At 68.0% G+C, this 43,606-nt stretch carries 48 protein-coding genes, 1 tRNA gene and 1 pseudogene; 20 read left to right on the top strand and 30 right to left on the bottom strand.

The features are described from left to right. The 3 genes and pseudogenes from ACLBYE_RS11990 to ACLBYE_RS11980 all read left to right on the top strand — a co-directional run. A pseudogene (locus tag ACLBYE_RS11990) lies at nucleotides 1-781 on the top strand (peptidase M48); the annotation flags it as partial. Between the two features lie 7 nt (nucleotides 782-788). Continuing rightward, complete coding sequence (locus ACLBYE_RS11985; protein WP_447694371.1) at nucleotides 789-1,304, top strand: hypothetical protein; 516 nt, start codon at nucleotides 789-791, stop codon at nucleotides 1,302-1,304. 175 nt (nucleotides 1,305-1,479) lie between these two features. Next, nucleotides 1,480-1,755, top strand: coding sequence for a CsbD family protein (locus ACLBYE_RS11980; protein ID WP_020091080.1), 276 nt, complete (start codon nucleotides 1,480-1,482; stop codon nucleotides 1,753-1,755). Between the two features lie 274 nt (nucleotides 1,756-2,029). Here ACLBYE_RS11980 and ACLBYE_RS11975 read toward each other — a convergent pair whose 3' ends face one another. Then, the gene (locus ACLBYE_RS11975; protein ID WP_447694370.1) at nucleotides 2,030-2,266 is read right to left on the bottom strand and encodes a hypothetical protein; all 237 of its coding nucleotides are present in this window, start codon (nucleotides 2,264-2,266) and stop codon (nucleotides 2,030-2,032) included. On the opposite strand from ACLBYE_RS11975, the gene ACLBYE_RS11970 reads away from it, so the two are divergent. The 4 genes from ACLBYE_RS11970 to ACLBYE_RS11955 all read left to right on the top strand — a co-directional run bounded on the left by ACLBYE_RS11970 (nucleotide 2,265) and on the right by ACLBYE_RS11955 (nucleotide 8,299). Further along, nucleotides 2,265-2,582, top strand: coding sequence for a hypothetical protein (locus tag ACLBYE_RS11970; protein WP_447694369.1), 318 nt, complete (start codon nucleotides 2,265-2,267; stop codon nucleotides 2,580-2,582). The genes ACLBYE_RS11975 and ACLBYE_RS11970 overlap by 2 nt on opposite strands. Before the next feature lie 64 nt (nucleotides 2,583-2,646). Beyond that, nucleotides 2,647-3,819 carry an efflux RND transporter periplasmic adaptor subunit gene (locus tag ACLBYE_RS11965; protein WP_447694372.1) on the top strand — a complete coding sequence of 391 codons (1,173 nt, stop codon included), beginning with the start codon at nucleotides 2,647-2,649 and terminating at the stop codon, nucleotides 3,817-3,819. Nucleotides 3,820-3,950: 131 nt separating this feature from the next. After that, nucleotides 3,951-7,139, top strand: a complete 3,189-nt coding sequence (locus ACLBYE_RS11960) for an efflux RND transporter permease subunit (protein ID WP_447694368.1) — start codon at nucleotides 3,951-3,953, stop codon at nucleotides 7,137-7,139. A gap of 206 nt (nucleotides 7,140-7,345) precedes the next feature. Beyond that, nucleotides 7,346-8,299: a hypothetical protein gene (locus ACLBYE_RS11955; protein WP_447694367.1), complete on the top strand. Its 954-nt coding sequence runs from the start codon at nucleotides 7,346-7,348 to the stop codon at nucleotides 8,297-8,299. 202 nt (nucleotides 8,300-8,501) lie between these two features. Here the strand turns inward: ACLBYE_RS11955 and ACLBYE_RS11950 are convergent, their stop codons facing one another. Further along, on the bottom strand, nucleotides 8,502-9,782 hold the full coding sequence (locus tag ACLBYE_RS11950) for a family 16 glycosylhydrolase (protein WP_447694366.1): 1,281 nt from the start codon (nucleotides 9,780-9,782) through the stop codon (nucleotides 8,502-8,504). Nucleotides 9,783-10,267: 485 nt separating this feature from the next. Between ACLBYE_RS11950 and ACLBYE_RS11945 the strand changes: the two genes are divergently transcribed. The 3 genes from ACLBYE_RS11945 (at nucleotide 10,268) to ACLBYE_RS11935 (ending at nucleotide 16,032) form a co-directional block, all read left to right on the top strand. Further along, nucleotides 10,268-12,877: a beta strand repeat-containing protein gene (locus ACLBYE_RS11945; protein ID WP_447694365.1), complete on the top strand. Its 2,610-nt coding sequence runs from the start codon at nucleotides 10,268-10,270 to the stop codon at nucleotides 12,875-12,877. 105 nt (nucleotides 12,878-12,982) lie between these two features. Next, the gene (locus tag ACLBYE_RS11940; RefSeq protein ID WP_447694364.1) at nucleotides 12,983-14,707 is read left to right on the top strand and encodes a type I secretion system permease/ATPase; all 1,725 of its coding nucleotides are present in this window, start codon (nucleotides 12,983-12,985) and stop codon (nucleotides 14,705-14,707) included. Then, nucleotides 14,704-16,032, top strand: coding sequence for an HlyD family type I secretion periplasmic adaptor subunit (locus tag ACLBYE_RS11935; RefSeq protein ID WP_447694363.1), 1,329 nt, complete (start codon nucleotides 14,704-14,706; stop codon nucleotides 16,030-16,032). The genes ACLBYE_RS11940 and ACLBYE_RS11935 overlap by 4 nt, the downstream gene beginning before the upstream one ends. A 496-nt stretch (nucleotides 16,033-16,528) precedes the next feature. On the opposite strand, the gene ACLBYE_RS11930 is transcribed toward ACLBYE_RS11935, so the two are convergent. Beyond that, nucleotides 16,529-16,753: a hypothetical protein gene (locus tag ACLBYE_RS11930; protein ID WP_020091090.1), complete on the bottom strand. Its 225-nt coding sequence runs from the start codon at nucleotides 16,751-16,753 to the stop codon at nucleotides 16,529-16,531. A 1,000-nt stretch (nucleotides 16,754-17,753) separates the two neighbouring features. Here ACLBYE_RS11930 and ACLBYE_RS11925 point away from each other — a divergent pair. Together ACLBYE_RS11925 and ACLBYE_RS11920 are read left to right on the top strand one after the other, a co-directional pair. Further along, nucleotides 17,754-18,020, top strand: coding sequence for a hypothetical protein (locus ACLBYE_RS11925; RefSeq protein WP_091675883.1), 267 nt, complete (start codon nucleotides 17,754-17,756; stop codon nucleotides 18,018-18,020). A gap of 79 nt (nucleotides 18,021-18,099) precedes the next feature. Then, nucleotides 18,100-18,273, top strand: coding sequence for a hypothetical protein (locus ACLBYE_RS11920; protein WP_447694362.1), 174 nt, complete (start codon nucleotides 18,100-18,102; stop codon nucleotides 18,271-18,273). A 99-nt stretch (nucleotides 18,274-18,372) separates the two neighbouring features. Here ACLBYE_RS11920 and ACLBYE_RS11915 read toward each other — a convergent pair whose 3' ends face one another. From ACLBYE_RS11915 to ACLBYE_RS11895, 5 genes are all read right to left on the bottom strand, one after another. After that, entirely contained in the window at nucleotides 18,373-18,843 is a 471-nt protein-coding gene (locus ACLBYE_RS11915) for a hypothetical protein (protein ID WP_447694361.1), read from the bottom strand. Between the two features lie 1,070 nt (nucleotides 18,844-19,913). After that, on the bottom strand, nucleotides 19,914-20,096 hold the full coding sequence (locus tag ACLBYE_RS11910; protein WP_447694360.1) for a hypothetical protein: 183 nt from the start codon (nucleotides 20,094-20,096) through the stop codon (nucleotides 19,914-19,916). Beyond that, nucleotides 20,087-20,536: a hypothetical protein gene (locus ACLBYE_RS11905; protein WP_447694359.1), complete on the bottom strand. Its 450-nt coding sequence runs from the start codon at nucleotides 20,534-20,536 to the stop codon at nucleotides 20,087-20,089. Before ACLBYE_RS11905 ends, ACLBYE_RS11910 begins: the two co-directional genes overlap by 10 nt. After that, a complete protein-coding gene (locus ACLBYE_RS11900; protein WP_447694358.1) occupies nucleotides 20,533-20,826 on the bottom strand; it encodes a hypothetical protein in 294 nt (97 codons plus the stop codon). Before ACLBYE_RS11900 ends, ACLBYE_RS11905 begins: the two co-directional genes overlap by 4 nt. Then, a complete protein-coding gene (locus ACLBYE_RS11895) occupies nucleotides 20,823-21,185 on the bottom strand; it encodes a hypothetical protein (protein WP_447694357.1) in 363 nt (120 codons plus the stop codon). The genes ACLBYE_RS11900 and ACLBYE_RS11895 overlap by 4 nt, the downstream gene beginning before the upstream one ends. Nucleotides 21,186-21,280: 95 nt before the next feature. Here ACLBYE_RS11895 and ACLBYE_RS11890 point away from each other — a divergent pair, with 95 nt between their 5' ends. The 4 genes from ACLBYE_RS11890 (at nucleotide 21,281) to ACLBYE_RS11875 (ending at nucleotide 23,046) form a co-directional block, all read left to right on the top strand. Beyond that, on the top strand, nucleotides 21,281-21,466 hold the full coding sequence (locus tag ACLBYE_RS11890; protein WP_447694356.1) for a ribbon-helix-helix protein, CopG family: 186 nt from the start codon (nucleotides 21,281-21,283) through the stop codon (nucleotides 21,464-21,466). Nucleotides 21,467-21,557: 91 nt separating this feature from the next. Further along, on the top strand, nucleotides 21,558-21,974 hold the full coding sequence (locus ACLBYE_RS11885) for a hypothetical protein (protein ID WP_447694355.1): 417 nt from the start codon (nucleotides 21,558-21,560) through the stop codon (nucleotides 21,972-21,974). An 11-nt stretch (nucleotides 21,975-21,985) separates the two neighbouring features. Continuing rightward, entirely contained in the window at nucleotides 21,986-22,648 is a 663-nt protein-coding gene (locus ACLBYE_RS11880; RefSeq protein WP_447694354.1) for a hypothetical protein, read from the top strand. After that, on the top strand, nucleotides 22,645-23,046 hold the full coding sequence (locus tag ACLBYE_RS11875; RefSeq protein ID WP_447694353.1) for a hypothetical protein: 402 nt from the start codon (nucleotides 22,645-22,647) through the stop codon (nucleotides 23,044-23,046). The genes ACLBYE_RS11880 and ACLBYE_RS11875 overlap by 4 nt, the downstream gene beginning before the upstream one ends. A gap of 345 nt (nucleotides 23,047-23,391) precedes the next feature. Here ACLBYE_RS11875 and ACLBYE_RS11870 read toward each other — a convergent pair whose 3' ends face one another. From ACLBYE_RS11870 to ACLBYE_RS11765, 22 genes are all read right to left on the bottom strand, one after another. Beyond that, entirely contained in the window at nucleotides 23,392-25,689 is a 2,298-nt protein-coding gene (locus tag ACLBYE_RS11870; protein ID WP_447694352.1) for a phage tail tip lysozyme, read from the bottom strand. A 12-nt stretch (nucleotides 25,690-25,701) separates the two neighbouring features. Beyond that, nucleotides 25,702-26,151: a hypothetical protein gene (locus tag ACLBYE_RS11865; protein ID WP_447694351.1), complete on the bottom strand. Its 450-nt coding sequence runs from the start codon at nucleotides 26,149-26,151 to the stop codon at nucleotides 25,702-25,704. 1 nt (nucleotide 26,152) lies between these two features. Beyond that, nucleotides 26,153-26,374, bottom strand: coding sequence for a hypothetical protein (locus ACLBYE_RS11860; RefSeq protein WP_447694350.1), 222 nt, complete (start codon nucleotides 26,372-26,374; stop codon nucleotides 26,153-26,155). Nucleotides 26,375-26,387: 13 nt separating this feature from the next. Then, entirely contained in the window at nucleotides 26,388-27,392 is a 1,005-nt protein-coding gene (locus tag ACLBYE_RS11855) for a hypothetical protein (RefSeq protein WP_447694349.1), read from the bottom strand. A 208-nt stretch (nucleotides 27,393-27,600) separates the two neighbouring features. Beyond that, nucleotides 27,601-28,272, bottom strand: coding sequence for a hypothetical protein (locus tag ACLBYE_RS11850; RefSeq protein WP_447694348.1), 672 nt, complete (start codon nucleotides 28,270-28,272; stop codon nucleotides 27,601-27,603). Between the two features lie 5 nt (nucleotides 28,273-28,277). Next, nucleotides 28,278-28,796, bottom strand: a complete 519-nt coding sequence (locus ACLBYE_RS11845; protein WP_447694347.1) for a hypothetical protein — start codon at nucleotides 28,794-28,796, stop codon at nucleotides 28,278-28,280. An 11-nt stretch (nucleotides 28,797-28,807) separates the two neighbouring features. Further along, on the bottom strand, nucleotides 28,808-29,086 hold the full coding sequence (locus ACLBYE_RS11840) for a hypothetical protein (protein WP_447694346.1): 279 nt from the start codon (nucleotides 29,084-29,086) through the stop codon (nucleotides 28,808-28,810). 10 nt (nucleotides 29,087-29,096) lie between these two features. Further along, on the bottom strand, nucleotides 29,097-29,606 hold the full coding sequence (locus tag ACLBYE_RS11835) for a hypothetical protein (RefSeq protein ID WP_447694345.1): 510 nt from the start codon (nucleotides 29,604-29,606) through the stop codon (nucleotides 29,097-29,099). After that, nucleotides 29,606-30,940 carry a DNA-packaging protein gene (locus tag ACLBYE_RS11830; RefSeq protein ID WP_447694344.1) on the bottom strand — a complete coding sequence of 445 codons (1,335 nt, stop codon included), beginning with the start codon at nucleotides 30,938-30,940 and terminating at the stop codon, nucleotides 29,606-29,608. Before ACLBYE_RS11830 ends, ACLBYE_RS11835 begins: the two co-directional genes overlap by 1 nt. Then, nucleotides 30,930-31,574, bottom strand: coding sequence for a hypothetical protein (locus ACLBYE_RS11825; protein ID WP_447694343.1), 645 nt, complete (start codon nucleotides 31,572-31,574; stop codon nucleotides 30,930-30,932). Before ACLBYE_RS11825 ends, ACLBYE_RS11830 begins: the two co-directional genes overlap by 11 nt. A 456-nt stretch (nucleotides 31,575-32,030) precedes the next feature. Next, on the bottom strand, nucleotides 32,031-33,263 hold the full coding sequence (locus ACLBYE_RS11820; RefSeq protein ID WP_447694342.1) for an AAA family ATPase: 1,233 nt from the start codon (nucleotides 33,261-33,263) through the stop codon (nucleotides 32,031-32,033). Beyond that, a complete protein-coding gene (locus ACLBYE_RS11815; protein ID WP_447694341.1) occupies nucleotides 33,263-33,496 on the bottom strand; it encodes a hypothetical protein in 234 nt (77 codons plus the stop codon). Before ACLBYE_RS11815 ends, ACLBYE_RS11820 begins: the two co-directional genes overlap by 1 nt. Further along, nucleotides 33,493-34,398 (bottom strand): hypothetical protein, encoded by a 906-nt coding sequence (locus ACLBYE_RS11810; RefSeq protein WP_447694340.1) that lies wholly within the window; start codon nucleotides 34,396-34,398, stop codon nucleotides 33,493-33,495. Before ACLBYE_RS11810 ends, ACLBYE_RS11815 begins: the two co-directional genes overlap by 4 nt. After that, nucleotides 34,395-34,604: a hypothetical protein gene (locus ACLBYE_RS11805; protein WP_447694339.1), complete on the bottom strand. Its 210-nt coding sequence runs from the start codon at nucleotides 34,602-34,604 to the stop codon at nucleotides 34,395-34,397. Before ACLBYE_RS11805 ends, ACLBYE_RS11810 begins: the two co-directional genes overlap by 4 nt. Nucleotides 34,605-34,646: 42 nt before the next feature. Further along, nucleotides 34,647-34,826 carry a hypothetical protein gene (locus ACLBYE_RS11800; protein ID WP_447694338.1) on the bottom strand — a complete coding sequence of 60 codons (180 nt, stop codon included), beginning with the start codon at nucleotides 34,824-34,826 and terminating at the stop codon, nucleotides 34,647-34,649. A 210-nt stretch (nucleotides 34,827-35,036) separates the two neighbouring features. Then, nucleotides 35,037-35,264 (bottom strand): helix-turn-helix domain-containing protein, encoded by a 228-nt coding sequence (locus tag ACLBYE_RS11795; RefSeq protein WP_447694337.1) that lies wholly within the window; start codon nucleotides 35,262-35,264, stop codon nucleotides 35,037-35,039. A gap of 116 nt (nucleotides 35,265-35,380) precedes the next feature. After that, nucleotides 35,381-35,995, bottom strand: coding sequence for a hypothetical protein (locus ACLBYE_RS11790; protein WP_447694336.1), 615 nt, complete (start codon nucleotides 35,993-35,995; stop codon nucleotides 35,381-35,383). Next, nucleotides 35,992-37,176, bottom strand: coding sequence for a tyrosine-type recombinase/integrase (locus ACLBYE_RS11785; protein WP_447694335.1), 1,185 nt, complete (start codon nucleotides 37,174-37,176; stop codon nucleotides 35,992-35,994). The genes ACLBYE_RS11790 and ACLBYE_RS11785 overlap by 4 nt, the downstream gene beginning before the upstream one ends. 142 nt (nucleotides 37,177-37,318) lie before the next feature. Further along, nucleotides 37,319-37,408: transfer RNA gene (locus ACLBYE_RS11780), tRNA-Ser, on the bottom strand. 81 nt (nucleotides 37,409-37,489) lie between these two features. Continuing rightward, entirely contained in the window at nucleotides 37,490-38,608 is a 1,119-nt protein-coding gene (locus tag ACLBYE_RS11775) for an ATP-dependent DNA helicase (protein ID WP_012321591.1), read from the bottom strand. Beyond that, nucleotides 38,605-39,537, bottom strand: a complete 933-nt coding sequence (hemF, locus tag ACLBYE_RS11770; protein ID WP_020091129.1) for an oxygen-dependent coproporphyrinogen oxidase — start codon at nucleotides 39,535-39,537, stop codon at nucleotides 38,605-38,607. Before hemF ends, ACLBYE_RS11775 begins: the two co-directional genes overlap by 4 nt. Before the next feature lie 148 nt (nucleotides 39,538-39,685). Beyond that, on the bottom strand, nucleotides 39,686-40,099 hold the full coding sequence (locus ACLBYE_RS11765) for a PaaI family thioesterase (RefSeq protein WP_091980418.1): 414 nt from the start codon (nucleotides 40,097-40,099) through the stop codon (nucleotides 39,686-39,688). Nucleotides 40,100-40,583: 484 nt separating this feature from the next. Between ACLBYE_RS11765 and ACLBYE_RS11760 the strand changes: the two genes are divergently transcribed. The 4 genes from ACLBYE_RS11760 to ACLBYE_RS11745 all read left to right on the top strand — a co-directional run. Next, nucleotides 40,584-41,093 (top strand): MucR family transcriptional regulator, encoded by a 510-nt coding sequence (locus ACLBYE_RS11760; RefSeq protein ID WP_091675820.1) that lies wholly within the window; start codon nucleotides 40,584-40,586, stop codon nucleotides 41,091-41,093. 523 nt (nucleotides 41,094-41,616) lie between these two features. Continuing rightward, nucleotides 41,617-42,078 (top strand): N-acetyltransferase family protein, encoded by a 462-nt coding sequence (locus ACLBYE_RS11755; protein ID WP_447694334.1) that lies wholly within the window; start codon nucleotides 41,617-41,619, stop codon nucleotides 42,076-42,078. 70 nt (nucleotides 42,079-42,148) lie between these two features. Further along, nucleotides 42,149-42,505 carry a hypothetical protein gene (locus tag ACLBYE_RS11750; protein ID WP_447694333.1) on the top strand — a complete coding sequence of 119 codons (357 nt, stop codon included), beginning with the start codon at nucleotides 42,149-42,151 and terminating at the stop codon, nucleotides 42,503-42,505. Nucleotides 42,506-42,665: 160 nt separating this feature from the next. Next, nucleotides 42,666-43,606 (top strand): DUF2336 domain-containing protein (locus tag ACLBYE_RS11745; RefSeq protein ID WP_447694332.1); only part of this gene is annotated, 941 nt, incomplete at its 3' end.

Here is a 43,606-nt window from a genome sequence, read left to right as displayed (position 1 = left end):
CGCCGCCCTCGGGCTGGCGATGGACGCGGACCTGCTGGCCGCGGCCGGAGCCGCGCCGCCGGCCCGGGCCCGCGACCAGCTCGCCGCCTACTTCGCCGACCCCGACGGCCTGTGCCGGGCCGCGACGCGGGACTTCCTCGGCGCGGTCCGCGCCCGGGAGGCCGCCGCCCGCGCGCAACTGGAGGCGACGGCCGCGGACGTCGGAACCGAGGAGCGGGTGCTGCGCGCCAGCCACCGGGCCCGCGGCCTCGCGCTGGCCGCCAGCGCCGGCCTCTTCGCCGCCGCGGCGCTCGCGCTCGTGCTGGTCCGCGTCCCGGGGCTGTCGCCCTACGAGGCCCGGACCGTGTCGGCCGTGGCGCTGGCCCTCGCGGCCGCCTTCGGCGGGGCGGGCGCCTTCGTCCTGTCGCGCGGCGAGCCGGTCGCCCTGATCCTGAGCCCCGCGGGGCTGACCACGCCCGGTCTCGACAGGGTGATCCCCTGGGAGGCCGTCGCCGATCTCGACATGTCGCTGAGCCGGGGCGGCATCGTCACCCGCCTGCTGCTACCGCCGGGCGCGGACTGGCCGGAGCGGACCCCGGGGCGGCACCCCGTGAAGCTCGACCCGAAGCGCCGCATCGTGACCCTCACGGTCGGACTGCCGCGCGGGATGAAGCCGCAGGATTTCGCCGACCTGATCGCCCGCTACCAGGCCGCGCACCACGCCCGCCGCGCCCTGGCCGAGCGCGCTGCGCGCCCGACCGCGGCCGCCGCCCCCCCCTCTCCCGAAGCTCTGCCTGCTTGAGGATCGCATGGGATCGCCCGCCAAACCCGAGACAGCCGAGACCCTGCGCCTGCCGCCCGACCGCGCGAGCTGGACCGTCATCCTGGGCGTGCTGTTCGGCTTCGTGCTGTTCGGCGGCCTCCTGGCAGCCAGCGCCGTCTACACGGCGCCCGTGCTGATCTCGGACTGGCAGGTCCGCGAGGCCGCCCGGCCCGTCCCGAACGCCCGCGTGAGCGACGGCAAGTGCAGCACCAAGCTCGTCTTCCACATCTGCGACGCGACGCTCTCGCTGCGGACGCCCGCGGGCAGCGTGACTCGCCGGGTGAACTACGTGTTCACCGGCCTGCACGCGGGCGACTGGACGATCGGGGTGATGGCCGACCCGGCACATCCCGAATCCGTCACCACCGATCTCGGCCTCGACCGGCTGTGGAACCGGGCGATCACCCTCCTGGCGATCGACGGGGTTATCCTGGCCGGCCTCGTCGGAGCGCTGATCTCGATCCTCCGCAACGGGCGCGCGGCGTTCCGGACCGCCGCCTGACCGGCGCCGCGCCGGGATCTCGGCCGCGCAGGACCGTCCGCGCCACGGGACGCGCCCGAACCGGCGGACCGGTGCCGTACCGGTTGCCGGCCCGGCGATCCGGTACGTGTGCGTCATTGCGTCGGCGCCGGCGGTCGGTCAGACCGCGCTCCCTCGAACCTCTCGGGTGAACCGGATGAGCAGCACCCGCAAGACGGCGCTTCGTGGCGCCCTCCTCGGCCTCGCCCTCGCGGGCCCGGCGCTGGCCGACGACACGCCGACGACGGCGGGCGCGGTCGACCGGCTCAAGGGCCTCGCCAACGAGGCGGTCGGCGGCGCCAAGCGCGGCGTCGGCAACCTGACGGACGACGAGGCGCTGAAGGCCGAGGGGCGCGACCAGAAGCTCCGGGGCCAGGCCCAGCAGGAGCGCGGCAAGGCCAAGGACGCCGTCGAGAACGCCCTCGACAAGTAGGCGGGTCGGGCCCCGGCCACACCGTGGCCGGGGCCCGACGCACAGGTCGAAACGGTCTCGCCGGCCGGCATGACGGACACCGTCGACGCCTCGGCCGGTCCCGGTGCCGGAGGCGCCGGCCGCGCCGACTGGCGCCGGCGCCCCGGGCGCGAACGCTTGTATAGGCGCTCTGCGCACTCGCTAAATCGACCTCATACGCGGTAACGCTCCCGTTGTTTTACCAAACGTTCCAAATTTTTATCTGATCTTACTCAATTGGCGGACATCGGAGAAATCACACCGCCGCTTTGCCGGGCGCTGATCGGTTTAGGTAGTGCGCCGTGGTTGATAACAATTTTTGTTGCAACAACTTAACCGCGACATATGCTACCGATACAGGATAGGCGTCCGAATCGGGTCTGTCCTGAATATCGAACCTGTATTGCCGCAGGGCACGGCAACCGTGCGGGGCCACCAGAACAAGGATCGACCGGGCCGTCCGGTCGACGCGACGCGCGGGTGTGCTGATCATGATGTTTGCTGTCCCCGCCCTGCTGTTGGAGCTGGCGTTGACGACACCGGTCTCGGACAAGATGCCGGTCTTCGACGTTCACGGCAGCTGCCGAGCGGCGACGAAGGCGATGACCCTCGATTCCGGTCGGCAGCAGCTCTGCCTCCAGGACGAGGGGTCGGCCCGTGCCGAGGTGGCGAAGAAGTGGTCCAGCTACCCGGCGGTCGACCGGACGCGCTGCGCGGCGGAAGCCCAGCTCGACGGCCTGCCCAGCTACGTCGACCTGCTGGAGTGCCTGACCCTCGCCCGGGAAGCCAAGGCCGAGGACGATCAGTAGCCGCGTCAGGACCGAGACCGAAGACCGTCCCGTAACGCTCTCAGGTTGAGGGTCGACCGTGCCGATCGTGCTGCAGCTTCCCGGATCCCTCCGTCTCCTCGCCCTGGCGGCCATCGCGGGCCTCGCCGCCGGTTGCCGCGATGCGAACCAGTACGTTCCCCCACCGCCGCCGACGGTCTCGGTCGCGCAACCGCTCGTGCGCACGGTCACGCGCTACTTCGAGCTCACCGGCAACACCAAGGCGTTCGCGGCCGTCGAGCTCGAGGCGCGGGTCCAGGGCTTCCTGGAGGCGATCACCTACAAGGACGGCGCCGTCGTGAAGAAGGGCACGCCGCTCTTCTCGATCCAGCGCAACACCTACGAGGCGCAGCTCAAGCAGGCGCAGGGCGCCCTGGCGGCGCAGCAGGCCGCCCTGGCGAATGCCCAGTCCGAGTATCAGCGCCAGTCCACGCTGGGCCGGCAGGAATTTGCCTCGCAGGCGCGCGTCGAGGACGCGAAGACCAAGCAGGACCAAGCCAGCGCCGCCGTCATGGAGGCGCAGGCCAACCTCGACATCGCCGCCATCAATCTCGGCTACACGCAGGTCTCCGCGCCGTTCGACGGCGTGGTCACCAACCACCTCGCGGATGTCGGGGCGCTCGTCGGCATCAGCGGACCGACCAAGCTGGCGCTGCTCGTGCGCATCGATCCGCTCTACGTCTACTTCAACGTCAGCGAGCAGCAGGTGCTGCTGGTCAAGGAGCACCTGCTCGCCACGCACCGGACGCTGGGCGACCTGTCCAGGATCCCGGTGGAGATCGGCCTGCAGACCGAGACCGGCTATCCGCATGCCGGCAAGCTCGACTATCTCGCGCCGCAGGTTGACCCGTCCACCGGCACGCTGATGGCGCGGGCGCTCATCGAGAACGGCGACCACGCGCTCCTCCCGGGCCTGTTCGTGCGGGTCCGGGTCCCGGTCGGGCGCCAGGACAAGGCCCTGCTGGTGCGCGACGACGCCATCGGGACGAACCAGCAGGGCAGCTACGTGCTCACGGTCGGCGCCGACGACACGGTCTCGCAGCGGGTGGTGACGCTCGGGCCCCGGGACGGGCGCTACCGGGTGATCGAGGCCGGGCTCGCACCCGGCGACTGGGTCGTCACGGACGGCATCCAGCGGGCGATCCCCGGGGCGAAGGTCGCGCCCCAGAAGGTGGCGGTGGCCGAAGCCTCGCCCGACCCGGCGCCACTCCCGCGGTGAGCCGTCGTCCGACGGTCGCGGCGCTGCCGACGAGGCCGACACGCCCGACGATCGGGCAGTGATCTCCGCCACCCCGCGTTCCGCCCCCGCGGCGGGCCGCCCCTGAGACGCCGGCACCGAGGGCCAACGGCATGATCTCGCGCTTCTTCATCGAGCGGCCGGTCCTGGCCAACGTGCTGGCCCTGGTCATGGTGCTGATCGGCGCGGTGTCGCTGCTCAACCTGCCGGTATCCCAGTATCCCAACGTCGTGCCGCCGACGGTCCAGGTCACCACCCGCTACCCGGGCGCGAGCGCCCGCACGGTGGTCGACACGGTGGCGCTCCCGATCGAGCAGCAGGTCAACGGCGTCGAGGGCATGCTCTACATGCAGTCGACCAGCGCGAGCGACGGCACCTACACCCTCACGGTCACCTTCGCGATCGGGACGGACGGCGATCAGGCCCAGGTGCTGGTGCAGAACCGGGTCGCGATCGCGATGTCGTCGCTGCCGCAGGCGGTCCAGGTCCAGGGCGTCACGACCCAGAAGAAATCCACTGCGGTCCTGCAATTCGTCACGCTGTCGGCCAGCGACGGGAAGTTCGACAGCCTGTTCCTGTCGAACTACGGCGTCATCAACGTGCAGAACGAGCTGGCCCGGCTGCCCGGCGTCGGCAACGTCACGGTCTTCGGCGCCGGCCAGTACGCGATGCGGATCTGGCTGGACCCCGACCTCGTGCAGGCCCGGGGCCTCACCCCCGACGCCATCATCAACATCGTGCAGCAGCAGAGCCAGGAGGTCACCGCGGGCGCCGTGGGGATGCCGCCGGTCCCGGCCGGCCAGGACTTCCAGTACACGCTCAACGTCAACGGGCGGCTCAACAACGCCCCGGACTTCGAGAACATCGTCATCAAGGCGGACGCGCAGGATGGCGGCCGGATCACCCGCCTGCGCGACGTGGGCCGCGTCGAGCTCGGCGCGCAGACCTACAGCCAGTCCTTCACCCTGAACGGGCAGCCCGCCGCGGGCATCGGCATCTACCAGCTGCCCGAGGCGAACGCGCTGACGGTGGCGAACGCGGTCCGCACCCGGATGGCCGAGCTCGCGAAGACCTTCCCGTCGGGCCTCGTCTACGCCATCCCGTTCGACACGACGGAGTTCGTGCAGGCCTCGATTCATGAGGTCTACATGACGCTGTTCGAGGCGGCCGTCCTGGTCCTGATCGTCATCCTGGTCTTCGTCCAGGACTGGCGCGCCATGCTGGTGCCGGCGACGACGGTGCCGGTGACGATCATCGGCGCCTTCGCCGCCATGGCAGCGATGGGCTTCAGCGTGAACCTCTCGACGCTGTTCGCGATCGTGCTGGCCATCGGCATCGTGGTGGACGACGCCATCGTGATCGTCGAAGGCGTGTCCCACCACATCGACGAGGGCCTCTCGCCCCGGGCGGCGGCCGAGAAGGCGATGGAGGAGCTGTTCGGCCCGATCATCGGCATCACTCTGGTGCTGATGTCGGTGTTCGTGCCGGCCGCGTTCCTCCCCGGCCTGACCGGGCAGCTCTACAAGCAGTTCGCCCTTGTGATCGCCGCCACCGCGCTGATCAGCGCGATCAACGCCGCCACCCTGAAGCCGACCCAGTGCGCTCTGTGGCTGCGCAAGCCGGTGCCGCCGGAGAAGCGGAACGTGTTCTACCGCGGCTTCAACCGCGTCTACGGGGTCCTCGAGGGCTGGTACGCCCGGCTGATCGCCACCATGGTCCGGCGCAGCGGCCTCATGGTCGCCGTGGCGCTCCTGCTGATCGGGCTCGCCGGATGGGGGCTGGCCCGCCTGCCGACCGCCTTCCTGCCCACCGAGGACCAGGGCTACGTCCTGATCGGCGCGCAACTGCCGGACGGGGCCTCGAAGGAGCGCACCGACGCGGTGATGCAGCGGATCAGCGCCCAGGCGAAGGCGACGCGAGGCGTCGACAACGTGCTCTCGATCAGCGGGATCTCGGTCCTCGATTCCAACGCCACCCTGCCCAATGCCGGCGTCGCCTACGTGGTTCTCAAGAACTGGGACGTCCGGGCCAAGGAGAAGGGCCAGGATCTGCGCAGCCTCTACGAGCGCTTCAACACGATGCTGGCGGGCGTCGAGGACGCCGACACCTTCGTGCTGATCCCGCCGCCGATCCAGGGCATCGGCAACGCCAGCGGCTTCACCATGCAGATCGAGCTGCGCAACGGCGACTTCGACTACCCCCTGCTGGAGAGCCTCGCCCGGACGGTCGTTGCCGACGGGAACTCGCAATCCGGGCTGCGGAAGCTCAACACCTCGTTCCGGGCCGGCGTGCCGCAGATCGCGATCGCGGTGGACCGGGTCAAGGCCGAGGCCCTCGGCGTGACGGTCGGGCAGGTCTTCTCGACCCTCTCGAGCTACGTCGGGTCGTCCTACGTCACGCAGTTCAACAAGTTCGGCCGGACCTTCCAGGTCTACGTGCAGGCCGCGCCCGATTACCGGCTCCGCCCCGAGGACGTCGAGAACCTGAAAGTGCGCGCCGGCAACGGCGTGATGGTGCCGCTCGGCACCGTCGTGGAGATCAAGTCCGTGCAGGGGCCGTCCCTGATCAGCCTGTACAACCTCTACCCGACGGCGACGATCGTGGGCGGGGCGGCGCCGGGCTTCAGCTCCGGGCAGGCGCTGGACCTGATGCAGCAGATCGCCGCCAAGGTGCTGCCGCCGGGCACGGGCTACGACTGGACGGCGATGTCGTACCAGGAGAAGGCGGTCGGCGCGCAGATCTACCTCGTGTTCGCCCTCGCCATCCTCCTCGTCTACCTGGTCCTGGCCGGCCAGTACGAGAGCTGGATCCTGCCGCTGGCGGTCCTGCTCGGCGTGCCGCTGGCGCTGCTGGGCACGGTCGGGGCGCTGCTGCTCCTCGGCGTCGCCAACAACCTCTACACGCAGATCGGCCTGATCCTGCTGATCGCGCTGGCGAGCAAGAACGCCATCCTGATCGTCGAGGTCGCCCGCGAGAAGCGGCAGGCCGGCCTCGACATCGCGGCTGCCGCCGTGGAGGCGGCGCGGCTGCGCTTCCGCCCGATCCTGATGACCTCGTTCGCCTTCATCCTCGGCGTGCTGCCCCTCGTCACCGCCTCCGGAGCCGGTGCCGCGGCGCGCAAGTCGATCGGCATCACGGTGTTCAGCGGCATGCTCGCCTCGACCTGCCTGGCGGTGCTGTTCGTGCCGTCGTTCTACGTGATCCTGCAGCGGATCGAGGAGCGCCGCGCGCGCAGGGGGCAGCCCGGGCCCGTCGCGTCCCCGCCCCCGGCCGGGACAACCCCCGAGACCGGACCGGCGTGAGCCGGCGCGCGGACGCGGCGCGGCTCCGCTCCGCGCCGTTCAGGACCCGCGCCGCCGTGACCGCGCGACGCCGTTCCCGCCGACGCGCGGCGCCGGATCCGCGACCGGACTTCCGGGGGCCGCGCGTCCGGCATGCTCGACCGTTGACGGCCTGACATCGCTCGCCCTATCAGATATAGCATCAGCTATAATGATGGGTCAGGGCTATGACGCATACCGGCGCTCCGCGTCGTCTCTCGGCTCCAGGATCGGTTCTCCGCGGCCTCGCCGCGGTGCTCGGGCTGGCCGCGGCGCTCTGGGTGGCCGCGGCGCTCGGGCCGGCACCGGCGCTGGCCCAGTCCCTGCCCACCGCCGCCGAGAACCTGACGCCGGGCGACCTCGACAGCGAGCATCTGTTCGGCTTCACCGAGGGGAGCGACCTCGGCGTTCCCGGAGAGGCGGAGCTGGAATGGGAGACGAGCGGGCGCCTCGGCCGGCGCGTCGCCCGCTTCCTGACCGTGGACAGTTCCCTGGCCCTGAAGGTGCCGCTGACCAACGATTTCCGCCTGGCCCCGGGCGTCACCTTCAACGCCTACGACATCGGCGCGCCGGGAACCCCGGCCCGGACCACGGGCGGCTTCAACGGTGGCTTCCTCGAGACCCGGGTGCGCCTGATGGATCGCCGGACGGCCCCCTTCGGCCTGACCCTCAACATCGTTCCGGGCTACGGGACCGTCGACGGCGGAATGGGCGTGCCGGCGCGCAGCTTCGGCACCGAGATCGGCCTGCTCGCGGACCGCGAGATCGTCCCCGGCAAGCTGATCGCCGCCGTCAATGTCGGCTTCGCGCTCTCGACGACGCGGCTGACCGTGATGGACGCGCCCGTGCGCGGATCGGGGATCGAGGTGGCGGGGGCGCTGGCCTTCTGCGTCCGGCCCGGCCTCTTCCTCGGCGGCGAGGCACGCTATGCCCGGACCTACGACGGCTTGGCGCTCGACCGGGTCGCGGGCGAGGCCGTGTATCTCGGACCGACCGCCTACGTGACGTTGTCACCCCAGGCCTGGGCCTCGTTCACCTGGAGCTTCCAGGTCGCCGGGCAGGCCACGGGCGAGCCCGGCCCGCTCGACCTGTCGAGCTTCGACCGCCACCAGATGCGGCTGCGCGTCGGGTACAGCTTCTGATCGCGGTCCTGTCGCCGCACCGCGGCCAGCGAGCCTCAGAGTCGGCGGATGGGCGCCGAGAACGCGACGCTGGTGGAGCCGTCGAGGGACCGAGCAGCCCCTGCCGACGGGCGGCGAGCCTGCCGTGGGTGTCGGCTGAAGCGGCCCTGTCGCGACGAGAAGAGGGACTGGCTGCCTCGGAGCAGGTCTTCCGGAAGGGCCGTTACATGCCGAACATGTTCGCAGTCGGAGCATGCAACGTGAAGGCATGACCCTCATCAACCCAGCCGCTGCCGGCGTGACCTTGCTCGATGTAGCTGATCTCATCGGCGCTGGACGCGTAGTAGTGCCGTCCGCTCTCGGTGTTGACGAACCGCTCGACGGTCAACGCGTGCGATCCCGCGGCGGTCGAACTCGCGTAGGCGTCGAACGCAACGCCGTCATAGTTGTAGCCGGAACCGCCCGAGAGGAGCCCGTCGCGCTCCGCGGTGCTGGTCGTGTAGAAGTGGTCGCCGGTCGTCGGGTTGGTGAACCGAAAGACGTCAGCCGTGGCATACGACGACACTGGCGCGGCCCAGCCGACGCCCTGATAGGCGTAGCCCGACGGGGTGCTCTCAAGCTGCGCGCGTTCCGCAGCGCTCGCCGTGTAGAAGTGCCGTCCTGAGGCGGCGTCGTAGAAGTGAAACACCGGCTCGAGCGCCGCGGCGCCCGGACTGGCCTGATAAGCCCGCATGTAGTCAATATTCATCTGCGCGGGAAATGGCGTCGACGCGTCGGCGTCGCCCGGCCACGAGCCGCCGACGGCGAGGTTCGCGATCATGTACATGGGCTTGTCCAGACCGGCCGGCGTCGGCGTACGATAGATCTCCTGTCCGTCGAAGTAGAAGGTCAGCGTGTCCGGTTGCCAGTCAACGCCGTAGGTGTGGTAGCCGCCGCTCATGTCGGCGACTGCGGAGATCCCCTGGCTCATCGTGTGGTTGCCGGGTGTCTGGCCGGGCGCAAGGCTGTGCACCGTGGTGTAGAGCGTGCCGGGATCGTGCCCGAGCATCTCCATCACGTCGATCTCGGGCGGCCAGGAACCGTCCGCCGGGAGCAGCCAGAACGCCGGCCAGAAGCCCTGACCGGCGGGCAGCTCGGCCCGCATCTCGAAGTAGCCGTAGGTCTGGCTGAAACTGTGGAAGGTGTTGACCATGCCCGACGTGTAGGGCTGATCCCCCAGGTCCTGGAGCAGAGACGGATCGGACGGCGCGGCGGTGATGGTGAGGATGCCGTCGTGGACGCGGAAGGGGTTCGGGAGCGCGCTGCCGTCGGGTTGATCGGCGCGGACGTACCATTGCTGCTCCTGATTGAAGGGCCGCGTCCCGGTCGACGTGACGTGGATGCTCCACTGCGGGCCGCCGGACGTGTCGAGGCCCGAAGTGCCGTCCCAGAGCGGCAGCGTGTCGAAATCCTGGCTGTAGGTGAGTGTCGCCGTCTGGGCGAGATTCCTCGGATCAATGGCCACGGTTCACCTGCCCATTCGCGCCACGCACTGAAGTGGCCGCGCCGCACGATACAATCATAAGCTGCATCGGAGAACAGGGCGAATCGGTCACGGCGCTGTTTGCCGGGTACCGTCTGATCGACGGCACATCGCGCGGGATGCAGACTTCGATACGAGCAGACAGATACGGAGTAGCCGATCGACAGCGGATATTTATATATATATCCCCTGTCATCCGCCGCGATTATCGATTTATAACGAATATTGCACTCATTTGCCGCTTTTATCTACGCAATATTACTACAAAGAACAGCCGCGCACGTCATATCTGCGAATAATATTTTGGTCCTAGACCGAAGCCCGACGCGGTTGGACCTTCTCCCTCGGCGGTGTTGGGACTGGCCGCACGCAGTCACGGCAGGCCGCCGACTCGGTATTCTTTACCGACGCTCGGCACTGCAACCCATAATTGTACTGCTGGTTACGCATCAAATCCGGAGGTGCCCATGTCGTCGTCCCCTCTCGCCGCGCTCAACCCGTCGTCACGCTCGCTCGAATGGCTGGTCGGGTCCAGCGCGCTGCTGTCCTCCACCGCACTATCGACCGGCCAATTGACGAGTCTCGGTCCGATTACCTCGCTCATCGAGAGTGCCGTCGACGTCGGTGCGGCGGATGAGGGCGGGTCACCGCTTCCCGGCGCGCTGGCCGATACCGCGAACCAGATCGTCCTCGACACCCATGCGCAGCTCGAGAACGCGGGTCATCAGGTCGCGGCGCTGAACGGCCCGCTCCACGGTCTGACCAATCTCGGTGAGACGGTCGGGCTCGGTCATATCGGCGAGGCCGGCAACCTGATCACGGACCTGACCGGCGCCGTCGCCAACCCGACCGATGCCGGCAGCATCGTCCCGGTGTTGAACGATGCCGGGCAGGTCGCCGAGGCTGCCGGAGCCTTGCTGAATACTGTCACGGCCCTGCCCGTGGCCGGCAACGGCCTTGTCGGCTCCGGCGGCACGCTCGCGCCGGCGGTGGGGATCCTCAACCAAGCCGTCCTCGACCTGCACACGACGCTGGAGGATGTCGGCCATCAGGTCCCGGTGCTCAACGCGCCGATCCACGCCCTCACGGGCCTCGGCGAGACGGTCGGCCTCGGTCGCATCGGCGAAGCGGGCAATCTCCTGACCGACACGCTCGCCGTGCCGGGATCGCTCCTCAATGGCGGCGGCCTCGGCTCGGCCACGCCGGTCCTCGCGGATCTCGGTTCCGTCCTCGAAGCGACCGACACGCTGATCACCTCCGTCACCGGGGCCGCGACGGCCGGCGGCCTGCTCGCGTCGGGCGGCCTTCTCGCCCCGGTCGCGAACCTCGCGAACACCGCCGTCCTCGACGTCCACATGACCCTCGAGAACCTCGGGCACGAGATCCCGCTGCTGAACGGCGCTGTCCACGGCCTGACCAACCTCGGCGAGACCCTCGGACTCGGCCATCTGGGAGAGGGCGGAAACCTGCTGACCGACGCCGCGGCCCTGCCCGGTGCCCTGCTGGGCGGCCAGGGGCTCGGCGCATTGTCGCCGATCCTCAGCGATGTCGGCGCGGTGGCGGGCGCGGCCGGCGGACTGCTCGGCGGCGTCACCGGCATCGTCGGCGACCTGGGGGGAGCGGGCGCGCCGGGCGCGGGCAGTCTCCTCACCCCCGTCACCGCCGCGGCGGATGGCCTGCTCGGCACCGTGACCGGCGGCGCTCCGGACGGAACCGGCGCCCTGCTCGGGCCGAACGCGCCGCTACAGCCGGTGGGCGCTGTCGCCAACACGCTGATCGACACCGTCCACGGGGCGCTGGAGCAGGTCGGACACGACGTGCCGCTCCTCAACGAGCCGCTCCACGCGGTGATCGCGCTGGGCAACACGGTCGGGCTGGGTGAACTCGGCGACACCCACAACCTGCTCACCGACACCATCAACCTGCCCGGCGCGATCCTGACCGGGAACGCGCCCGGAGGCGTGGCGCAGGTCGTCGACGACCTCGGGCACGTGGCGGGCGCGCTGGGCGGCGTCGTCGGCTCGGCGACCGGCCTCCTCGACTCGGCCGGCGGCGGTCTCGGATCCGGCCTGCCGGGCGGCGGTCTCCTGGCACCGGTCACCTCCGCCCTCGGCGGCTTGACGGGGGACCAGGGTGCCGGAGGCCTCGACGGTCTCCTGGGCGGCCTGAACGGAGGCCCGGGTTCCGGCGCGGCCGGCGCGCTGCTCGGGACGAACGCGCCGCTGCAGCCGGTCGGCGACGTCGCCAATACGCTGATCGACGGCGTCCATGCGGCCCTGGAACAGGTCGGCCACGATGTGCCGGTCCTGAACGACCCGCTCCACGCCGTGATCAACCTCGGAACCACGGTCGGCCTGGGGGAACTCGGCGAGTCGAGCAACCTCGTGACCGATGTCGTCAACCTGCCGGGCGCGGTCCTGAACGGCGACGGAGGCCCCGCGGTGGCGCAGGTCGCGAGCGATCTCGGGTCCGTGACGGAGGCGGCCGGCGGCGTCGTGGGCTCGGTGGCGGGGATCCTTCCCGCGGCCGGCGGGGACGGCCACCAGGCGGGTTCCCCGGTCGACGGCGTCGTCGCGACCGTGACCACGGTCCTGGGCGGGGGCGAGACCGGTGGGGCGGGGAGCGCCGTCGGCGACCTGCTCGGCACGCTCACCGGCGGCACGTCGGGTGAGCCGGGAGCCGGGACCCACCCGTTGATCGACGTGTCGGCGGGCCCGACGACCTCGACGCCGGTGGCGGACGTCGCCGTGCTCACGCCCGCCGCCGATCCGGCCCACACCGTCGACGTGAGCGCGGTCGCGGTGAGCGCCGATCAGCCGAGTCTGGCCACGGCGAACCTGCTCAGCGGCGACAGCATCCACCTGCCGCAGACGGGCGGCGGTGCCGACTCCCTCGTCGGCCACCTCGTGGACGCGGTGTCGGGGACCTCCTCCGCGCCGGCCGAGGCGGGCGCCGCCCAGGGCGTGAGCGTCGATCTCGGCGTCGCCACGATCGATCTCGGCGGCCACACCGAGGTCCAGCACACGGACCCGACTCCCCACACGGCCACGAGCGGCCTGCACCTGCTCGGCCTGTGAAACGCGGCCCCCGCCGCCGACGCGGCGGGGGCTTCCGCGACGCCGGGGCCCGACTCGCTTCGGCCCGAACCGCTCCGCTGACGTGCCAAGCCGAGGGATCGACCTGTGACCGATGAACGCGTGTTGCGTGTCGCGAAGCGGCGCGAGTTCTGGTCCGCCGTCAGGGCCGGGCGCACGTGCCTGATCACCGTGATGATCGTCAGCGGCCTGATCAACCTGCTGATGCTCACGGCCCCGATCTTCATGCTGCAGGTCTACGACCGGGTGCTGCCGAGCCGGAGCATCGCGACGCTCGTCGGTCTCGCCGGCATCACGCTGATGCTGCTCGTGATCCAGAGCGTCTTCGAGATCTTCCGTGCCCGGATCCTGGCGCGCTTCGCGCGCCTCGTCGACGAGCGCCTCGGTCCGCGGATCTTCCGGACCCTCCTGGTCCGCGGCGCCGAGATGCCGCGCAGCGACGACGGCCCCCAGGCCCTGCGCGATCTCGACACCGTCCGCGGCTTCGTGTCGAGCATGGCGGTCAGCGCCTTCTTCGACCTGCCCTGGGTGCCGCTCTACGTCGCGGTCTGCTTCCTGTTCCATCCCTGGCTCGGCGCGGCGGTGGCCGGGGGCGCCCTGTTCCTGTGCGTGCTGACGATCTTCACGGACTGGGCCTCGTCCGCGTCCACCCAGGAGGCCGTCCGAACGGCCGGTGAGCGCCGGTCCTTCACCGACATGGCGCACCGGACGGCACCGCTGCTCTCGGCGCTCGGGATGCGGTCCCGGATCGCGGAACTCTGGCAGGTCCGGGCCCGGCGGAATCTCGACGTCGCGGCGTACGGGAACGACCTGGCCATCGGCTTCGGCACGACGGCGCGCCTGCTGCGCACGGTGCTGCAATCCGGCATCCTCGGCCTGGGCGCCTTCCTCGTCGTGCGCGAGGAGGCGACGGCCGGCGTGATGCTGGCCGCCACGATCCTGTCCGCGCGCGCCCTCGCGCCGGTCGACCTGGCGATCGCCAACTGGAAGTCGTTCTCGGGCGCCCGGCAGGCCTGGGGCCGCCTCGTCGCGTTCCTGCCCCGGCGGGAGCCCGCAGCCCTCACGCCGCTCCCGGCGCCGCGGGAGAGCGTGCGCGTGACGGCCCTGTCGATCGCGGCGCCCGGGACCGACACGCTGGTGCTCCACGACGTCAACGTCGCCCTCGCGCCCGGAAGCGCCCTCGGGGTGATCGGGGCCAGCGGCTCCGGCAAGTCCACCTTCGCCCGTGCCCTCGTCGGACTGGCGCGCCCGAACCGCGGCGTGATCCGCCTCGACGGCGCGGCGATCGATCAGTGGGATCCCGATGCCCTCGGGCGCGCGGTCGGCTACCTGCCGCAGGACATCGAGATGTTCGACGGCACGATCACCGAGAACATCACGCGCTTCGATCCCGAGCCCAACCCCGAGGCCCTGCTGGCGGCCGCCCGGGCCGCCGGCGTGCACGAGGTCGTGCTCCGGCTGCCGGGCGGCTACGACGCCCGCGTCGGTTCCGGCGGCCTGGGCCTCTCCGGCGGTCAGCGGCAGCGGATCGCGCTCGCGCGGGCCCTGTACGGCGATCCGTTCCTCGTGGTCCTCGACGAGCCGAACTCGAATCTCGACGTCGACGGCGATCGCGCCCTGTCCGCCGCCGTGCAGGGCGTGCGCGCGCGCGGCGGCATCGTCGTGGTGATCGCGCACCGGCCGAGCGCCCTGGCGGCGGTCGATCGCATCCTGGTCCTCGGGGACGGGCGCGTGCAGCTGCACGGCCCGCGCGACGAAGTTCTGTCGAAGCTGAACGCCCTGACGCGGCAGACGCCCACGAGGGTCGCATGACGACGGATCGCACGCCTGAAGGGCCGGCTACGGATCCGACATACGAGACGCGCCGCTCCTTGCGGCGGCACGTCGCCGGCGTCGCCGCCGTGATCGTGGTCGCCACGGGCGCGGGGGCCTGGACAGCGGCGACGGAATTGTCCGGCGCCATCATCGCCACGGGCTCGCTGGTGGTCGAGAGCAACATCAAGAAGGTCCAGCATCCGACCGGCGGCGTCGTCGCCGAGCTGCCGGTTCAGGAGGGCGCGCGCGTCCAGGCGGGCGACCTGCTGGTCCGCCTGGACGCGACCACCGCCAAGGCCACCTACGACAGCGTCACCAAGAGCCTGTGGGAGATCGCGGCGCGCAACGCCCGGCTGGAGGCCGAACGCGACGGCCGCGCGAGCCTCGCCATCCCCCCCGAGCTCGAGGGAGCCGGACCGGATGTGGCCCGGATCGTCGACGGCGAGCGCAAGCTGTTCCGCTTCCGACAGGACGCGCTCCAGGGCCAGAAGGCGCAGCTCCGCGAGCGGGTCGGGCAGCTGAACGAGGAGATCAAAGGCCTGTCCGAGCAGGCCGCCGCCAAGGAGCAGGAGACCGCGATCATCGGGCGGGAGTACGAGGGCGTCGAGGATCTCTGGCGGAAGAACCTCATCCAGCTGACCCGGCTCACGAGCCTCCAGCGCGACATGTCCCGCCTGAAAGGCGAGCGCGGCGTCCTCGTCGCCAACATCGCGCAGACCAAGGGCAAGGTCTCGGAGACCGAGCTGCAGATCATCCAGCTCGAGCAGAACCTCCGCAGCGACGTCGCGAAGGAGCTGGCCGAGAACCGCGCCAAGGCGGCGACGCTGACCGAGCAGCGGATCACGGCCTTCGACCAGCTGCAGCGCATCGAGATCCGCGCGCCGCAGACCGGCTACGTGCACGAACTCGCGGTCCACACCCGCGGCGGTGTGATCACCCCGGGCGAGCCGATCATGCTGATCGTGCCGACCGCGGATTCCCTCGTCGCCGAGGTACGTGTGGCGCCGCAGGACATCGACCGGTTGCAGACCGGTCAGGCCGCGGGGTTGCGCTTCCCGAGCTTCGACCAGCGGACGACACCCGAGCTCAACGCGCGCGTGACCCGGATCGCGGCCGATGTGAGCGAGGACAAGCGGACCGGCAGCTTCTACTACCTCGTTCGCCTGGGCGTGACGAAGGAGGAGATGAAGCGACTGGACGGGGCCACCTTGATGCCCGGCATGCCCGTGGAGGCCTTCATCCGCACGGCAGATCGAACGGTGCTGTCCTACCTCACCAAGCCGCTCGTCGATCAAGCCCGGCGGGCGTTCCGGGAGAAGTGAGATCCGCCCGGTCGCCCGCATGGACGGTCACGGAGCCTGTCGAGATCGCGGAGCCGATCCCCACAGGACCGACTGTGTCGCGCTCGGCGAAACGACGGTCTGAGCAGGGGGAAGCACCGGCCAACGCACGTCCGCCTTCGCGGGCGGCGCGCATGCGAGAAGCCATTCCGCTTCCAGCCGCTGCAGTTGTTCAACGCGGGCTTTGCATCATCGCCTGGCGGCGGACGCACTGGGCAGGGGGCCACGGTGCGGAGGCGTGGGGTCACGAAGCCTCACAACGAGCACGGCTGCGAGCGCGGCGGTGACCGCGAGAATCGCGATCGTCGTGAGTCGGTCAGGCGGTCTCCGGTTCATGGCCACGTCTTAGCAGCTGCGCCTGCTCCTCGCAGGATGCGGACCTGACACGCCCCGACGCGCCCGGCTCCGATCGGGCGCCGGCCGGCGCCGTGCCGATCCCGGTGCACATGGCTCGGCGCTGCGACCTTCTCCGATCCTGCTACCGGTTGGTGTCAGACGCCCGCGGCCCGATGGGTTCGCAGGAGACGAACAGGCTCACGAACCAGAACAGGGTCATGGCGGCGATCGCCGCCGCGGTCCCGAACAAGGGGCTGACGATCAGCGCGGCCAGCACGCCATGCTTCCACATCAGGGTAATCGCGATGAGCCAGCCGAGGCTCGCGGCGATAGATACCCGGATGATGCAGCATTCGGATGCCTGCATCACAACCTCCAAGTTCCATATACAACGCATACGTGCATGAAACGGTGATGGTTCAATGTGGCAAACTGCTGGGTTCGCGAGCGATCAGCTGCTCGGCACTGCCGAGTCGGGTGCCAATGACCCCTTTTCACACGCGCGACAGCGGGTGAGACAATTCTGCATCCTCTACGTTCGATCGCCCGTCACACGAAGTGCGGCGGCAGGATCATGACCTGGGCGTGCACGACGAGACTGAACGCCATGGCGGCCGTCACGACGGCGTCGACGAGACGGTTCGTCAGGGTGATCGGCTTGGTCATCGTGGCCCCGTCAGCTCGGCTGTTCCGAGGCGGCCTTATGGTCAAGCTGGATGTCGTCAGGATTGCTCCGATTGTTGCATGGGGCTGACGGGCTCGACCTGCGCCAGCCGGAGCGCTCGGATTTCGGTCCCTCGCTCCACGACAACGCTCTGGTCGCGGTTCTTCGCGAGAGGCCGAAAGCCGGGACGTCAGCCAATCACTGCCGCATCTCGGAGCAGGCGGAAGGAGCGGTCTGCCGCTCAGCACCGACGCGGGCCCGGAGCCCAGCATCGTACGCGGCCTCCGCGAGGTCTTCCGTGTCTGCGGTCTCCGGGTGTCGGGCGTTCTCCGTGTTGAGGAGGTCCACGGCAGGCCTCAGAGCAGGTCCGGGCGCGGCGCGGACCTTGGGGCGGCGAGGTTCGACGCCGGAGATGCGCTGCCGAGACCCGCGCCCGCCTCGCATTGGATGGCGGCGACGGTCGCGCGCCGCCGCTGAGGCTATAGCGCGTTACCGGTCACCCCCTCAGGCGTCGGCATGCTGCCGTATTTACAGGCCCGTCGGCAGGTGGCCGCGGCCGGTGGGCAATTCCACGGCGATTGCTGCTCAGGTTCTGCGTAATCCGAACCCGAGGCGCCGGGGGATTTCCCGTTGAGATGACGTTAATCCGACATATACCACTTTTAGTTGCATTAGCCATCGGGAAGAGGGGGCGGCGCGTCAGATGTCGGAAGCCATCCTTGCACGCGATCAACGGACGGAGTGGTTGCCCAGAAGCCGGATCGGTCTTCTGATTTTCGTGCCGGGCGCACTGCTGTGGATCTCGATCGTGCTCTGCATGCTGCCGATCACAGTACTCGCATTCCCTGCGGAATGGATGTTCAAGAACAGGCCGAACCTCCATGCGACAGCCGTGACGATTCTCGTGTGTCTCGGCGCAGCCAATGTCGTGATCGCTCCGGCGACCGTGCTCTACCTCCTGTATGCCTGACTGGCGGGCGGCTTGTGTGCTTCGCCTCAGGAACCAAGCTTGCGGACATCGCCTCGGTACGCTGATGCGACGGTGAATCATGGCTCACATCGAGACAGTGTCGGTTCAGGATCAATCCATGCGTCCCTGGATGGATCGCGTCCTCACGATGATCATGGTCGCGGGCGGCGTGGCGACGGTGGTGTGGATCGCCGCGATGCTGGTGGCAGGCTGGCAAATGGCCGTCGTGCTGATGGGCCTGAGTGCAGTCTGACAGGCGTCCCTGCCTCAGGGTTGCCGCCACTGCTCCCGAGCCGCCCGTTCCGCCACGGGGTGCGGAGCCACGGGCGCCCGATGGCGAAGCTGAGTGGGGTCAGCCTCCGCCACCGCCCCCTCCCCCTGTCCCGGGTCCGCCGAGGTTGCCGTCCTTGTTCGGCGTGTTCCAGTGGATGATACCGTCGCCGGCGGGACGCGGCGCGGTATTGGGCGGTCGCGGGAAAGCGAAGGGGGAGAACGCGGTCGCGCCGCGCGGGGCGGGGCTGCTCGCTCGGGAGCGCCGCGCGACAGCTTCGGTGCTCGCGAAGCCCGCGAGCGCCACAACGAGCCACCTGATCGCCGCGCTATGCATGGTCGACTTGCCTCGCGCTGAGGTGCGCCACCGAGCGGCGACGGCTGCGCGCAGGGTAGCAGGATCGCTGCGCTCTCGCAGCCGCACTCTATGGACCTCCGTCCCGGATGCCGCATCGCGGAACCCGCGTTCAGGAGCGCCCCGCAGCCGGCCGAGCACCGTCACCACGTAGATCGGTCGGAGCGCGTGGATCACCTCGTCGGCGATGTCCAGCAACGGACTCACGGAGCCGAGAGTTCGGACGGCATACGTTCGCGGGTGGTCGCAGCCAGGCCGACTCCGAACGTGGCTGTTGTCGGAGCGACGCAGGACGTCAGGCGGCGGAAAGGGATCTCCGCGAGCTCGCCGGGCTGGGCGCAGCGTCCGCCCCGAAGCCCTGTCGCTGTGGAGCGGACCGACTGGGATCCACTCCTGGCGGCCCATCCGCACGCGACCCAACCCGGAGGGCGAGGCGAAGTCATGCTGTTCTCGAAACCGGAGGGACGCGATCGTCCAAGCTGGCGCGCCCGCCGATGTCTTCACGTACGCGGGCTGTGACCGACGGCTCAACCGGGTTGGAGACGATCAGGCGTAGGTCGGGGCGGCCGTCGAAGGCGAAGGAGGAATACGCCAGCACGATGGCGCCTCGGATCGGGTGCTTCAGCGGCTTCGTCCCCTCGCCATTCTCTCGAAGGCGACGCGCAGAGGCTGGCTGAGCCCGATCCAGACGACGGGTCGGGACATTGAGCCCGACACTGGGAGCGACCTCAGGGCTGGGCTCGAACGCGCTGCCTTTTCAAAGGCGCTCTTGAAGCCGTGCCAAGATATGCCGAGGTCCGGGCACGAAACTTGCGCGAAGGTTGGAATCTATGGCGCGTCATTCAGTGACTGGCGGAGAGGGGGTCCGCCCACCGCCAAATTTTCATCGTTTAACATCAGTAACTTAACTCCGAGTTTGCGCGTCCTACCCACACCTCAACCCACGAGATTGACGCGGATCTTGAAGTATTGCTGCGAACGGCTGCGGATTGATCGGCCCGCACTCGGCGAGCGACCGGCGGTCATATTTTGGCAAGGCGGGCGGGCTAGCCCTCAACCTGTCGGCGAGTTCTCGACCGTCTCGTTGGCCATCCACGCTCGCTCGCAGATATGCCCCTCAGCTGTCGCGGCGGGCGTGGGTGCTCGGCAAAACGGAAACCGTTTCCGTTTTCGAGGAGTGGACAAGTTGGCCACTCCAAAAGCGAAACCGTTTCGCATTTGCCCGCCGGATCGACCTCGAAGGTGGGGGATCGGTCCCCCACCCGTGGTCACCGCAGCAGTGCCCGTGGCGGCAGATCCGCCCGCGCGGCCAGGGCCTCGGCGACCCGCACTCGATCCCGCGAACGGGCCAGAGCCGCGTCTGCGTCGGCCATCAGCAGCTCGTGCCGGAACAGATCGAAGCGGGCGAGCCGGAGCATCCGGACCGCGAGGAAGGCGTAGATCAAGCGCATGCCTCATCCTCCCCAGGCCGGTAGATCGCGCCCCGGTAGTTGGCCGGCATCGTCACGCCAGCCACCGACAGCACTGCTTGAACGAGCGCGACGAACATGCGCTCGTCCTGATCCATGTGTTGCCGTTCGTTGTAGGCGTGCTCCTCTGAGAGAGCGATCGTCAGTGCGAGGATGCCAAGGCCAGCAAGGGTCGTCGGCACTGGCATCTCGCAAGCCTCACTGGCGAAGTCCATGACAGCGGCATGAGCTTCGCAGGCAGCCCAATCCGCAGCCGAATGATTGGGCGTGCCCCAACCCCATTCGATTTCCCTGTGGCGCTGATAGAGCGCGCGGGCCGTGGCCTCACGCGCGACATGCGGGTCTGCGGCGACGGCCGGCACAGAGGTCAGCGGAGCCGCGAGGATGGCACCGAGAGCGGCGCGGCGGGTGGAGGCGGTCATTGCTCGCCCTCCACGTCGGCATAGAAACGGCGGTGCAGGCTCAGGACCTGCGTCTGCTGCTGGCTGATCAGGAAATCCAAAGCCTCGATCTGCTCCCGGGTCAGGATGATCGTGACGTTCTTGCCGAACTTCGGCGCCCCCTCCGTCTCCCTGATGGTCTCAGAGAAGAACGCTTCGAGGACGATGCCGCGAAGCCGTAGGTCGCAGATATCGCTCTCGCACTCGCGATAGCGCTTGCCTAATTCCTCGTTCCAAGCCGCAAGCTCGGTCGGGGTTCGGGTGGCGGTCATACGCACCTCCCGTAGCCCGGAAAGCCCTGCTCGGCCGCAGCTTCGAGGTCGGCGATGCCGTTATCGTCGCTGTTGCCCTCGGCGTCGTGGCCATCTTCAAGGTCCACGTCGACGTCCTCCAGGTCCGCGTCGCCGTCGAGCGCATCTAATAAGGCGAGGTCTGCCTCGATCCGGTCGGCAATCCGACGGCGCAGGTCGCAGAGGCGTTGCCGCTCCAGATCTGGATCCGCGGCGCGCATGGCCGCGATGGCGATGGTGACGGGGCCCGACTGCCGGCCGAGCCCCAGGCCTAATAAGGGCTGCGGGCGATCGGACGGGCGTAATAAGGGCGTGCGTGTGCTATGGACGTGGGTAGCCATGCCGCTCTCCTCAACAGAGTGGTGGGGTCAGGGCCGGATGGGAGGCTGCACCCTTCCGTTCGGCCCGCTTTTGGGTTAAACCGAAAAGTATGCTGATGTCAATTCCGGTTGAACCGAAAAAGCGCGGCCGACCTGCCACCGGGCGTGATCCGCTGGTTGGCTTCCGTGCGCCGCCGGACCTGCTGGCGCAGCTCGAAGCCTATGGCGAGCGTGAGGGGTTGAAGCGATCGGAAGCCATTCGCAGGCTAGTCGAAGAGGCCTTGAAGGCGCGGCGCCTCTAGCATGACGGCAATCAAAGATTGCAAGGTAGAGTGACGGCAATTGCATCTCCCTGCCTGGGCGATCTGTTCAACATTTGGCGGAGACAGCGTTATGGCCGAGAAAAGCCAACCCATGCAGCCTCGACAGCGAACAATAAAGACGCAGTATAAGGAGGCGGGTGATTTTCGCTCAAATCATGCGGATGGTGTAGTGGTCGTCACTAAGGCCGACGATATTGGCGCATTAGTACAAGTCACGTTCACAAGTAATTTCTCAAGCGTTGTTTCCGACAAAACCCGCGTTGAAGAAATTGGGAATGGAATTCGCCCCATATCACCCCCTGAATTTGAATTAGACACTTACAGAATGGCGGAGTGCGCTGTTAGCATGAGGCCTGATCACGCAATGGGATTAGCTTCGGCGATTATGCAGCAGCTATCTCAAATGCCAGAACATCTTCGGAGACTTTATCGAATTCCAGACATTGCTGCCGCAGTATCTTCTCTGCCAGACGATTTCATGAAATAGCCGGTGTTGAAATGAAACGTCCACAGACCGTTAAAAGGGCGGCACTTGCTGGCGTGTCCGCAATTGCAGGAACAACGCCATTCATGATGCCTGCGCCAACTGTGCGTTATGCTGCGCCTCCGCCTGTGAAATTATCGACCGCGACAAATCCCACCAGCGCAACTACAATGGGCGGCACGCGCCTTGAAATTGCTCCGGCTGGAACTTTCTCGCAGATGCGGCAGATCGTTGCGTTCTATCAATCATTGTCCAGTGGCAGCGCATCAGCTCCGACATCATTGATGCCGGCAACCGGCACAGAAACACATATGAGCAAGCCGCGCATAGATTGGTTCGATGAAGCCTCAGAGTCTCTCAAAGATTTAGCTGAAGACGCTGCCGCTGAAGATGTCCCCGCGCCAGGGGAAGCGGTGATTGCTAGATCAATTGATATTTTGAGAATTTGCTCGGATCTAGGTGCGCCAGATCCCTCGGTTGAACATGACGATAAGGGCGGCGTCGATTTATTTTTTAAGCAAAACAAAAGGGCTCTGCTAGTCGCCGTTCGCGCAGATGGATCATTAGCGTTGTTTGGTGATGATCCAGAAGAGCATTGGCGGGGACGATATAGCCGCGCGGGCAAAAACTGGAAGAAGCATCTTACGTATTCGATTGATCAGCTGCTAAGCGCATGAGTGATATAAACCCTGAGATTGACACGGATGAACTTCTGGGGCGCGCGATATTCGATAGCAAGAAAGCAAAGAGCGCCGCGAAGGGAACTATCCCGCCCAAAGTTTTCCGTGAGCGAGACGGCGTTCGGGAGCTTTCTGTCGATAGGTTATCAATTGGCGATGTGGGCGCTTTGATAAAGACGCACGACGAGGAGAGAGTGGGGCAAAGTCTGCAAGGATGGGCGGTTGTTACTCGATCTGCCGCATGCGAAATGAACCGAACCGTTGTGGGGGTGGTGACGCCTACAAACCCATGGCACGCGGAGATCGTTCTCAATTTTGCAGGCGACGCGGATCCGGATGAGCAAACCCAGCATGCGGTAAACCTAGCAAACAATGCCGAATGGAAGGCGCGCTGAAAGATTATGTTCGGTAGCATCTTAGCCCGCAAACAAACTATCGAAGGCTATCCTGCCGGGATGCGCTACGCCCTCGCCGCCGCTGTGATCCTAGCCGCTGCAACGCCGGCAAGCGCGGCCCCAACGCCGCGCCAGCTCGAGGACGCGTTCTTCGACGCCAACCTGCACTGCCAAGGTGCGTCCGATCCCGACAGTGCCGAGGCACGCAAGGCGTGTCAGAGCCGGACGGATCTCAGCGCACGGCCCGCCAGCGGCGGCTACTGCTTCGGTCGGTATGGGCAGTCGGAGAAGCAATACGCTTGGCATCGCTGCGGCCGCGGATCGCTCCACCCGACTGCTGACTGACTAGGCGACGGCCGACTGCGCGTTCTCCAAGGCCAGATTGTGCATCCGGCCGAACGTGCTCTCCATCATCCGCCCAGCCTCACGGACGTTCCGGGCTTCGTGGATCGTCGTGTTGTTGTTGAACGTCTGACTGATTGCCTTGCTCGTCGTGCTGTTCTGGATTGAGTTCTGAACCGCGGGAGACAGCGAGGGATCCGGCCGGGTAAGCGCGTTCACGTCGAAGTTCGGCATCTGCATCATGCGCGGTACGCCGGGCACGTTGATGACCGGGGCCGCACTGGCACCACCACCGCCCCGCACCTCAATCTTCGGAGCCGTAACCTGAATTGCGGACTGCGCTGCCCGCTCAGGAATGACGGGCACCTTGCCAGCCTGCCGACGGAGCGTGTCTAGATAAGGCTTGCGGAAAGCGTAGGCTCCGGCATGGTCGGCCGGGTTCTCGTACCGGTTGATGTACTCGCGCAACGCCGCTTCGCCGTTGGCCGCCCCTTTGATGGACTCGTAGACGCCGCGGTAGCGACCCTCGACCATCTCTTTGCGCATCCAAGCTTGCTGCGCTTTGATGTCGTTCCACGAAGTGCCCATTTCAGCCGCGGTTCGCCGAAGCCCCTCGGCTCGGTCGAGGCGCCACTGAGCGGTTCCGAAGGCGGTTGGTACGCCGTTCCGGTGATCCCCTATGGACCAAGGCCGCAAGTCGGCATGTGACTCGCCCTGAAGCCCAGCCACGACAGCCCGCGCCTTGTCCGGCTGAAGCCCGAGGCCGCCCTTGTCTACATCGCGTTGCGCAAAATCGAGCCACGAGGCGACACGAGCTCGACCTTCATTAGTGCCTGCGCCAGCGCGATAGCGGTGCCCGCGTACAGTCACCATGCCGTCTTGGTTCGGCGTCTCCACCCCATCTCCAGGCTGTGCGCCTGCTGATCTGGCTCCTAGAGCGTGACGCACACGGCCGTAGACGCCGCCGCGGGTACCCGCAGGGGCATTCGGGTCCGGCTTGCCGCCAAGGATCGTCGGCGCGTTGCGCTCGTACCAAGTGCGCTTGTCCTCGACGGGCCCCGGCTTCGCGCCAGGTGTGACGACGACACCAGGCGTCCCGGCCTCATTGCCGAAGGTCCGGTGAACCCAATCCCGATAGCCCGTGACGAGGCTACCCATGCCCGGCACGGCCTCGCGGTTGAGCAGGCCAGTCATCTTGAGCAGCCTCTCGATGGCCAAGACACTTCGCTCGACCGCCCCGGCAAACCGCTCCGTTCGCGTGACGATATCGTCCCACCGCTTCACGAACTCGTCGCCGTCGCTGCCAGTGATGCTCTCGATCATGGCGCCGATCTTCTCGGCCACCCACACAAGGGCTTTCGAGATGTCGTTCATCACGCGCTCGACCTTCTCAGGGTTCGAGGCAATCCATTCTTGGAAGCGGTCAACGATGGCCTTCAGAGCTGGCGCAAGGCTGACCATGAGCTTGTCGCCCAGCGCCGAGGCCGTGGCCTGCAACCGCGTGAGCGAGCGCTGGAAGCCCATAGAGGCTTCGGTCGACTGCTTGGTATCGACGCCCAGCGAGGTCGTGAGCTTGTTGTACTCGGCCCGGTAGCGGTCGATCTGGTCGATGTACTTCGTCAGAAGGGCGTAGTTTTCTTCAGAGATGCCGGCCAATGCGGCTTCCCTAGAGCCCGCGTCATATCCGTGCTTCTGCAGGATCCGCACGGTATCGAGCAACTGATCCGTCTTGTCCTTGGCCATGTCTACGCCAAGGCCGGCGACGAAGCCCTTGACGCCACTGTTCTCCCGCAGAGCCTTCGTGAAGCTCTCGACCGCGGAGATAGCCTGGTCGGACGTGCCACCCACTTGCTTGAAGGCATAGCTCAGGGAGTTGAGGGCCTGGACGGACGCACCGGTCCGCTGCGACACGAAGCCGAGATGGTCGAAGGACTGCGCGACACGGTTCGCCGCGTAGCTGACGGCGGTTGCCATCGCGGTCGCCGCGAGCGCCAGCTTGCTCATGCTGGACATGAAGTCCTTGTGGCGCTGCTCCCGCTTCTGCGCGGCCTCCCTTTCAGCCTTGTCGATCGCCTGCGCGTTGGCGAGCGCTTCCTTGGCCTCCTTGAGGTTGGTCTCGCGCGTGAGCTTCGCGATCTCCTCCTCTGTCTTGGCGCCGGCCCACCGGGCATCCTCGATGCGCTTCTCGGCGGCCCTCACGGCGGCCTCGTAGTCCGCAATCGACTTCTTCGCCGTGTTGAGCGAGCCGGTGTCGACCTGAAAGCCGAGCGCGACGGAGAAGGATTTCAGCCAGTCGTCCATAATCGTTCCCCCTCAGTGCAGCTTGCCGATGACGGCGCGGATCTCGGCCGGCACCATCTCGCCGCCGCCCTCCAGCCACCGCTTGACCGTGAAGCCGAGCGCGTAGCCAACCATGTGCTCCAGCGCGGCGCCGTCGATATCGGCGAAGGCCGGCTCTGGGTCGCCCTTCGGCCAGACCGGCACCCACGCGCCGCCGTGCTCGCGCGATAGGCTTCCGCAGCTCGCGCGCTCGATCATGTCCGTGTCGTCGTCGGTCAGCCTGCCCCAGGCCCGGAACACGGTCTGAATGACCTTCTGCACGTCCATGTTGGCGCGCAGCGCGATGCGCGGGCCAGGCACCAGCACGAGCGGCACGGCCTCGGCGATCATGGGGGCGAACCGGCGCAGGATGCGGGTCTCCGTCTGCGCTGACATCCGGTCGAACCGATAGCGGTTGCCGGCGATCTCGAACTCGGCTTCCACGTCAATTCCTCCGTGTCTCGACCGCACGAACAACGATGTCGCGAAGTCGCTCCAGATTTTCAGGCTCCAGCCCGCCCGATAGAGCAAAGGCTGTCAGCACGGACATGGCGACTTGCGAACAAATCTCGTCGTCCGCCTGGATTTCGTACAGGCCTAGACCTGCACGCGCGCCAAGCATGGCGCCGTGAAAGACCTTCTCGTCGAGGTTGTCGTGCTCTGTCATAGCGGCGCTTCTCTCAATTGCTCGACATCGTTATTCCGCGCGAGGCATATTGCGGAGGCACTGAACCTTCCGCCGTCGTCACCGCCACGAAGTTTGTGTAAAATGGGTTGCCGCGCGTATCTCCTTCGTGATTGACGTAGAAAACCTTGTAGGTTCCATCTGCCGAAAGCGCGCCGTACTGCGCGAGCAAGCGGTTGTTCGGTTCCCCTGCGATGCTCGGATCTATCTCGGCCCGCTGGATTGATTTGTTGTCGATCTTGACCGTCGCGGTCGGGACGATCATGCCATTCAAAAGGCTGCGACCCTCAATGCCGCCAATGGTCTGGACGGCCTGTCCAATCAATCCGGTCTGTCCTGTGAGAACGATGGCTCCTCCAGGCTTGGCCTTATTGTTGGCCACAACCTGAAAAACCCCATTCTGAATAGACCAAGAGGTAGCAGTCGCGGCACAAGTCTGCCGCAGCCAGTCCTTCGCCATCCCGAACAAAGCAGCGCCACGTGGAAACTTGGTTTTTGTCAGCGCATCCTTGTCGATATAGCCGATCTTCACGCCGAGCCCACCCAGGGCGTCAGCGCAGACCATAAGGCGATCGTAGTGAGTGTGCCCCGCGGATAGGGTTTTGTTGACGATCGCGTTGTTCCGCGCGATCCCGGAGTCTGTCGCGAGGATCGCCAAATAGCTGTCGGGGTCCATCACGTCGTCGCGCATGTTCGCGCGGACCTGCCGGATCTGCCCCTTGAACAGGACATGCACCGGGCCGTCGCCGTAGCCGGCAGACAGGGTGATTGGCCTACCGATCATCAGCGTGGCAGCGACGCTGCTCTGAGACACGTTGAAGATATCTGCGCGCAGGACGTTCGGCGTGCTCACGTCCCCCTGTTGCGTGCTGAAGCGGATCCGCAGGCCAGGGCCGTCGGTGCGGCCATCTGCAACGCTGTCAGGCTTGGTGCCGTCGTAGGTCCAGGTGCGGCCGCCCTCGATGGCGACTTGGCACTTGCGGAGGTAAAGTTCGGACATAGCCAGATCCCAGATGGCGCCCCCGGCACGTCGAGCGCGCCGGAGGCCTTGTCGGGTGCGGGAACATCGGCTGTTTGTCCCGTCTGCCGCCGGTTACTTTGGGAGCGCCACCAGCGACTGGGCGCCGTGCGGGTGAAGGCTCGAAAAGCCCCGCACTAGCTGCGCGGCCGGGATACCTGACCCTACAGGTCCCGGTGATCGCGCTGCATCAGGCTGCCGAGCGCGGCGGCGGCTCGGCGAACACGTCCTCCGGCATGGGAAGCCGGGCGTCGGGATCGGATGCGAGGCGGTCGCGCACAACCTGCCAGGGGCACGGCAGGGCCGTCGAACTGCTCGGCGAGTAGCCGGCGCCGGGGTCCCACAGCCCGTAGGTGGCATTCGCCGCGCGCCGCAGCATTGTCACCCGGTGCTGCAGGTCTAGCAGCTCGGCGATGACGGCCGCCCGCGTCGGGTCGGCGTCGAGAACCGCCTTGATCGCGTCGTCAACGGCCATCTGGGATAGCGTGCACGGCGTCTCTAGAAGCTGAAGGTCGGTCTGAAGCTCGGCCGACACCTTCTTGGAAGCCGTGATTTCGTCATTCACGGCAGCCAACTCGGCGCGGGCCTCCGCGGCCCTGCCGGTGCCGGCGAAGCTCTCGCCGCGGAGCAGCGCATCCCGGCGATCGTTCTGGCTTGCGAGGCCTCCGAGGTTGCGGATTTCCTCCTCAAGGTCGGACTGGCGGGAGTAGAGAGGATATCGAGCCTCGTCGGTGGCCTTGATCTCGGCGCGCTTGGCCGCGACCAGTGCCAGCCGGCGGTCGCGCTCGGTGATGGCGTCGGCGAGCCGCTGCCGCTCGGGCGTGCGGGCGGGCGGGATCAGGGTGAGGACTGCTTTCGGCATGATGCTCAGCGCCCCTTGAACATGTTCGGGAACTCGCGCTCGACTTCGGCGCGCGTAGCGGTCGTGAGCGGCCGCGAGGGCTTCGGCGGGATCGGCGCCGCATAGCCGATGGAGCCGCCGTCCTTCAGCCGGCCGTGGTTCGGGAGCACGGCCTTCACTTCAGCCTCGCGCTGCGCGTCGAGCGCCATGCCCATGCTGGCCGGGCGGGCGTCGTAGCCGAGCAGCGGCGCGCGGATGGCCCGACGCACGATCCGGCGCGTCGAGGCCGGCAGAGCGTCCGCCGCCATGCGCTTGGTCGGGTTCAGGTCCTCGGCCTTGTCGATCACGTCGTCCAGCATGTCGGTGACGGTCGCGAAGTCGCCTTCCGACAGCTTGCTCGACAGAAACGCGAGGATGCCGTTGATCTTGCTCTCGTCGACCGGCGCGCTGTCGTGAGCGATCTTCACCGTGCCGGGCGCGCCGACCGAGTAGGCCTTGCTGCACTTCGTCATCGAGGCGCAAAACTTCATGGGACTTTCGGGCATCAGCCTCTCCTTCAGTTGTTCGGCGGGTTCCAGGGAATGAAGTTCGACAGCGGCACGTCGGAGGGCTTCTCCGTCGGCGCGTGCAGCTCGATCACGCCGCCGTCCGCCGGGTTGCCGGTGACAGCCGAGGCCGGCGCCCAGGACGCGGACATCAGGTTCACCGGCTGGACGATGGCGAAGTACCGCTGATCATTCGCGATGCCGGTGTAGGCGGCGGCAGGCCAACGGCGGCACGGGCGGCCGTCGATCAGTAGAGACTGTGCGGAATACAAGCAGACGCGATAGCCCATAGTCAGTCTCTCACTCTCGAATATTTCGGCTCATGACGGTGTAGGTGAACGACCGGCGGTAGGCGCCCGTGTCGATCAGCGGCTTGGTGCCGGTGCGGCCGCGACGGATCCGAGCCTTGACCGTGCGCTCGGCGAGAGGCGCGAAGGCCCCGTCCGTGATCTGCTGCTGGACGGCCGCGACACCCATGAGCCCGATGGCGTGGAGGGCCTTCTCCGGGGCGTCGAGGTCGCCCAGGAAAGCGGCCTTCGCAGCCTTGAGCAGCCGGTCGGCGGCCTGCTCGCGGATGCTCTCTACGCCTGGCACGAGGTGCGCGCGGGCGGGCAGGTTCTTCTCAGGCTGACCGTGCTCGAAGAGATAGCCGAGCACGGCGTTCGAGATCGGCGCCTCGCCCTTCTCAGCGGGATGCTTGCTCGACGCCGGGATGCCGATGGCGACGCGCTTGTTCAGTTCTCGCAGCACCGCCCGGGCGAACGGGTCGAGGGGTCCGTTCTTCACCGTGAGCTTTGAGGTCATCGGCATCAGCGCAGGCTCCCGTAGCGGTCGCGGGCGCGGGAGCGCATGCCGACACCAGGAGCCGCAAAGGCCGCGGCCTGCTCGGGCGTGACGATGAGGGGCTTGTTTGCGTCGAGCATCAGGTCGGACAGCGCCCACACCAGCGCATCGACCCGGTCGGGCGAGTAGCCAGCCCGCGAACGATCGAAGTCGCTCGTGAAGCTGCACATCTGGTCTTCGAGCTTGGCGAAGGATCCGACGTGGTGGACCTTGTGCTGCTCGTACAAGGCGCTGATCGGCTCGGCGCGGACAGCCTTGCCCCGCGACGCGCGCACCTCACGATAGCTCGCACGGTCATCGGCCATGCGGATCGTCGCCTCGACCAGCGCGCCGCCGTTGTTCACCTCGGCCACGATCCGGTCAGCTTGGTGCTGCTGGTAAGCCGCCACCGCCTTCTTGGCCCAGTCCAGGGGACCGTAGCGCCCGCTCAGGTCGGCCAGGATGTAGGCGTGTCCGTCCTTCGAGAGGCCGGCGACCACAATCCCGGTCTCGTCGCTGTTCTCAGTGTTCGTCACCGCCGGATCGACCGCGACCACGATCCGGCGCAGCTCCGGCGCTGCCGGGACCCGATCCGCGTCCAACCAATCCCGCTGCCAAAGCGCCCCCGGCACATCCGCCAGGTACTCGCCGTCCAATTCCTGCCGACCGAGGCGCGTGCCGCCGTAGCGGTTCTCGATCGCCTCCACGAAGCCGGGGGCGAGGTTCGCCGCGTTGTCCCGCGTCCGACCCCGGGTGACCACGACGCCGTTGCCCTCGCGGGCCATCAGGTCGCTGAGCAGCTTGATCGGCTTCGGGGTCGTCGTGACGCAGGCCCGTGGGTTCCGTCCGATCCGCAGGCCGAACTGGACCTGATCCCAAACCGCCTGTGCATTCATCCAGGCGCCAAGCTCGTCCGCCCAAACCGCTCCGTGCTGGGGACCGCGCAGACGATCCGGCTCCTCTGCCGAGAACGAGGTCGCAATCGCACCGTTCGGCCAAGTCAGGCGCCGCTTGGACGGCTCGTAGGTCGGCCGGAAGTGGTTCGGGGCGATGGCGAGAAGGCCGGACTCGCCCTCAATCATCGTGTCGCGGGCGTCAGCAGCCGTGGGGGCGACAAGCGCGATGCGCCCGACCGTGCCGGACTGCGCCAGTTCGCTCACCCACTCCGCGCCGGTGCGGGTCTTCCCGAAGCCGCGGCCCGCCAGGATCAGCCACACCGCCCAGTCACCGGCGGGCGGAAGCTGCTCGGGCCGAGCCTTCCGACGCCACCCAGTTTCCAGAGCCTCGCGCAGGGAGGCGTACAGGCTGGTCTCAGGCTGCATGGGCCGTCCCCTCAATCATGAGAGGAAGGGCCGGCTGTTGGCTCCCCTTACCGCCCTGGGCGCCATCCAGCTCGGCTAGGCCGTCGAGGACAGCCGCCAGGGCCTCCGGATAGGGGGCGAGCCGCTGCATCAGCATAGTCTGCAGCCGCTGCATCATGGGCGAGGCCATCAGCACGGCGACGTTGTTCGTGATGTTGGTGATCGTCGGGACGGACTTCAGGTCGCCCGTGATCCGCGCCTTCTCCGTCAGAGCCTTGGTGAGAGCGTTGGAGAGCATGGCGTGGGCAGAGTGGTTCTGAGCCGCCGCTGCCTCGATGCGGGCGCGAGCCAACCCGCTCACCATCACGTCGAGGTGCTGGATAAGGCCCATGCCGCTCTTGGCGGCCGCTTCGGCCAGTTCCTCCAGCGGGACGCCTGCCGAGAGCGCGGCCTTATAATCGGGGTCCAGGCTCTTCATGTGCCGGGCGATGGCGTCGCGACCGACGTTGAAGCGCGCCGCGATCTTGTCGAGGCTCAGCCCGGCGAGGGACGACAGCTCAATGCTGATCCGGTCGGGATGGCGGCGCAGGTGGCCCTTCGGCGCGCGCTTGCGGCCGTCCTCAGTGCCTCCAGTTCCGACCCGAGTATGCGCCATGTCCGGCACCGCCGCCCGTCGAAGTTACCGCTTCGTGAAGCTTTATAGCACAAGCTATATTTTATAGCTAGAGTTCCACCCGTGGAGCGGTTCGGGCGTAGAAACAGCCATGAACGTGGGACGTAGTGTGGGTAGCGATCAGCGCTCAATCTCAAGCAATTGATGCAGCTATCGAATTCGCCGAGGTTGGCGGAAGGCCCATCCGCCGCCTCCCAAAAGGCCGCTCAGAGTGAGCGCCGGGCCGGCAGCCTGTCGCGTGTGTGGAGGCTGGTCGCCCAGCTTTCCTATGCCGACCTGCACACCGACCCGGCTCGTCTTTCAGCGTCTGCCACACCTCTCAAAGTGTGGCGTGGCAAGGTGTGGCGGTGTGGCGCCTCGGGTGGTTTGCCCCACTGCCACACCTGCCCCACCCCCTTTAGGGGGGGGCAAGGTGAGGCGGGGCATTTCACCCCCATTTCAGGCTGCCTCACCTACCTCGACGAAGGACCGCTTATTGCGCTTCTCGTCGGTGCCTTCGACCACCACGAACATGCCGGTTTCGATCCAGACTTTGAGCATGGCCTGGACGCGCTTCTTTCCGGCAGCGTCGAGTTCGATGCCAAGGTCTCTGGCTATCGGGATCCCGACCCACTCCTTGGACTGTGCATTCTCCCGCCACCGGCCTTCAGCGACTGAGCGCTGGGCTTTGCGAAGGTGATCGACGGTCAGTCCCTCCAGCATGTCGGGCCACTGCCAGGGTTCGACGACAGCGACGTGATCGCCACCGTCGACAGAGTCGGCCGGGCCGTTGCCGAGTTCGACTGGGACGAGGTGGAACCACTCGCTGCGCTCGGGTGGCGGAGCGAGGTTCGCCTTGCCATTGTCGGCACGGAAGTAGCCACGGTTCGTCGGCAGCCCGGCGCGGTCCGCTTGCTCCTTGGTCATGGGGTTGAGCACCCGGGCGCTACGGGCGGCCGCCAGCAGAGCGCCGGCTCCGCGGCCGTCCTCGACCGTGTACTCGCCCGTGGAGCCGCTCTGACCTTTTCGGACGTGGTGGATCAACTCGACGGCAGCCCTGCCCTCCTCCGCGACGCGGTTCCAAGCTTTGGCGACGATGTCGATGGCGGCGTTGTCGTTTTCGGTGACTCGGTGCGAGCTGACGAACGGGTCAATCACCACCACGTCGATCCGGTTGTCGAGGACGGCGCGGGTCAGGCCCTCCACCACCGGCTCGGCGACCTTGGTGCCCTCCCGAGTCGTGGTGGCGATGACGATGCTCGTCGTGCGGCCGGAATTCAGGAACAGGCGTCCCTCAATCTCGGCTGGCTTGATCCCGTAGTGCAGGCAGATCGCGACGACGCGGCGCTCGATCTCCTCCATCGGGTCTTCGAGGTTCAGGTACCAGCACCGCAGCGGCTTCGGCACCGACACACCGAGCAAGGGCCTGCCGGTCACCATAGCGATGACCTCGACCAGCGCGAGGCTGGACTTGCCGACGCCGCCGGGTGCCGCCGTGGTGCTCAGGAACCTGCGGATCAGATGCCGGCCGTACACCCACTCGCGCGGCGGGATCGTGGTCGGATCCCGCCACCGGAAGGGTTGGGCGCGGATGACCGGCTTGGCTTCCGGCATGGCGTCTGGATCCGGGCCGGGCCAGCCACAGAACGGGTCTGCGTCGACCGATGCCCGGTTGAACGAGCGCTCCGACATCAGGCACCTCCGCGCGAGCCAGAGGGCCGGAGTGTCGCTGCAGTGTCTGCGGCGCTCGCGAGCGCGACGGCGGCTTGGCGCAGGGCGTAGTTCACGCCCCGGCTGTCCCCTATTGAGGCCAACTCCGCGGCCGTCCGGGCGTAGGTCTCGGCGATGCCGGCGGCCTCCGCGATGGCCTCAAAGGTGTGGGCGAGCAGCGCCGCCCGCTCTGGATTGCGGATCGGCGCGTTCATACCCCGTCCTCCTCAAGCATGTCTGAGATCCGGCCGATCAGCGCGCGCTCCGACTCCTCCGCTACGCGCGCCACGGCCAAGGCGTTGGTCGGGAGCAGGGCCTCGATTTCGGTTCGTAGGAGTCGGCGTAGGACGCCGGCCGGCATGGCTTCGGCCTCGACCGTCTCGCGGACGTGGGGCGCCCGCCGATCGCCGGCCTTCCGGGGTTTGCCGGGCAGGCCGTAAAACTCGATCTGCTCCGGGGTGATGCCGAGCCGGGTGAACGTCATGTCCACATCGGCACGCAGATGGCTGCGTAGTTCGCGCTCTAGCGCCACATCAATCAGCACACCGGCCGGGTCGAAGTCGCCGATGTAGAAGATCACCACAGGCTTGCCGTCGCGGCGGCCGTTGATGCTCTCGGCGGCTTGGTAGGCCAGCGAGATCGAGGAGAACCCGCCGCACGGGTACAGGCTGACGGCAAGCTCCTCGCAGTCGCCCTGGATCGTGCCGGCGATCGACCGGCTCTCCGTCCAGACCTCCACGTAGTGCGCGGCCCTCTGCCAGAGATCGGCGCGGTAGAGGCCCTGCACCCGGCGTAGGAAGTCGCCCGTGCCGGAGAACGTGTCCACGAAGTAGCCGCGGCGGGTCGCGTCGGTGATCCAGCCGTAGGGCAGGCTGCCGGCGCGGCGCATCTTCACGATCCGGTCTTGCACCTGCGCGTAGCCCGCATCGGTCTTCTCGACCGGCTCAGGCAGGCGCGGATCCGTCATCCGGTAGAAGACGTGGCGGACTGACTGCGGGTGGTCCTCGGCGAGCACGTCGAGGATTTGCTGCTCGAGCTGCCCGACCTGAGCTGCGGTGCGACGGGACCGCTTTATCCGGCCCGCCTGATAAGTTGAGTTGAGGGTTGGCGCGTTCACGCTGCGCCTCCCTGATTGCGGAAGGCCTGCATGGCCCAGGCGAACCTGTCCTGCGCGTCCGGCAGATGCGCCGTCAGGGCGTTCATCGCGCCGACGCCAGCACGGGCGTATTCGCGGTCCACGAGGTCAGGTGTCGTGGTGACGCCCTTCCCAACCTCCTGGGCCATGCTGATGAGGCCCTGGGCGACGAAGTGCGGCGCGATCAACACCGGCTCGCCGTCAACCTCGACCGTGTGGCAGGCTTCCCTCTAACTTCTCAGAAGAGCAGCTTTCAGGGCCCGGCGCAGATCGCTTGGCAGCGCAAGCGCTGCCAGCAACTCCTCATGGGCGTGCCACGGCATGTCGGGTCCAGCGGACGGTCCGCGGAAGAAGTGGACCGACACGCCGTTGATGGTGGCGATGTGGATGGGTGCGGCGCTCGTGATCATGTGCGCCCCCAACGATCCGCCACGCTGTAGGCGTGGGCCGCGATGACCGCCGCGAGCGCCGGGCTGAAAACGTATTGTGCCCGGAGGCGTGCAGTCTGGATTTCGAGCGGAGTGGGTGCTATCTCAGAACCATCGGTGCCCACCGAGATTTCCGAGGCCCGCCGGCTTGCCAGAGCCGTGCGGGCTTCACCTTTTCTGGAGGTCATTCCTTTACGCGGCCCCCATCATCAAGGAGGCGGCGTAGGCACGAAGGCTATCGTCCGTGACCCGGGTGGCGGCGCCGATCTTGACCACGCGCAGTTTGCCCTGGCCGATCAGGCGGTAGAGCGTGGTATGGCCGATGCCCAAGATGTGCTGGACATCCTTGGGGCTATGAAAAAGCTTTCCCGTTGACGCGCGCAGATTTACCTGCGGCGCCTGCATCTGCTGCAGAGCCATGATTGATTTTCCTCAGCGGTCCGCTGGTGTTCCAGCGGCTATGCAGAGTTCTGGGGAGTGTAGGTCTTACTGTCGAGCGTCACGTCGGAAAGGGCTTGAAAGCCTTCGGAAAGCCTTCAAGAATTTTCTGAATTTTCTGCCAGTTCGGCTTCGTTGATCCAGTTTTGGATCGTCCGCACGGTCACTCCAGGCTTGCCAGTCTTCGCGCGCTCAGCGTTCACGGCGTCGCGGATCACATCTGCCGCCTTGTAGGGGTTCCGAAAATCTACGCCTGCCGCCACGCAATGCCGCTTAACCAGCTCGATGCGGGCTGCTTTATCCTTGGTTAGCCTTGGTAGGCGAGCCGCCCTCGCTAAATTAGCCTGCTTCTCAAGTGTTTCTTGGACTGCGCTGTCCGTGAGCCGAAGATACATCGACGTTTTGAGAACACCCGATACTACATGCACGAACAACTCAATCGCGCTCTCTTCGTAGAACGACGGGTTATTTTCGTCTATAATCCTACCAAGTATTGTAAGCAGTTTCTCGCGATTGACTTTCAGGGTACGGATGCCCCTCTCCAAATCCAATCTGTCAACAGTGTCGAGCGATCGGTTATTTAAGGCCGCAATACCGGCATGTTCGATATTATGGACCAGCTCGGATAACTGCTTCTTATAAGCGCGATAAAAGCTTCCGTTCGCCTGCTCGACAGGAGAAACCGCATCGTCGGGCTGATCGTCATCTGTCATTGCGCGCCTCGGCAGAACGCCGACCAAGCGTCCATCAACTCGCGACGCTTCGCGAACAGGTCACCACGCCGATAGGCCCGCTCGACCTTGGACTCGACGGTGTGGGCGAGCGCCATCTCGACCACCTCGGACGGGAAGTCCGTGATCTCGGAGGCCCAGTCGCGGAACGAGCTGCGGAAGCCGTGAACCGTCAGGTCCTCGCGCTTCATCCGCCGGAGCAGCACCAGCATGGCCATGTTTGAGAGGGGCTTCCCGCGGCGGGCGCCGGGGAACACGAACGTGTCGTCGTGCCCGTGCAACTGGGTCAGGACCTCTATCGCGCTGGCTGACAGAGGGACGCGGTGCTCGACGCTGGCTTTCATCCGCTCGGCCGGCACCGTCCAGACCCTGGCTTCTAGGTCGATCTCGGACCAGCGAGCGCCCAACGCCTCGCCCGTGCGCGCGGCCGTCAGGATCGTGAAGGTCATCAGCTTCGCGGCGAGGCCGGGCTGCTCGCCCACTTTCTTCAGAAAGGCAGGCACGTCCTTGAAGGGTAGAGCTGCGTGGTGCTCCACCTTCCGGACCTTGGAGCGCTTCGGCAGCAGGTTGACGAGGTGCCCCTTCCAGCGCGCCGGGTTCTCGCCGCGCCGGTAGCCCTGAGTCGCGGCCCAATCGAGTACCGACTCAATCCGGCCTCGCACGCGCGACGCCGTCTCGGGCTTCGTGGTCCAGATCGCTTGGAGCGCTTTCAGCACCAAGCCGGTGTCGACCGCCTGGACCGGCAGATCGCCGAAGACCGGATGCGCATAGGTTTCCAGCGTGGCCGTCCACTGCGCAGCATGCTTCTCGTTGCGCCAGCCGGCTTTGTGGGCCTGGATGTAGCCGTCCGCGCAGCCGCTGAAGGTGATCGCCTTGGCAGCCTCGACGGCCGCTTCCTGGCGCTGCCCACGGCGCATCTCGATCGGGTCAATGCCCTCGTAGCAGAGCTTGCGGCAGGTCAGGGCCTTGTCGCGCGCCTCGGCGAGCGTGAACGTGCCGGCCGAGCCGAGACCCATCTCGCGCGATTTGCCGCGCAGCGTGTAGCGAAAGATCCAGCTCTTCCCGCCGGTGCCGGTGACCTGAAGCCATAGGCCGCCGCCGTCCCCGTACATGCCGGGGTTCTTGAGCTTCGCGACCCCAAGTGCTGTCAGCTTTCCCGCCATCTCGGATCTGCCCACGTCGCTACCCACATGGTAGTCGCGAATTTGGGCGAACACCAGCGGCCCGCCGCGGACGGCAGGCTGAAGATTGCTTAGGGATTTCTGTGGCTTAGGAGACCTCCGCGGATTGCTGCGGAAGGGTAACTGGCGGAGAGGGGGGGATTCGAACCCCCGATGCCCTTGCAGGCATGCCGCATTTCGAGTGCGGTGCATTCAACCGCTCTGCCACCTCTCCGCAAGGTGCCTCGATGAGACGGGCGGTGCGTAGCACGCGTGGTCCCGCTTCACAAGCGAGACGTCGCGCGGCGGCGCCGGATCAGACCACCACGGTGATCGCCTGCGCCGCCCGGGTCAGGCCGGTGTAGAGCCAGCGCGCCCGGTGCTCGCGGAACGCGTAGGATTCGTCGAACAGCGTGACCCGATCCCACTGCGACCCCTGCGCCTTGTGCACGGTCAGCGCGTAGCCGTAGGTGAACTCGTCCGTCTCGCGCCGCAGGAACAGCGGGATCTCCTCGTCCGTGCCGGAGATCATCGCGCGCAGCACCTTGATGTCGGTGGGCTTCCGGCGGAGCGCCGGGTCGTCCTCCGGCACCACGTCGAGGCGGATCAGGTCCGGACGCGGCGGCGCGCGCAGGGCCTGCACGGTCCAGGTCGAGCCGTTGAGCAGGCCCTTCACCCGGTCGTTGCGCAGGCAGACCAGCTTCTCGCCGATCGCCGGCATCGGGTCCGTGTGGCCGGCGAGCTCCCGCAGCCGGGCATTGTAGAGGCGGCGGGTCTTGTTCAGGCCGACCAGCACCTGATCGCACTCGAGCACCTCGGCCGGATCCAGGGCGCGGCGCGACACGATCCGGCTCTGCCCGTAGCTGCCGAGCTCCAGCCGGCCGCCCTCGCGCACGGTCATGGCCATGCGGACGATCGGGTCGTCCTTGGCCTGCCGGTGCACCTCGGTGAGCATCACGTCGGGCTCGGCCTCGGTGAAGAAGCCGCCGCCGCGCACCGGCGGCAGCTGCGCCGGGTCGCCCAGGACGAGGACCGGCCGCTCGAAGGACAGGAGATCGTTGCCGAGGTCGGAATCGACCATCGAGCACTCGTCGATGATGATCAGGTCCGCCTTGGCGGCCGGGCCCGAGCGGTTCAGCGTGAAGGTCGGGCCGCCCTCCTCCGCCTCCTTGGTGCGGTAGATCAGCGAGTGGATCGTGGCGGCGTCGTAGCAGCCCTTCTGGCGCATCACCGAGGCCGCCTTGCCGGTGAAGGCCCCGTAGACCACGGTGCCGTCGACATCCTCGGCGATCCGGCGGGCGAGCGTCGTCTTGCCGGTGCCGGCATAGCCGAACAGCCGGAACACCTGCGATCCCCCGTCCCGCCGCCACGCGGCGATCGCCTTCAGCGCCGCGTCCTGCTGCGGCGCGTAGGCGGCCGGCAGACCCGCACTCACGGCCAGCGCACGGTCGGCGGCATCGAGGAGAGGATGGAGGCGACGTTGCCGCCCGTCTTCAGGCCGAAGATCGTGCCCCGGTCGTAGAGCAGGTTGAACTCCACGTAGCGGCCCCGCCGCACCTGCTGCTCGTGGCGGTCCGCCTCGGTCCAGGGCGTGCCGAGATTGTCGCGCACGATCTTCGGGTAGGCCTCCAGGAAGGCCCGGCCCACGTCGCGGGTGTAGGCGAGGTCGGCCTGCGGCGTCCCGCTCCAGAGGTAATCGTAGAAGATCCCGCCGATGCCGCGCGGCTCGTTCCGGTGCTTGAGATGGAAATACTCGTCGCACCACGCCTTGTAGCGGGCGTGGTCGATGCCGTGCGCCGCGCAGGCCCGCGCCAGGCAGGCGTGGAAGTGGCGGCTGTCCGGATCGTCCTGCGTGCGGCGCCGGTCGAGCACCGGCGTCAGGTCGGCCCCGCCCCCGAACCACGCCCGCGTCGTCGCGACGAACCGGGTGTTCATGTGCACCGTCGGCACGTGCGGGTTCCACGGATGGGCGATCAGCGAGATGCCGGTGGCGAAGAAGCGCGGATCCTCGGCGGCGCCGGGCATCTGGGCGCGGAATTCCGGCGCGAACTCGCCGTGCACCGTCGAGATGTGCACGCCGGCCTTCTCGAAGACGCGGCCCCGCAGCATCGCCATGACGCCGCCGCCGCCCGGCCGCCCGGTATGGTCGGTCCGGTTCCACGGGGTCTTCTCGAATGTCCCGGGGCCCTCGGGCGCGTCGGGGTGGAACGGGCCCGCCGCCTCCGCCTCGAGGGTCTCCAGGGCGGCGACGATCCGGTCGCGCAGCGTCTCGAACCACGCCGCGGCTTCGGACTTCATGGCCGTCACGTCGGCCTCGGAGGGAGGCGCAGCCAGGGCTGCGCGCGCGTCGTCCGGCATCGTCATGACACAGGCTTTTCCACCCTGCCGGGCGCACGTCAATGCGGTCGCAGCGCGGTCGCGGCCCCGCACGGGCGCGCAGGGATCCCGCGCAGGGATCCCGCGCCGGCGTCCCGACCGGCGACAAGGTCCCTACGCGGCCCCTACGCGGCCCCTACGCGGGCGCCGGCCGCTCGCCGACGGGCTTGAGCAGCCCCGTGGCGGTCGCCACCAGCTCCCCGGCCTCGTCGCGGATCTCGGCCTCGCAGAAGATCACCGACCGCCCCGCCCGGGTGACCCGTCCCTCGGCTGTCAGGACGCCGCGGCCGGGGGCGAGGAAGCGGGTCTGCATGTCGAGGGTCACCACCGGGCGCCCCGCCCGCAGCCGCGCCGCCGTCCCCAGGGCGACGTCGAGCAGGGTGCAGAGCGCGCCGCCATGGGCGATGCCGAGGTTGTTGGCGTGCTCCGGCCGCAGGGCGAGGCGCAGCCGCGTCCGGCCCGCGCGCACGTCGAGCGCCTCGATCCCGCAGTGATCCACGAACGGGATGACGGCGCCGAAGACGGTGCCCGTCTCCGAGCGCTGATCCACTTGCTGATCCACTTGGTGATCCCCTTGCCGGTCCACTTGCTGGTCCACGCCGATCGCCCCGGATCCTGTCCCGCCCGGATCCTTATCGCCCGGCCGCCTCCGAGGCCATGACCGGTCCGCGGCAGATCACGTGACAGTCCGGCCGAAACGTTCGTCCCGTCCCGAAGGCTCACGGGACATCGCGGCGGGCCGCCGCGTGAAGTTCTGCGCCTCTCATCAGACCGGAGACGGATCTTCGCAGAGGAAGCCGGCGGCGAGATCGCGGCGGAAGGCATAACCGGCGCCCGTCCGCGTCGCCCGGTCTCGTCCAACTTCGGCTCCGGGGTGTCGGTTTGCTCGACGGTCGATTTCAGCTCGACCCACGGTTTGAATAATATGCGTGTTCATGGCGGGGGCATTGTGTAGGGAAATGCTCGACGACGACTTGATTTTGCTGCACAGACGTTAGAACCGTCTCACGACGGTCGGATAGAGGGAATCATCGATGGACGACAACGCCACTGAGCAGCAGCAGACCTTTATCGAGCAGGCGTCCGACATCGTCTCGGCGTATGTCTCGAACAATTCCGTGCCGATCAGCGAATTGCCCGGTCTGCTCGCCGGCGTTCACGCCGCGCTGACGAAGCTGTCCGCCCCCGCGGCGACGGTCACCGAGGCGGCCGACAAGCCGACGCCGGCCCAGATCCGCAAGTCGGTGACGCCGGACGCCCTGATCTCGTTCATCGACGGCAAGCCGTACAAGACGCTCAAGCGGCACCTGTCGCGCAACGGCCTGACGATCGAGCAGTATCGCGAGCGCTTCGGGCTGCCGCGCGACTATCCGTCGACGGCCGCGAGCTACTCGGCCCAGCGCTCGGAACTCGCCCGCAGCCTCGGCCTCGGCCAGCAGCGCCGCAAATCCGCCGCCCCGGCGCCCGAGCCCGAGCCCGTCGCGGAAGTGGCCGAGAAGCCGAAGCGCGCCAGCCGCTCCCGCAAGGCCAAGGAGACGGCCTGAGCCCCGCCTGAGCCCGGCAACGCCCGGGCTCGTGGTTACCGGCCGGCGCGCGACCCGCGCGCCGGTCCGTCACGCGAAATCGGCGAGGTCGTCGGCCACGTCGCCGGCGGCGATCTCCGTCTCGGCCTTGTGCCGCTCGACCGCCTCGGCCTCCGCCCCGATCTCCGGCCCGACCTCTGCCTCGGTCATGCCGGGCCGCGGGCCCGGCCCCTCGGGCGCCGGCGCTGTCTCCGGCCGCGCCTGGCCGGCCTCCCCTTCGGAAGCTCGATCCGTCACCCGCCCCGCCATGCTGCGCGCTCCCCGATCCGCCGACGGGAGAGCAAAGCGCGGACGGCCCGGCGCGTTCCGCGCGCGCCGCATCACGACGGCGCCGCGCGCGACGGAGCCGATAACGCGGTGATCGCGACCTGCGGGACGGCGCCGCGTCTGAGCCTCAGGAGCGCGACGCGCCGTGTCGAGAGGCGTCGCCGCGCGTTGAACCGCCGGACATGCATGCGCCGGACATGCCGATCGGGAGCGGGATTTGGGCAATCGCTACGGGCTGGAGATCCGCGCCGCCGCGGGGCCGGACGCCGCGGGTCTCGCGGCGCTGCTCAGCGAGGTCGGGGTCGCGGTCGGCGCCGCGGACCTCGCGGCCCGGCTCGAGGCCCTGCAGCGGGACGGCGGCATCGCCCTCGTCGCCGTGGAACGGGGACCGCCGAGCGGCCTCATCGCCGTCGCCCCCGTGCGGACGCTGGACGCGCCGCGGTCCTTCGGCCTGATCACCGGCCTCGCGGTCGCCGCCGAGTCCCGCCGCCGGGGCATCGGCCGGGTCCTGCTGAAGGCGGCCGGCCGGGCGGCGCGGCAGGCGGGCTGCGACCGGCTGCTCCTGGCCGCGGGGCCGGACCAGGCGGCCCTGCGCGCCTTCTGCGCCGCCGCCGGCTTCGCCGACGACGGGACGATGCTCGCGCGGCCGCTGCTGAAGCGGGGGGCCGGGGAGAGCTGAGATCCGCGACATCCTGGCCGACGCCGACGGGGGTTCACCGGGCGTTACCCCCGGAGAGTGGAGCCCCCCGATGACGCTGCGATCCGAGACCCCGCCGCCGCCCGCGAACCTGCCCTGCGATCCGCCCCCGGATTCCGAGGCGCCGACCGCCGCGCAGCTCAAGGGCGACATCGACAGCGGCCGCACCGCCGACAAGACCCCGCACATGGATATCGGCGCGGCCCCGCTCGGGACTTGCGAGGAGGCCGGCGGGACGCCGCCGACGCCCCGGGAGGTCCGGATCGCGCGGCAGAACGAGCGGGCGCCCTCGGAGCGGGCGGCCAAGGGTTACCCGCATCAGCGGCAGCCCTGGGTCCTGCCGCTCTACGCCGGCATCATCGTCGCGGCCGCCGTGGCGCTCGGCCTCGTGCTCTGGCTGACGCACTGACTGACGCGCTGACTGACGCGCTGCCGGTCGGGCCGGGGCGGGACCGCGCCGGTGCCATCCTGGCGCAGGACGACACGGTCGCCGCGGCGGCGGTTTAAAGGTCGATTCACGTCGATGCGGTTAGCGTGACCTTACTGCAGTCTTGCGTAACCGATCCTCCATGCCCCCTTCCGTCGATGCTCCGCCGGACCTGTCCGGGCTCCTCGAACTGTCACGCATCGAGAATCTCGATCTCAAGCCGGTGATCCTCCGGGTTCAGACGGACCTGTTCGTCCGGGCCGCGGCCCGGGACCGGACCGAGATCGAGATCTTCGAGTCCCTGGCCTGCGGCCTGATCCCGACGGTGGACGAGGAGACGGCCCGGGTCGTGGCCCGCAAGCTGGCCCCCTGCCCCGAGACGCCGCCCGCGGTGCTGGAGGCGCTCGCCCTGCGCGGCGGCGGCGCCCGCGACGCGGTGGTGGAGCTGGCCCCGACCCTGAGCCACCGCCTGATCGAGGCGGCCCTGGCCGAGGGGTCGGACATCGCCGCCCGCATCGCCGCCCGGGCCGGGCTGAGCCGGGAGGCGGTGGACGAGCTGTCCCGCGAGGGCCGCCCCGAGATCGACCGCGCCCTGGCGGCCAATCTCGGCCACACCCTGCGGGGCGCGGCCCTGTCGCGGCTCGTGGACCGCGGCCGCACCGCCCCCGACCTCGCCCGGCTGCTGCTGGTCCGGCCCGACGTTTCGGCCGCCGACCTCGTGCCCCTCTACCTGCACGCCGACCCGATGCGCCGCACGGTGATCGGCCGGGCCGTCGAGGCGACCGCCGCCCTGCGCCCCTGCCCGCCGCCGCCCCGCGGCCTCGGCGAGACCCTGACCGGCCTGTCCGCCGCCCGCGACGTTCCCGCCTTCATGGCGGCGCTGGCCGACGGGCTCGGCTTGCCCCGCGATTTCCTGACCGTGGTCGCCGACGCGGGCACCCGCTACGACCTCCTGACCCTCGGCCTGCGGGCCGCCGGCCTGCACGAGGAGGAGGCGGTCTACATCTTCCTGACCCTCAACCAGGGGGTGGCGCGCTCGGCCGAGCGCGTCGCCGACCTCGTCCCCCTGTTCCGCACCCTGGG

It is taken from the genome of Methylobacterium sp. A52T (genome assembly GCF_053346095.1).
The sequence above is the reverse complement of the archived record's forward strand: the minus strand, read 5'-3'. Positions and strand labels throughout refer to the sequence as shown.

What these genes read in the sequence shown, in the direction of transcription:
- ACLBYE_RS11985 (WP_447694371.1), top strand. Translation starts at nt 789, where the DNA reads ATGGGATCGCCCGCCAAACCCGAGACAGCCGAGACCCTGCGCCTGCCG.
- ACLBYE_RS11980 (WP_020091080.1), top strand. Translation starts at nt 1,480, where the DNA reads ATGAGCAGCACCCGCAAGACGGCGCTTCGTGGCGCCCTCCTCGGCCTC.
- ACLBYE_RS11970 (WP_447694369.1), top strand. Translation starts at nt 2,265, where the DNA reads ATGATGTTTGCTGTCCCCGCCCTGCTGTTGGAGCTGGCGTTGACGACA.
- ACLBYE_RS11975 (WP_447694370.1), bottom strand. Translation starts at nt 2,266, where the DNA reads ATGATCAGCACACCCGCGCGTCGCGTCGACCGGACGGCCCGGTCGATC.
- ACLBYE_RS11960 (WP_447694368.1), top strand. Translation starts at nt 3,951, where the DNA reads ATGATCTCGCGCTTCTTCATCGAGCGGCCGGTCCTGGCCAACGTGCTG.
- ACLBYE_RS11955 (WP_447694367.1), top strand. Translation starts at nt 7,346, where the DNA reads ATGACGCATACCGGCGCTCCGCGTCGTCTCTCGGCTCCAGGATCGGTT.
- ACLBYE_RS11945 (WP_447694365.1), top strand. Translation starts at nt 10,268, where the DNA reads ATGTCGTCGTCCCCTCTCGCCGCGCTCAACCCGTCGTCACGCTCGCTC.
- ACLBYE_RS11935 (WP_447694363.1), top strand. Translation starts at nt 14,704, where the DNA reads ATGACGACGGATCGCACGCCTGAAGGGCCGGCTACGGATCCGACATAC.
- ACLBYE_RS11930 (WP_020091090.1), bottom strand. Translation starts at nt 16,753, where the DNA reads ATGCAGGCATCCGAATGCTGCATCATCCGGGTATCTATCGCCGCGAGC.
- ACLBYE_RS11925 (WP_091675883.1), top strand. Translation starts at nt 17,754, where the DNA reads ATGTCGGAAGCCATCCTTGCACGCGATCAACGGACGGAGTGGTTGCCC.
- ACLBYE_RS11920 (WP_447694362.1), top strand. Translation starts at nt 18,100, where the DNA reads ATGGCTCACATCGAGACAGTGTCGGTTCAGGATCAATCCATGCGTCCC.
- ACLBYE_RS11910 (WP_447694360.1), bottom strand. Translation starts at nt 20,096, where the DNA reads ATGCGCTTGATCTACGCCTTCCTCGCGGTCCGGATGCTCCGGCTCGCC.
- ACLBYE_RS11905 (WP_447694359.1), bottom strand. Translation starts at nt 20,536, where the DNA reads ATGACCGCCTCCACCCGCCGCGCCGCTCTCGGTGCCATCCTCGCGGCT.
- ACLBYE_RS11900 (WP_447694358.1), bottom strand. Translation starts at nt 20,826, where the DNA reads ATGACCGCCACCCGAACCCCGACCGAGCTTGCGGCTTGGAACGAGGAA.
- ACLBYE_RS11895 (WP_447694357.1), bottom strand. Translation starts at nt 21,185, where the DNA reads ATGGCTACCCACGTCCATAGCACACGCACGCCCTTATTACGCCCGTCC.
- ACLBYE_RS11890 (WP_447694356.1), top strand. Translation starts at nt 21,281, where the DNA reads ATGTCAATTCCGGTTGAACCGAAAAAGCGCGGCCGACCTGCCACCGGG.
- ACLBYE_RS11885 (WP_447694355.1), top strand. Translation starts at nt 21,558, where the DNA reads ATGGCCGAGAAAAGCCAACCCATGCAGCCTCGACAGCGAACAATAAAG.
- ACLBYE_RS11880 (WP_447694354.1), top strand. Translation starts at nt 21,986, where the DNA reads ATGAAACGTCCACAGACCGTTAAAAGGGCGGCACTTGCTGGCGTGTCC.
- ACLBYE_RS11875 (WP_447694353.1), top strand. Translation starts at nt 22,645, where the DNA reads ATGAGTGATATAAACCCTGAGATTGACACGGATGAACTTCTGGGGCGC.
- ACLBYE_RS11870 (WP_447694352.1), bottom strand. Translation starts at nt 25,689, where the DNA reads ATGGACGACTGGCTGAAATCCTTCTCCGTCGCGCTCGGCTTTCAGGTC.
- ACLBYE_RS11860 (WP_447694350.1), bottom strand. Translation starts at nt 26,374, where the DNA reads ATGACAGAGCACGACAACCTCGACGAGAAGGTCTTTCACGGCGCCATG.
- ACLBYE_RS11855 (WP_447694349.1), bottom strand. Translation starts at nt 27,392, where the DNA reads ATGTCCGAACTTTACCTCCGCAAGTGCCAAGTCGCCATCGAGGGCGGC.
- ACLBYE_RS11850 (WP_447694348.1), bottom strand. Translation starts at nt 28,272, where the DNA reads ATGCCGAAAGCAGTCCTCACCCTGATCCCGCCCGCCCGCACGCCCGAG.
- ACLBYE_RS11845 (WP_447694347.1), bottom strand. Translation starts at nt 28,796, where the DNA reads ATGCCCGAAAGTCCCATGAAGTTTTGCGCCTCGATGACGAAGTGCAGC.
- ACLBYE_RS11840 (WP_447694346.1), bottom strand. Translation starts at nt 29,086, where the DNA reads ATGGGCTATCGCGTCTGCTTGTATTCCGCACAGTCTCTACTGATCGAC.
- ACLBYE_RS11835 (WP_447694345.1), bottom strand. Translation starts at nt 29,606, where the DNA reads ATGCCGATGACCTCAAAGCTCACGGTGAAGAACGGACCCCTCGACCCG.
- ACLBYE_RS11830 (WP_447694344.1), bottom strand. Translation starts at nt 30,940, where the DNA reads ATGCAGCCTGAGACCAGCCTGTACGCCTCCCTGCGCGAGGCTCTGGAA.
- ACLBYE_RS11825 (WP_447694343.1), bottom strand. Translation starts at nt 31,574, where the DNA reads ATGGCGCATACTCGGGTCGGAACTGGAGGCACTGAGGACGGCCGCAAG.
- ACLBYE_RS11820 (WP_447694342.1), bottom strand. Translation starts at nt 33,263, where the DNA reads ATGTCGGAGCGCTCGTTCAACCGGGCATCGGTCGACGCAGACCCGTTC.
- ACLBYE_RS11815 (WP_447694341.1), bottom strand. Translation starts at nt 33,496, where the DNA reads ATGAACGCGCCGATCCGCAATCCAGAGCGGGCGGCGCTGCTCGCCCAC.
- ACLBYE_RS11800 (WP_447694338.1), bottom strand. Translation starts at nt 34,826, where the DNA reads ATGATCACGAGCGCCGCACCCATCCACATCGCCACCATCAACGGCGTG.
- ACLBYE_RS11795 (WP_447694337.1), bottom strand. Translation starts at nt 35,264, where the DNA reads ATGGCTCTGCAGCAGATGCAGGCGCCGCAGGTAAATCTGCGCGCGTCA.
- ACLBYE_RS11790 (WP_447694336.1), bottom strand. Translation starts at nt 35,995, where the DNA reads ATGACAGATGACGATCAGCCCGACGATGCGGTTTCTCCTGTCGAGCAG.
- ACLBYE_RS11785 (WP_447694335.1), bottom strand. Translation starts at nt 37,176, where the DNA reads ATGGCGGGAAAGCTGACAGCACTTGGGGTCGCGAAGCTCAAGAACCCC.
- hemF (WP_020091129.1), bottom strand. Translation starts at nt 39,537, where the DNA reads ATGACGATGCCGGACGACGCGCGCGCAGCCCTGGCTGCGCCTCCCTCC.
- ACLBYE_RS11760 (WP_091675820.1), top strand. Translation starts at nt 40,584, where the DNA reads ATGGACGACAACGCCACTGAGCAGCAGCAGACCTTTATCGAGCAGGCG.
- ACLBYE_RS11750 (WP_447694333.1), top strand. Translation starts at nt 42,149, where the DNA reads ATGACGCTGCGATCCGAGACCCCGCCGCCGCCCGCGAACCTGCCCTGC.